Origin of the sequence: Sedimentitalea nanhaiensis DSM 24252, assembly GCF_000473225.1 — a bacterium.
Taxonomy (GTDB): Bacteria; Pseudomonadota; Alphaproteobacteria; order Rhodobacterales; family Rhodobacteraceae; genus Sedimentitalea; species Sedimentitalea nanhaiensis.
The window spans coordinates 1-56,967 of the sequence record NZ_AXBG01000028.1; the positions used below are offsets into that span (position 1 = coordinate 1).

At 60.1% G+C, this 56,967-nt stretch carries 51 protein-coding genes and 4 pseudogenes; 28 read left to right on the top strand and 27 right to left on the bottom strand.

Annotated elements, in window-relative coordinates; all coding sequences use genetic code 11:
* The 9 genes and pseudogenes from NANH_RS0100705 to NANH_RS0100750 all read right to left on the bottom strand — a co-directional run.
* Positions 1–231, bottom strand: a 231-nt coding sequence (locus tag NANH_RS0100705) for a helix-turn-helix domain-containing protein (RefSeq protein ID WP_027260325.1), incomplete at its 3' end; no start/stop codon positions are given.
* Between the two features lie 105 nt (positions 232–336).
* Positions 337–723 (bottom strand): annotated as a pseudogene (locus NANH_RS25020) (ParB/RepB/Spo0J family partition protein); the annotation flags it as partial.
* Positions 724–880: 157 nt separating this feature from the next.
* The gene (locus NANH_RS0100715; protein ID WP_027260326.1) at positions 881–1,270 is read right to left on the bottom strand and encodes a DUF3768 domain-containing protein; all 390 of its coding nucleotides are present in this window, start codon (positions 1,268–1,270) and stop codon (positions 881–883) included.
* A 70-nt stretch (positions 1,271–1,340) separates the two neighbouring features.
* On the bottom strand, positions 1,341–2,279 hold the full coding sequence (locus tag NANH_RS0100720) for an ArdC family protein (protein ID WP_027260327.1): 939 nt from the start codon (positions 2,277–2,279) through the stop codon (positions 1,341–1,343).
* Positions 2,280–2,634: 355 nt separating this feature from the next.
* Complete coding sequence (locus tag NANH_RS0100725) at positions 2,635–3,729, bottom strand: Fic family protein (RefSeq protein ID WP_027260328.1); 1,095 nt, start codon at positions 3,727–3,729, stop codon at positions 2,635–2,637.
* Between the two features lie 144 nt (positions 3,730–3,873).
* On the bottom strand, positions 3,874–5,169 hold the full coding sequence (gene repC, locus NANH_RS0100730; protein WP_027260329.1) for a plasmid replication protein RepC: 1,296 nt from the start codon (positions 5,167–5,169) through the stop codon (positions 3,874–3,876).
* 273 nt (positions 5,170–5,442) lie between these two features.
* Positions 5,443–6,414, bottom strand: a complete 972-nt coding sequence (gene repB / locus NANH_RS25025; RefSeq protein ID WP_036049113.1) for a plasmid partitioning protein RepB — start codon at positions 6,412–6,414, stop codon at positions 5,443–5,445.
* A 2-nt stretch (positions 6,415–6,416) separates the two neighbouring features.
* Complete coding sequence (gene repA, locus NANH_RS0100740) at positions 6,417–7,598, bottom strand: plasmid partitioning protein RepA (protein WP_051372178.1); 1,182 nt, start codon at positions 7,596–7,598, stop codon at positions 6,417–6,419.
* A gap of 1,026 nt (positions 7,599–8,624) precedes the next feature.
* Positions 8,625–9,530 (bottom strand): recombinase family protein, encoded by a 906-nt coding sequence (locus NANH_RS0100750; RefSeq protein ID WP_027260331.1) that lies wholly within the window; start codon positions 9,528–9,530, stop codon positions 8,625–8,627.
* Positions 9,531–9,756: 226 nt separating this feature from the next.
* On the opposite strand from NANH_RS0100750, the gene NANH_RS0100755 reads away from it, so the two are divergent.
* The 5 genes from NANH_RS0100755 (at position 9,757) to NANH_RS25035 (ending at position 15,265) form a co-directional block, all read left to right on the top strand.
* Complete coding sequence (locus NANH_RS0100755; protein WP_027260332.1) at positions 9,757–10,824, top strand: hypothetical protein; 1,068 nt, start codon at positions 9,757–9,759, stop codon at positions 10,822–10,824.
* A 330-nt stretch (positions 10,825–11,154) separates the two neighbouring features.
* Positions 11,155–12,684, top strand: a complete 1,530-nt coding sequence (locus tag NANH_RS25030) for a Mu transposase C-terminal domain-containing protein (RefSeq protein WP_245601342.1) — start codon at positions 11,155–11,157, stop codon at positions 12,682–12,684.
* A gap of 1 nt (position 12,685) precedes the next feature.
* The gene (locus NANH_RS0100765; protein ID WP_027260334.1) at positions 12,686–13,567 is read left to right on the top strand and encodes a TniB family NTP-binding protein; all 882 of its coding nucleotides are present in this window, start codon (positions 12,686–12,688) and stop codon (positions 13,565–13,567) included.
* A complete protein-coding gene (locus NANH_RS0100770; RefSeq protein ID WP_027260335.1) occupies positions 13,564–14,355 on the top strand; it encodes a TniQ family protein in 792 nt (263 codons plus the stop codon). Before NANH_RS0100765 ends, NANH_RS0100770 begins: the two co-directional genes overlap by 4 nt.
* A gap of 82 nt (positions 14,356–14,437) precedes the next feature.
* Positions 14,438–15,265: an integrase catalytic domain-containing protein gene (locus NANH_RS25035; protein ID WP_245601343.1), complete on the top strand. Its 828-nt coding sequence runs from the start codon at positions 14,438–14,440 to the stop codon at positions 15,263–15,265.
* Between the two features lie 65 nt (positions 15,266–15,330).
* On the opposite strand, the gene NANH_RS0100780 is transcribed toward NANH_RS25035, so the two are convergent.
* The 3 genes from NANH_RS0100780 to NANH_RS0100790 all read right to left on the bottom strand — a co-directional run bounded on the left by NANH_RS0100780 (position 15,331) and on the right by NANH_RS0100790 (position 19,490).
* Positions 15,331–16,452, bottom strand: a complete 1,122-nt coding sequence (locus NANH_RS0100780) for an aminotransferase class I/II-fold pyridoxal phosphate-dependent enzyme (protein WP_027260336.1) — start codon at positions 16,450–16,452, stop codon at positions 15,331–15,333.
* A gap of 17 nt (positions 16,453–16,469) precedes the next feature.
* A complete protein-coding gene (locus NANH_RS0100785; protein ID WP_027260337.1) occupies positions 16,470–17,855 on the bottom strand; it encodes an FAD-binding oxidoreductase in 1,386 nt (461 codons plus the stop codon).
* Between the two features lie 78 nt (positions 17,856–17,933).
* The gene (locus NANH_RS0100790; protein WP_027260338.1) at positions 17,934–19,490 is read right to left on the bottom strand and encodes an ABC transporter substrate-binding protein; all 1,557 of its coding nucleotides are present in this window, start codon (positions 19,488–19,490) and stop codon (positions 17,934–17,936) included.
* A gap of 200 nt (positions 19,491–19,690) precedes the next feature.
* Here NANH_RS0100790 and NANH_RS25040 point away from each other — a divergent pair, with 200 nt between their 5' ends.
* The 3 genes from NANH_RS25040 to NANH_RS0100805 all read left to right on the top strand — a co-directional run bounded on the left by NANH_RS25040 (position 19,691) and on the right by NANH_RS0100805 (position 22,928).
* Complete coding sequence (locus NANH_RS25040; protein WP_051372180.1) at positions 19,691–20,632, top strand: LysR substrate-binding domain-containing protein; 942 nt, start codon at positions 19,691–19,693, stop codon at positions 20,630–20,632.
* A 93-nt stretch (positions 20,633–20,725) separates the two neighbouring features.
* On the top strand, positions 20,726–21,766 hold the full coding sequence (locus NANH_RS0100800; protein WP_027260339.1) for an aromatic ring-hydroxylating dioxygenase subunit alpha: 1,041 nt from the start codon (positions 20,726–20,728) through the stop codon (positions 21,764–21,766).
* Position 21,767: 1 nt separating this feature from the next.
* Positions 21,768–22,928 (top strand): 2Fe-2S iron-sulfur cluster-binding protein, encoded by a 1,161-nt coding sequence (locus tag NANH_RS0100805; RefSeq protein WP_027260340.1) that lies wholly within the window; start codon positions 21,768–21,770, stop codon positions 22,926–22,928.
* Here NANH_RS0100805 and NANH_RS25045 read toward each other — a convergent pair.
* The 4 genes from NANH_RS25045 to NANH_RS0100825 are packed head-to-tail and all read right to left on the bottom strand — an operon-like array spanning position 22,925 to position 27,445.
* A complete protein-coding gene (locus NANH_RS25045) occupies positions 22,925–23,995 on the bottom strand; it encodes a succinylglutamate desuccinylase/aspartoacylase domain-containing protein (RefSeq protein WP_051372181.1) in 1,071 nt (356 codons plus the stop codon). The two genes, NANH_RS0100805 and NANH_RS25045, sit on opposite strands and share 4 nt — an antisense overlap.
* On the bottom strand, positions 23,992–25,623 hold the full coding sequence (locus NANH_RS0100815; protein ID WP_027260341.1) for an ABC transporter ATP-binding protein: 1,632 nt from the start codon (positions 25,621–25,623) through the stop codon (positions 23,992–23,994). Before NANH_RS0100815 ends, NANH_RS25045 begins: the two co-directional genes overlap by 4 nt.
* 3 nt (positions 25,624–25,626) lie before the next feature.
* Positions 25,627–26,475 carry an ABC transporter permease gene (locus NANH_RS0100820; protein WP_036049131.1) on the bottom strand — a complete coding sequence of 283 codons (849 nt, stop codon included), beginning with the start codon at positions 26,473–26,475 and terminating at the stop codon, positions 25,627–25,629.
* Between the two features lie 13 nt (positions 26,476–26,488).
* Entirely contained in the window at positions 26,489–27,445 is a 957-nt protein-coding gene (locus NANH_RS0100825; RefSeq protein ID WP_027260343.1) for an ABC transporter permease, read from the bottom strand.
* 194 nt (positions 27,446–27,639) lie between these two features.
* On the opposite strand from NANH_RS0100825, the gene NANH_RS0100830 reads away from it, so the two are divergent.
* Complete coding sequence (locus NANH_RS0100830; protein WP_027260344.1) at positions 27,640–28,329, top strand: UTRA domain-containing protein; 690 nt, start codon at positions 27,640–27,642, stop codon at positions 28,327–28,329.
* A 27-nt stretch (positions 28,330–28,356) separates the two neighbouring features.
* Positions 28,357–29,496 (top strand): alanine racemase, encoded by a 1,140-nt coding sequence (locus tag NANH_RS0100835; protein WP_027260345.1) that lies wholly within the window; start codon positions 28,357–28,359, stop codon positions 29,494–29,496.
* A gap of 42 nt (positions 29,497–29,538) precedes the next feature.
* Here NANH_RS0100835 and hutU read toward each other — a convergent pair whose 3' ends face one another.
* The 4 genes from hutU to hutI are packed head-to-tail and all read right to left on the bottom strand — an operon-like array spanning position 29,539 to position 34,758.
* On the bottom strand, positions 29,539–31,206 hold the full coding sequence (gene hutU, locus NANH_RS0100840) for a urocanate hydratase (protein WP_027260346.1): 1,668 nt from the start codon (positions 31,204–31,206) through the stop codon (positions 29,539–29,541).
* Entirely contained in the window at positions 31,203–32,015 is an 813-nt protein-coding gene (gene hutG, locus NANH_RS0100845) for an N-formylglutamate deformylase (protein WP_027260347.1), read from the bottom strand. Before hutG ends, hutU begins: the two co-directional genes overlap by 4 nt.
* A complete protein-coding gene (gene hutH / locus NANH_RS0100850) occupies positions 32,012–33,550 on the bottom strand; it encodes a histidine ammonia-lyase (RefSeq protein WP_027260348.1) in 1,539 nt (512 codons plus the stop codon). Before hutH ends, hutG begins: the two co-directional genes overlap by 4 nt.
* Positions 33,547–34,758: an imidazolonepropionase gene (gene hutI / locus NANH_RS0100855; RefSeq protein ID WP_027260349.1), complete on the bottom strand. Its 1,212-nt coding sequence runs from the start codon at positions 34,756–34,758 to the stop codon at positions 33,547–33,549. The genes hutH and hutI overlap by 4 nt, the downstream gene beginning before the upstream one ends.
* Positions 34,759–34,845: 87 nt before the next feature.
* Here hutI and NANH_RS0100860 point away from each other — a divergent pair, with 87 nt between their 5' ends.
* Positions 34,846–36,204 carry a formimidoylglutamate deiminase gene (locus NANH_RS0100860; protein WP_027260350.1) on the top strand — a complete coding sequence of 453 codons (1,359 nt, stop codon included), beginning with the start codon at positions 34,846–34,848 and terminating at the stop codon, positions 36,202–36,204.
* On the opposite strand, the gene NANH_RS0100865 is transcribed toward NANH_RS0100860, so the two are convergent.
* Positions 36,165–36,749 (bottom strand): HutD/Ves family protein, encoded by a 585-nt coding sequence (locus NANH_RS0100865; protein WP_027260351.1) that lies wholly within the window; start codon positions 36,747–36,749, stop codon positions 36,165–36,167. The two genes, NANH_RS0100860 and NANH_RS0100865, sit on opposite strands and share 40 nt — an antisense overlap.
* 111 nt (positions 36,750–36,860) lie before the next feature.
* On the opposite strand from NANH_RS0100865, the pseudogene NANH_RS0100870 reads away from it, so the two are divergent.
* Positions 36,861–37,211, top strand: a pseudogene (locus NANH_RS0100870) (alcohol dehydrogenase catalytic domain-containing protein); the annotation flags it as partial.
* A gap of 23 nt (positions 37,212–37,234) precedes the next feature.
* Here NANH_RS0100870 and NANH_RS25050 read toward each other — a convergent pair.
* The 3 genes and pseudogenes from NANH_RS25050 to NANH_RS0100885 all read right to left on the bottom strand — a co-directional run bounded on the left by NANH_RS25050 (position 37,235) and on the right by NANH_RS0100885 (position 40,428).
* Positions 37,235–38,593: pseudogene (locus tag NANH_RS25050) on the bottom strand (ISKra4 family transposase).
* A gap of 96 nt (positions 38,594–38,689) precedes the next feature.
* Entirely contained in the window at positions 38,690–39,430 is a 741-nt protein-coding gene (locus NANH_RS0100880; protein WP_027260353.1) for an alpha/beta hydrolase, read from the bottom strand.
* A gap of 86 nt (positions 39,431–39,516) precedes the next feature.
* Entirely contained in the window at positions 39,517–40,428 is a 912-nt protein-coding gene (locus NANH_RS0100885; protein ID WP_027260354.1) for a LysR family transcriptional regulator, read from the bottom strand.
* Positions 40,429–40,568: 140 nt separating this feature from the next.
* On the opposite strand from NANH_RS0100885, the gene NANH_RS25055 reads away from it, so the two are divergent.
* The 5 genes from NANH_RS25055 (at position 40,569) to NANH_RS0100910 (ending at position 45,814) form a co-directional block, all read left to right on the top strand.
* Positions 40,569–41,081, top strand: a complete 513-nt coding sequence (locus NANH_RS25055) for a TRAP transporter small permease subunit (protein ID WP_074920686.1) — start codon at positions 40,569–40,571, stop codon at positions 41,079–41,081.
* Positions 41,078–42,388 (top strand): TRAP transporter large permease, encoded by a 1,311-nt coding sequence (locus NANH_RS0100895; RefSeq protein ID WP_027260355.1) that lies wholly within the window; start codon positions 41,078–41,080, stop codon positions 42,386–42,388. Before NANH_RS25055 ends, NANH_RS0100895 begins: the two co-directional genes overlap by 4 nt.
* A gap of 26 nt (positions 42,389–42,414) precedes the next feature.
* Entirely contained in the window at positions 42,415–43,536 is a 1,122-nt protein-coding gene (locus tag NANH_RS0100900; RefSeq protein WP_036049117.1) for a C4-dicarboxylate TRAP transporter substrate-binding protein, read from the top strand.
* Positions 43,537–43,596: 60 nt separating this feature from the next.
* A complete protein-coding gene (locus NANH_RS0100905) occupies positions 43,597–45,300 on the top strand; it encodes an alpha/beta hydrolase family protein (RefSeq protein WP_027260357.1) in 1,704 nt (567 codons plus the stop codon).
* A 226-nt stretch (positions 45,301–45,526) separates the two neighbouring features.
* Positions 45,527–45,814: a hypothetical protein gene (locus NANH_RS0100910; RefSeq protein WP_025054146.1), complete on the top strand. Its 288-nt coding sequence runs from the start codon at positions 45,527–45,529 to the stop codon at positions 45,812–45,814.
* Positions 45,815–45,867: 53 nt separating this feature from the next.
* Here NANH_RS0100910 and NANH_RS0100915 read toward each other — a convergent pair whose 3' ends face one another.
* The gene (locus tag NANH_RS0100915; RefSeq protein ID WP_027260358.1) at positions 45,868–47,064 is read right to left on the bottom strand and encodes an MFS transporter; all 1,197 of its coding nucleotides are present in this window, start codon (positions 47,062–47,064) and stop codon (positions 45,868–45,870) included.
* A gap of 87 nt (positions 47,065–47,151) precedes the next feature.
* Here NANH_RS0100915 and NANH_RS0100920 point away from each other — a divergent pair, with 87 nt between their 5' ends.
* The 10 genes from NANH_RS0100920 (at position 47,152) to NANH_RS0100965 (ending at position 55,416) form a co-directional block, all read left to right on the top strand.
* On the top strand, positions 47,152–47,481 hold the full coding sequence (locus NANH_RS0100920) for an ArsR/SmtB family transcription factor (RefSeq protein ID WP_025054148.1): 330 nt from the start codon (positions 47,152–47,154) through the stop codon (positions 47,479–47,481).
* Positions 47,482–47,667: 186 nt separating this feature from the next.
* Positions 47,668–48,255: a TetR/AcrR family transcriptional regulator gene (locus tag NANH_RS0100925; protein WP_027260359.1), complete on the top strand. Its 588-nt coding sequence runs from the start codon at positions 47,668–47,670 to the stop codon at positions 48,253–48,255.
* 55 nt (positions 48,256–48,310) lie between these two features.
* Positions 48,311–48,727: an organic hydroperoxide resistance protein gene (locus NANH_RS0100930; protein WP_025054150.1), complete on the top strand. Its 417-nt coding sequence runs from the start codon at positions 48,311–48,313 to the stop codon at positions 48,725–48,727.
* Positions 48,624–49,889, top strand: coding sequence for an iron-containing alcohol dehydrogenase (locus tag NANH_RS0100935; protein ID WP_245601346.1), 1,266 nt, complete (start codon positions 48,624–48,626; stop codon positions 49,887–49,889). Before NANH_RS0100930 ends, NANH_RS0100935 begins: the two co-directional genes overlap by 104 nt.
* Before the next feature lie 12 nt (positions 49,890–49,901).
* A complete protein-coding gene (locus NANH_RS0100940; protein WP_025054152.1) occupies positions 49,902–50,939 on the top strand; it encodes an NADP-dependent oxidoreductase in 1,038 nt (345 codons plus the stop codon).
* A 9-nt stretch (positions 50,940–50,948) separates the two neighbouring features.
* Positions 50,949–51,626, top strand: coding sequence for a type 1 glutamine amidotransferase domain-containing protein (locus NANH_RS0100945; protein ID WP_027260360.1), 678 nt, complete (start codon positions 50,949–50,951; stop codon positions 51,624–51,626).
* A gap of 10 nt (positions 51,627–51,636) precedes the next feature.
* Positions 51,637–52,569, top strand: a complete 933-nt coding sequence (locus tag NANH_RS0100950) for a glutathione S-transferase family protein (protein ID WP_025054154.1) — start codon at positions 51,637–51,639, stop codon at positions 52,567–52,569.
* Complete coding sequence (locus tag NANH_RS27315; protein WP_051372183.1) at positions 52,566–53,129, top strand: hypothetical protein; 564 nt, start codon at positions 52,566–52,568, stop codon at positions 53,127–53,129. Before NANH_RS0100950 ends, NANH_RS27315 begins: the two co-directional genes overlap by 4 nt.
* A gap of 16 nt (positions 53,130–53,145) precedes the next feature.
* Entirely contained in the window at positions 53,146–54,132 is a 987-nt protein-coding gene (locus NANH_RS0100960) for an aldo/keto reductase (RefSeq protein ID WP_027260361.1), read from the top strand.
* Between the two features lie 189 nt (positions 54,133–54,321).
* The gene (locus tag NANH_RS0100965; RefSeq protein WP_027260362.1) at positions 54,322–55,416 is read left to right on the top strand and encodes an alkene reductase; all 1,095 of its coding nucleotides are present in this window, start codon (positions 54,322–54,324) and stop codon (positions 55,414–55,416) included.
* Positions 55,417–55,541: 125 nt separating this feature from the next.
* On the opposite strand, the gene NANH_RS28840 is transcribed toward NANH_RS0100965, so the two are convergent.
* Complete coding sequence (locus tag NANH_RS28840) at positions 55,542–55,733, bottom strand: hypothetical protein (RefSeq protein ID WP_025054158.1); 192 nt, start codon at positions 55,731–55,733, stop codon at positions 55,542–55,544.
* 327 nt (positions 55,734–56,060) lie between these two features.
* A complete protein-coding gene (locus NANH_RS29530; RefSeq protein WP_322786772.1) occupies positions 56,061–56,450 on the bottom strand; it encodes an SDR family NAD(P)-dependent oxidoreductase in 390 nt (129 codons plus the stop codon).
* Between the two features lie 313 nt (positions 56,451–56,763).
* Between NANH_RS29530 and NANH_RS29180 the strand changes: the two are divergent.
* A pseudogene (locus tag NANH_RS29180) lies at positions 56,764–56,943 on the top strand (Fic family protein); the annotation flags it as partial.
* Between the last annotated feature and the right edge of the window lie 24 nt (positions 56,944–56,967).

Sequence of the window (56,967 nt, forward strand, 5' to 3'; positions counted from 1 at the left end):
CCGCCGCTCCTTGCGTGTTTTGCGCTGCTCAGACAGCAACCAAGCTGTCAGCTTCTCAGCATACGGATCCAGCTTGCTCGGCCGGTCCGGTCTCTGGAATTCGGGTTCGACAATCCCGGCCCGCAGATATTTCTTGATCGTGTTGCGAGACACGCCTGTTCGCCGCGCAATCTCGCGAATGGGCATCTTGTCTCGCAGCGCCCATTTCCGAATGACCCTCAAAAATCCCATGTCTACCACTCCAATAGCCCCCAGCTGAATCAAGCAGGGGCAAGGTTGCACATGGGTCAATTCTCAATGACAATTTCTGCAGTTGCCGGGTCAGTTCTCAGTGACAATCAACAGCGCAAAGGCCTCGAATTCGTCGATGGCGTTCATCGGCGCTTGCGTGATGTTCTCGGCGAGCGACAAGGCCGTGGTGACGTCGCAGTCCTCAGGGACAAGGCGGCAGTCCACCTTGGTTTTCGCGGTGAACCCCTTGGCGGCCTTGTCAGCGACCAGGTCCTTCAGCGCGGCATGACGTCGGCCACCGGCCAGCACTGCGTACTTGCCGTCGAGCTTCTGGACCAAGAGCGGCTGCAAGAGACCCAGAACGGCAATACTGGCCTTCAGATGGGCGATGTTCTCGGGGTCATAGGTTTCCGGGGAGTTACTGCGCACGTTGGCGGGGTGGGCAGTCAGATCGCCAATAGCGACGGAGACGGGTTTGAAGCTTGCGGTCATGGGATGTCCTTTTCGATGGGTAGGGTGCGGCCGGCGCGACCTGCTGCGCGACCAATCCCCGGGTTTGGGGATCAAAAGGACAAAAGGCCCGCTTTGCCTTTTGAGTGGGCAGCGGGCCTTAGGAGGCTGAGAAATAGGTCTTGAGGCTACCCCTCGCCTACCAGTCGCGCGCCATCATGATGGTCAGCACACGCATGGTGGTTTCCAGGTTATCCGGGGCCTCGGCACCGCAGCGAAAATCGGAATCTGACTCATAGAGATCAATTTTCCAGAACACGGTTTCGCCCCGGATCTCGATCGCCCCGAAATCATGCCAGCCCTCCGGGTCGTTCTCGGGTTCGAACGTGTCGAACGCCCCCGTGACATTCACCGCCTCGGCCATGAAACCGTCCCCCGCCTCCATGAGCGAGCGGGTCACATGCATCCGGCCTTGGATGGGCGCCTCTGGTGCTATCCCGAGGCAGGCGAGCTTGCGGAAAGCGTCATTCTGAGCGGCGATTACGGCGGGGTCTGGGCGGTCTGTCAGAGGCTGTGCTGCGTTGGTCATGGGTCTGTCCTTTGAGAAGTTTGAAACACCCTTCCCAAAGCCTGCTTTCCCTTTGCCGACACACATTCCCTCAAGCGGCCTGGTCGACCTCCCCTGCCCTGCCCGCCTCCGATCGCGCGATAAGGTAATCACAGGCGCGCTGCGCATCGGCCGCGTGCTTGAAAATCGCCTGTTTATCCGAGCGCAAAACGCGCAACCAGTTGTAAAGGTAGGCCGCGTTCATCTCGAGCGTATGCGCGGTGAACCCAAGTTCCTGCCCCAGAAAGCACGACGTGAGTTCGGCAACGATCTCCTCGCGGGCATAGGCTGTGTTGCCGAACCGCGAAAGACCGTAGTCGCGGTTCAAGCGATGGCGCGCCTTTGTGGCATGGCCCAGTTCATGGGCCCAAACCCCATAAAAATTTGGCGAATTTTGAAACCGCGTAATCGGCGGCATGTAGACCTTGTCTACCGGCGGCAGATAGTAGGCATCGCTACCCGTGAAGACGGTGGTGATATCGATGGCATCAAAAAAAGCCTGCATATGGGGAATGGGTTCAGCGGGCGGATGCTCAGGCACCGGGTCCGGCTCGGGATGGAAGCTATCCGGCAACCCCTCGATCTGGCAGGCGTTGAACACGCGATAGGATTTCTGGAAACGGAAGACGCGGGCCTCGTCACCATCTGCCTCACCATCGTCTCGCGCCTCGTCGCCCTCACCCTGCCTCCGGCTTTGGCCATAGTAAACCACCACGGAGGACTTCTCGCCCTTGCGAACCTTTGCGTCCAAGGCATTGGCCTGCGGCAGCGTCATCCAAAAGGGCGAGCTGTGGCCCGCCATCACGGTCCGCATTGTCAGCAGGAAGTTGTTCACTCCTTGGTAGGGTTCACCGCCCACGCGGAGGGGACGAGAGCTGCCACCTGCGGTCCATGGCTTGCGCCACGGCAGGACGCCGCGCTCGATGATGCGGATGATTTCGTTTGTGATGACCTCGGAGGCATCGAATTTGGGCGTACGGGATCGGGCCATGGCTGGCCTCCTTTCGAGTGTTGGTGAGAAAGACAGACCGGAATCCGGCCCGGACCCGTCCGAGGCACCCCAAGGTCCCTCAACTGTCAGTCACAAAACCCGAAGGACACTTTCCCTCTCTGCTACCCCGGAGGCACAGGCTGAGGAATTTTGGGACCGTCAAAACCGCGGTTCACCTTCATTGCATACTGCACCCAAAGATCGGCAACGCACATCGGCAAAGAAGTGATGGAGTCTAATGATTATCACAAATTATCAAAGGCTTAGCTTTATTTACAGACCGGCAAGCCTCACCGGTGCGTGTCTGATACTTGCTTGGAGTGGGCGTCTGAGGCTTCGCCTGTGTCAAACCTCTTTAGGTCGCCGTCAGGGAATAGCTGGTGCTGCGTCCACCAGCCTCATCTTTCTCCAAGGCGCCCAATTCGATCAGATCGAGGATATCGCGATAGGCCGTATCTTGTGAGCACTTTTCGATCTTCGCGTATTTCGACGTCGTGACCTTTCCTTCGAACCCATCCAGCAGACGGTTCAGCATGTCCCGCTGGCGGTCGTTCATGTTCGCCGTTCCATATTTCTCCCAGAACCGCGCCTTCCGGAACACGGCCTCAAGGATGATCTCGGCACCATCAAATGCGCGGTCAAGGCAAGCCAGGAACCAAACGAGCCACGCCGTGACATCAAGCCCGCCTTTCTGCGTCGTCTCGAGCATGTCGTAATAGCCGCTCCGCTCCTGCCGGATTTGCGTCGACATGCTGTAGAACCGCTGCGCGCTGCCTTCCGATCGCGCCAAGGCCATGTCTGCGATCGCGCGCGCTATGCGCCCGTTGCCATCATCGAACGGGTGGATGGTGACAAACCAAAGATGGGCGATGGCGGCATGTATGACGGGATCTGTTTCGATGGATTGATTGAACCAGGTCAGGAAACGCGCCATGTCAGGGTCTAACCGTTCGGCTTCTGGCGCCTCAAAATGCACGTGTTCGCGGCCATAGGGTCCTGATACAACCTCCATCGGACCGTCACGCCACTGTCCCACCCTGATCCGGGTCATTCCGCTTCGCCCGGTCGGAAAGAGGGCCACGTGCCAGCTGAACAGACGCTCCGCATCCAGTGGCTTGTCATACGCTTGGGTCGCGTCCAGCATCATCTCGACGACACCATCAACATGGCGATCAGACGGGATCAACCCGCCAATTTCCAGACCCAACCGCTTTGCGATAGATGAGCGAACCTGATCCTTGTCGAGCGTCTCCCCCTCGATCTCGCTGCTTTTGACGACATCACTGGTTAGTGTTCTAAGCATCGCCTCGTTGCGAAGATCGAAGCCAAGACCCTCCATGCGCCCCAAGAGTTTGCCTTGGCGGTGACGGACCGCAGCAAGTTGTGACGACAGTTTGGCCTTATCCCAGGTAAACTGGGGCCAATCAGGGTGTTCGTGAATGTAAGTCATATTTTACGCATTCCTTGCGGAGATTATACGGCACAATCTCCGCAAGACAACGACAAACACCGCAGAAGGCGCGGAGAATAAGGGCGACAATCTCCGCATACCCGATCTGGGAGGTCAAACGCAGGACAACTGCTTGACTTCCCATTACGCCGCCTGTCCGCTCAACCGGCCATAGAAACTGCGTTCGAGATGCAGCTCCCCTGCCCCGGCCTTCTCGACCATACCCCGCAGATATCCACCCGGAGACGCCACTTCGCCGGCACAATGCTTGTCAAACGTGAGAACGAGCGCTGCTGTCGCGATTTGGGGACCGAGACGGTCCTGTGCGAGGTTCCAAGCGTGCTCTGAGACACCGATCATGGGCCTGAGCTGCCCGACAACGCGATGAAGATCGCCCCAATCCTTCAAATACCCGCCCATATTGCGTGCCCAGGACGCGAATTCAGGACAAGCCTGCATCACAGTCGGCAAATCAAGCGCTGCACCACGTTTCTTACGTGTTTCAACCACCCAGTCTTCCAGCTCCCTATCCACCGTCTCTTCCGGTGGCGCATTTGGCACCACGGCCGCCGCTTGCTCAGTTTCTGAGCGATTACAGGTTACAGGATTAAGTTGATTTGTAATTAGTATATGAGGTTCAGTAATGACCTCCCTGGGGTCCACTTCTTGAGTCTTTTCACTGACTTGTTCGGTGGATTTGGCGGTGTTTTCCACAACGTCATCCGCTCGAAATGCCTTGAGATAGGTCACTTCGACACGCTCCTGAAGCTCCCTGAACCATTCTAGGAGCCGCGCAAGCGTCTCAGAGGCCGTGTTCCGGCGTGGCAGGCGGTCCAGAAGATCCTCAAAGAGGCTTGAGAGCTGTGTCCAAGGGCCTCTCAGAGCATCGCTGAGGGCCGCTTCGATCCTCGCGCGGATCATTCGGCGCGCAACAGTGATCTGGCGCTTCAGGCGCTGGCAGAGTTCACGTTCAGCCTGCAGTTCAGCATGTAGCTGCTCAAACTCTTCGGCGCGAGCCGACAGCGGCGACAAATCAAAGCCGTAGGCCTCGATGATACGGCCGTCAGCGTCCCTGTGGCCCCACCGCTTGCCATTAGGGCTGTCCTTGAAGGCAATCACGCCGATCTCGGCCAGACGCCGGGAATGGCGCTTGAGCGCCGAGAGCGAGAAGCCTGTTTGCTCCATCAGATAAGAGTTGGACGCCCAGACGATCGGACGCTGTCCCTCTTCCCAGTCCTGGGCTTGCGTGAACGCCCCAAGCGTGTCGAGAACCAGCATGTCGCCAGCCTTGAGACCTAAATGCGCACCAACGCGTTTCACGGCGACAAAGGCCTGTGTTTTGGGCACGGCTGCTCTTTCACCAGCTTGTGCGTGCTGTTCAGCAACCGCCAGTCCGGCCGTCGCTTTGCGCCACCCCGAGGGTTGGTTGATATTGGACATACCTCCGCCGTTCTGAGGCATGACTGTCCCAGTCGCTCCAAGCGGAGCATCATTGAATTTTGTCATTTCTTAGTTAGGCACAGAAAACCTGTTCGCCCGAAGACGTTTTTCGTTGTTTAGCGATTCGCGGGCTGCTATGATTGAGGTGTGAAAACAAATCGCGCTTTGTGCGCAGCAGCCCTCGGGACTTCGGTTTCGAGGGTTTTCTTTTTGGTGCCTTTCTCCTTTCTGCTCGTTGCCTCTGTTTTGGCGGTTAACAGTTGTTAACCACCGCTATCCATCGTGGCTCTCTGATTGGAACCGATCGAAGGAATCCTGAATGAGCTGGTCCAGATTCTGATCCAGCCAATTCGCGAATCTTGTATTCTCCCCTACCCGCTTAACGGTTACTGAGAGTCCCGATTTTCCACTCTTGATCTGCACACCGGGAACGGGCGAGCGCTGTTCAACAGATCGCTCTTGCTTACCACGCTTGCCAATTTCCTTGATGACGAGGTCCAGCCGCCCGTCGGAATCAAGGACGCCAGATTGACCAAGCACATCCAATACACGCTCCTCCGAAAGTTGCTCCTTCTCGAACGCCGTTGCGAGAGTGGTCCACTTTGGGCGCCCTGCGCCTGGAGCCGCGCCGATTGCCTGACCGACCGCTACGGGCACAAGCCGATTGATACGCTCAAGCTGCGAGAGAGTGTTCTTGCTGATCGCCAAAGCTTGGCATGCTTCCGCACGGGAGTATCCCTGCTCCAAGATCGCCTGTGCGAACCGAACACGTTCGTAGTAACTCAGCTCCGCACGGCCGGCATTCTCGAGCCCCTTGGCCATTAGAGCATCGGTATCATCGAGTGTGCGGATCAGAGCCCGCACCGACATCCCTAGATGGCGACATGCAAGTATGCGTCGCTGGCCATAGATGACTTCAAAATGGCCGTCACGATCCTTTGATGGACGCAAAAGCACTGGAACTTGCTGTCCGGACTCAGCGATGCTGGCGGCGAGATCTTGAATAGATTCATTTGTCGCGTCGCTGTTAACAGCTGTTAACTCGATATCCAGCCGATCCTTTGGACCCCAGGCGAGGATCAAGTTGGTGTCGATATCCTGAATGCCCCCGAGGCCTGCGCGGACCGAACCGATAGTTCCCTTTGGCAAGGTCCGGTGGGCCCTGTCGGACACACCCTCCTTTGAGGCCTCGCTTGCCGCTGTTATCGCGGCCATGATACCGGTCTTGTTCTTCCCCATTGCCATGACTAACGCCCCCACGCCTGTTGAAGCATGCCTGCGATTTCCGCACCTACTGCATCCATACTATTTTTAGCCCGATCGTACGTCGATCGCGTCATCTCGGATCGTGCAACCTCATAGATCGACATCTTGAGCATCGAAGCATCGCCAATTGCCGTACTGCGCAGTCCAGTCGCCCCAACGACACGATCTTGGAACAGAGCGCGCATCAAACTCACAATCTGCTGACTGGGAATGTCGCTCGGATCGTCCCGCGTAATGAGAAAAGAGAAGAAATCATGATCGAGTTTGACACCCGTGTCCTCGATCACCCCGAGATAGGCAGATGTCATCTCGACAAACTGCTGTGTAGAGGCAAGGTCGAGCATGCTTGGCGTCATCGGCACGATGACAGAGGTCGCGGCATAAAGGCCGGTGAGAGTCAAAAACCCGAGAGCTGGCGGGCTGTCGATCACAACTACATCGTAGTCGCTCTCAACGGACTGGATCGCTAGACTGAGCTTCTCAAAGAACGCGACACCGCGCCCCGCATTGACCGCCGTTTCAGTCTCAAATTCGCTCAGCACAAGGCGGGCAGGGGCCAAATGCAAGCCAGGGAAATAGGTTTCCACGACAGCTTCTGACATCGGCACTGGATCGTCATAACGCAGTGCGTCGTAGATTGACGCGCCTTCAAACTCCAGTTCAGTTTGAATCCCGCAAAAGCCCGTGAGGCTCCCTTGTGGATCCAAGTCAATTGCCAGCACCCGGTAGCCACTCAAAGCAAGGTAGTGACACAGATGGATTGCAGAGGTGGACTTTGCAGATCCACCTTTGAAGTTCATCAGCTGAATGACCTGAAGCTTGTCACCCTCGCGACGCCCGGGAAGATACTTACCCGGCTTTCGAGAGCTTGCCTCTAAGAAATGGCGCGCTTGCAGGATCTCTTCCCCGGAATAAAAGCGCCGTCCGTTCTTGATGACTTTAGGCTCAGGCAACGAACCATCGCTATGGCACTTGCGCAAGAATTGACCGGTCACACCGAGTAAGTCAGCAGTCTCTGTTGCGCTGAATAGTCTCAAATTTTTGCGCTGATCGGGCGCATAGGCTTGTTGAAGATGCGTCGTGAGCGCCGTGTGTAGACGCGCGGCCATCTGGCTTGTAAGCTCGGATTGGGACGCCGCTTCGATGGGTGCCGTCTGAAACATAGTTGCAATTTCTCTGCTCGAACGCGCTTATTTGCGCAACTTGACTCTAATGGCCGTGATTCACCCAGTTAAGTCAAGGATTTTATCCACAAATTGTGCTGTTGGACCAATGCGCTACTAGGGAAGCCACGCACCCTCCCGAGTTAACAGCTGTTAACAGCACGCACAAACTTGCGGTTCACGAGCCAATCTGGCGCTGACTGGGTATCGCAAGCGCCTCGCTTCTCAATGGCGTCTTGACCGGAATTCTGGATTGTGAGAGATCCAATAAGCTCGGGCCGGAACAGACAACACACCGACAGACCTACGGCAAATCCACGACCGAACTGGATCGACATTCAAAGCTACATTGGTACTTTGGTGCCATGCCTAAACGATCAGACCAAACCCACTGCATGAGCAAGGATGGTCAAGGCCCTGTCGTCTGAGGCGTCCATGATTCCCAGCAGGGTAAGGGGCATCACGGTTGCCTGTGTCGTGGGAACAGTACCCGACACAAGGCACAGCGTTGCCACGAAGAATTCAACCACACCTCACCGACCCGCGACACCTATCCGATGAGACCAAATTATTGAGAGGCAGGGAGAAGCTTTCCGCGACACTCGAGGTTCCAAAGAATGTTCAGTGATCATGAGTTCAAACTCAAAGAAGCCGGTGCGCTTACTCGACGGCTTTAGAGAACACTGGAAAGCAACCGCGGACCACGTTCTTGCTTCAGCACAACCTATGGCTCCCGTCACTGAATGTCTGAGGGCAGACTGCTCCCAGCTTTATTGTTTGGATGATCCGCGTGGCATGATCGATGGCAGATACCTTCCGAAGATCCACGTTCAGGAACTGTCGTCGCAAATACTAGGGCAGGGACCTCTATCATTGCCCCGCTCCTAGCTAAGTAGATTGTCAGCTAATAGAGACAAATGGAAACCGCTGGTAGCGCACAATAGCTCTACTCGACACCACCTCAGGTTCATGCGCGATTAAGTACGCGCGTGCTGGAGTGCTATCGTTCCATGGCGTGGAATCTTCTCAAGATTGTTGTTGATGCACGGACCCCAGCAACCCCAGTCTTTCAGCACGCTCCAGCAACATCTTGACCGAAGACGGCTGCCAGCTGGTACGACCTCGAGGGGTGCGCTCGCGCATCGACTCAAGCCGGTCGCAGATTGCCTGAAGAGTGATGTCTGGGTCCGCTCCTTTGATGCCGGCAACGATCGCGGGGAGGCGGTCGTCGGTTTCGCGGCGTCCTGCACGGCCCAGCACCTCAGCGGACAGAAAGCCGTCGCGGACGTAAGCCTTAACGGCGCGCAGCAAGCGGCTTTGGGTCCAATGGCGATCTGGGGGCAGGGGGCCATTGATAATCCGCAGGACGTCTTCCCAAGCCATATCGGGGCGCAAGCGGCGCACATGGGGCACCCAATCCGGCGCGGTCTCGTGTAAGCGCTCCATATAGCCGTCCTTTCGTGCCAGCCGCACCTTGCGGAGCGCGACAGGGTCCCTGGCGCGAAGCCCTGGGTTGCCACCTACGCGCCCTTTGGCGCGTGCCGAGGCAAGCCCAGCCTTGGTACGCTCGCGGATCAGAGCACGTTCAAACTCGGCCGCAGCGCCCAGAACCTGCAATGTGAACTTGCCCTGCGGGGAAGCGGTGTCGATGGGGTCCTGCAGGGAGCGGAAAAAGGCGCCCTTGGCCTCCAGGCGCTCGATCACTTCCAGCAAGTGCGACAGAGATCGCGCAAGCCGGTCGATCCGCACGACGACAAGCGTGTCGCCGCTCTGGACGCGGTCGAGCACGCGCGCAAGCACAGGACGCGCGCGATTGCCGCCAGAGGCGTGCTCTTCGAAGATCTCGACACATCCCGCAGTTTGCAGGGCCTCAGACTGGGGCAGGGGGGTCTGATCCTCTGTCGATACGCGTGCATAGCCTATCAAGGGCATGAAAACGGCCTGTTTGCAATTTAAGGTATTGCTATTAAACGACTGTTTGTAAACGAATGCAAGTAGGTGCTCTCTCGTCGTGCTCGTCCAAAATCCCTTGGTTTCCTTGCGCTGAGCGCGATCTGAGAGATTTCACCGGCAGTCGCGCGCGCATACTATATAAAGAGCGAAGGCAACCGCCACAAAACCACTTGGGTAATGTGCAAAAGAACAGTATTTTGCGCATATGAAGATCCAAGCATCCGCATTGACTGATGATTTCAATGACCCCCTCATCACCATCGAGGAGGATGAAGAGGCTCACGAAGAGGATCTCTGGTTTCTGCCGGGACCATTCGAAGAAGAACCGGATGATTTGCCTCCCGGGCCACGGGCGGAACCGCCCGACACTGCTGTCATCGAAGACTGGGCAAAGGCAGAGGGCGTTCACGCTGCGCGACTGGCACGGGTCGCTGGACGCCTGGGTGCTCTGGATGACCGGCTGCTGCGTGGCCCGGAAGGCTGGCGGCATCGCCTCGCTCTTATCGAGGCAGCGGACCTTAGCTGGTTCGCAGGGGATCGGGTGAGTTCTGATCGTCTAGCGCTTTGGATATCGATGCGGCTGTCAGGTGCACAGGATGACCCAAATGCCCTGGCAAGAGTTGGATGGGCTGTTCGGCGCCTGACAGGCGGTCCCGGACCGAAGGCTGACTTGGCCGCCTTCCTGGATCGCCGCGATCCCGAGAACATTGAAGGCAGCGCTGAGCGTTTCGAAGAACGCGCGGGCGGATGGTTGGACGTAATGGCTGCAGCAGCCGAGCTCCACCCAATCACGCGGGCTTGCATGGGCTTTCATCTCTGGAACCTGGCCGGCCTCGGACAGCACGGTGACCAGATGGAAGCCGCCGTCACCGCGTCCAGGATCGCGGCCAGCGATGGAAGCGGCGCCATCTTCGTACCGCTCGCCATGGGCGGGGCAGGGGGACTGCGTGTTTCGGGCTTGCCGCCCGAACGTTTGGCCCGCTGGCTGGATGGGATGAACAGCGCAATTCTAACGGCGATGCGTCATCTTGATGGTACCCAAACATGGAGTGTTCGGGCGGAGAGAGTCATGTCCCAGCTTTCGGGCAGAACTCCGGCCGCTCTTCGGTCTGTGTTGACGGAGTGGCCTTTGGTGTCGGCGCCGATGGCGGAGGCTCTAACAGGCGCAAGTCGCGCGGCTGTTCAAAGGAACCTCGCCTGGATTGAAGAGAGAGGCCTGATCCAAGAAGTGACGCAACAAGGACGCTTCAGGATGTGGCGGATCAGCATCTAAGTCGGTTGTTAAGTTTAATCTTGTCGAACTGGGCGCCCCGGATTTCCAACGACGACGTAGCCGGAGGCCACGTCGCGCGTGTCGCGTAGCCCTTAATTGTGAGATGAGAAATCCAACGAAATCAACGGCTATGCTTTGCCCTTAAATATGAGATTTTGCCTTTAATTCCGATATTTTTGCCCTTAAACCCGAGACAGGGTTCACAGACTTGTGCGGCAAGTATCGATGGATGATGATGGCGAAGACTCCGTTGCCGTTGGTGCTGAAGAGGCGCGCAGGGCCGCGGTGCTGCGTCCGCTTGTCCAAGCATACCTTAAAGGAACTGACAGCTTGGAAAGTGGCGTCAATGACGCCGTTTGGGAGCTTGGTGTCAGCAGGGCGACGGTCTGGCGCTGGATAAAGCGGCTGGCTGAAGAGGGTGGGCGCACGAGCGCTCTGGTACCGCGGAAACGGGGCCGTCCAGTCGGTACGGCCTTGATATCAAGCAAGGTCGAAGCGGTGATCGAAGAACATCTTCGCCGTTATTTCTTGCGCCGGGAGCGTTCGAGCCTGTCGCGCGTCGTGACAGAAATCCGTAGCGCGTGCTGGCAACAGGGCTTGCAGGCGCCGACACGGCGGACGGTTCAGCGTCGTCTGGATGCGATGGATGCCCGCGAAGTTGCGAAGGCACGAGAGGGCGCAAAGGCGGCCCGCCAAAAATTTGCGCCGGTCACAGGTGAGAACAAGGCCTGTGTGCCACTGGAGATCGTCCAAATTGATCATACGCCGGCGGACATCATTCTTGTCGACAGCTTTGAACGCCAACCAATTGGGCGGCCTTGGGTCACGCTGGCGATCGACATCGCAACGCGGATGGTAACCGGATACTACACTTCTCTCGAGGCGCCTTCGCGATTGTCAGTGGCGCTTTGCCTGACACAGGCGGTGGCCCCCAAGGCGGAACTTCTGACTGAATTGGCGTGCAATATTCCTTGGCCCGCACAGGGAAAACCGCTCAGCCTCCACGTCGACAATGGCCGCGATTTCCGGTCGCGGGCCTTTCGGTCGGCATGCGCGGAATGGGGGATCGATCTGGTCTATCGGCCGCCGGGAAGTCCTCACTTCGGAGGTCACATCGAGCGGTTGATCGGGACGATGATGGGGGCCGTCCACCTGTTGCCGGGAACAACGCAATCCTCGATCGCGACCAAGGGCGACTATGATGCCGAAGGCATGGCCACGATGACGTTGAGCGAATTCGATCATTGGTTTGCTCTCGAAATCTGCCGTTACAACAACAGCATTCATTCAAGCCTTGGCTGTACGCCCGTTGCCAAATGGGAAGCGCTCTCAGAGCAAATGACGAGCGACATCCCCTTCGAGATGGAAGCCTTTCAGGTGAGCTTCCTGCCCAGCGAACTGCGCAAGATCAGGCGTGACGGCATCCATCTGTTCCAGATACGGTACTGGTCCGATGCCCTTGCAGGCCACATTGGGCGCGGCGATGGAAAGGTGGTCGTTCGCTACGATCCTCGCGATATCTCAATGATCTGGGTCGAACTGGACGATGGCCGATTTGTTGAGGCGCGGTACAGAAACCTGGAAATCCCGCCAGCGTCCCTCTGGGAATATCGCGAAGCCATGAGGAAGGCCCGCGCCCTTGGCAAGTCCGGGTCCAATGAGCTGGTTCTGGCTGAGTTGATCCGCCAGCAACGCCAGATCGAGGCAGAGAGCCGGGGCCTGACAAAGGCCGAACGCCGATCCCGTGAAAGAAAAGGGACATTGGAGGGCGCCAACTCGGCTGTCGCGACGACTGAAGGGCTGCGCCCGATCGATACGGGTGATACATCGCGCCCATTGTTCAAGGTAGAGAGATGGTGAATTGAGGGCAAGGACAACTCAGGAAGACGGTCGGATTGCCCTCATTCAATCGGATATCTGGATCGGCTTTCCGCGGGCCGAACAGGTGTTGGACCGCTTGCAGGGTCTGATCGAAGCGCCACGGCAAACCCGTATGCCTGGGCTTCTTGTGCATGGTGCCTCCGGGATCGGAAAGACGATGATTGCCCGAAACCTGTCGCGCAAATACGCACCAGAATACGATCCAGCGTCAGACATCACCCGCACACCGCTGCTGCTGTTGCAAGCGCCGCCCGCACCAGACGAACGGCGGTTCTACCTGCACATCTTGGCCGCCGTCGGCGCCCCGGCGACGGCACTGAGCGCCCGCGCGCAAAATGTGGCTTCCCTCGAGGTCCGCGTCATCGCGCTCCTGCGCGACCTTGGCCTTCGGATGATCATGATCGACGAGGTTCACAACCTCTTGGCCGGGACCCACCGCGAACAGCGCCGCTTTCTCAATGTTCTGCGGTATCTTAGCAATGAACTCGAGGTGTCGCTGGTCTGCCTCGGGGTCAGCGAGGCCGTTGATGCCATCCGTGGTGATATCCAGCTTGCCAGGCGGCTGGACGAACATCACCTGCCAAACTGGCGCGACGATGCCGAGTTCTCGGACATGATCCAGACACTCATCGCGGCAATGCCCCTCGAGAAGAAATCCAATCTGAAGGTCAAGTCGCTCAAGCAGATACTGGCGCTGAGCGGCGGGGTGACTTCGCGCATCTTCGCCCTGATCAAGGATCTTTCCATCGACGCCATTATCACAGGTGATGAATGCATCACTGATGACGCTATCGCAAAATGGACGCCGGTTTGGTCGCGCCATGCGAACGCACATCGGCGACTCGAGAAGTCCGGGGTGTGAAGCCGCGCCCGCTGCCGAAAACTGTCGCGCCGCTGCCAGACGAGTTGTTGTCAGGTTGGTTATCTCGGCTGGCGGCGGCCAACTATTGCGATGACGCGGAACTGCTGGCTCATATCAAAATCGATACCGCGCAGGGCACCGCCTTGGACTTCAGCGTCGACGCGGCCACGGCGGAGAGGATTGCCAACGCCGCACGAGTCGAACCAGATGTTGTGCGATCGTTGACCTTTCCGGCAATGACGCCACGAGAAGCCTCGCTGACGGCTCAGATGCCATTCCAGCATTGCATGCAATGCTCCAGAGAGGGTCTTTCGCTCAGGCATTGGAGGCGTGCCTGGGCATTTGACTGCCAAGTTTGCGGGACGAGTCTTGTGCAGACCCTTGGCAAACCCGGTGAGGAACAAATATCCGGAAAACTGATATACCGAGCGCGCCGCGGGGCAGGGATGCTTGAGTGCGCCGCGCGATCGCGCGGCCCCAAGCAACTTCGGCGCGCAATGCGCGCAGTCACCTTTGCCATGTCACTCAAAACCTTCCGCGGGGATCCGTCGTTCGCTGTCCAGAACCCCAGATCGGAAGTTAGGCTGTTCTGCCTCGCCGCAATCGCCGCCGCTCGATCTCAGCCCTTGGCTAAGACAGCCATCGTCAGCAAAAGCATCGACGACTATGCAAGGGTTGCTCTCTTGCGCGCCTTCGAGAAGGAGCCTCGATTGCTTGCCGCGGTTGATCACATCGCGCAAAGGCGCGCGAAAAGCGCCGGCCCCATGACAGCCGCATCTCACAATTAAGGGCAAAAATTGTCGCCAAACACGTCCCGTCTCAGATTAAAGGGCAACGCGACAATAAGACACTTATTTTCCGGGTTTGGCCATGGTGGATCGAGCAGACATCAACGCCGTCGATGATGCTGCGTGGGAACAGGCGGTCGCGCGGGAAACTGTGATCCGTCGGCTGGCAAACAAGTCACCGCCGAACCGTGCCGAGTTTCTCAAGGACTGCCGCGATCTTGGTCTCAAGCGCTCCCGCCTGTACGAGTTGATCTCAGCGTACAAGGCGCGCCCGGTCGCCAGTTCCTTGCTGGCGGCTCAAGTCGGAACACCGACGGGCAGCCGTCGGCTGCCTGACGAGATCGAAACGGTGATTTCGGGGGCGATCGAGGAGTTTTACAAGTCCCTCCAGAAGCCGAGCATCAACGCCCTGCAAAAGGAGGTGCGCATGCGGTGCAGTCAGAGGGGTTTGCGTCCCCCGTGCTGGACCACGCTGCGGGACCGTGTGGCGGCGATAGATCCGGTCGAACTCACAGCGGCGCGTGAGGGCGCCAGAGCCTCTCGCCAGCGCCATCACCCGGTGCCAGGCAGCTATCAGGTCCAACGGACCTATGAGGTGGTTCAGATCGACCATACGCTGGTGGATGTCATCGTCGTAGATCGAATTCATCGGAAGCCTTTGCAACGGCCCTGGCTGACGCTCGCCATCGACGTCGCCAGCCGCATGGTGGCAGGGTTTTACCTGACGCTGGAGCCGCCATCGACCTTGTCGGTGGCACTGGCCATTCAGCACCTGGTGCAGCCCAAATTCGACTGGCTGGAGAGCTTGGGGATCGACGCAGACTGGCCCGCCGAGGGATTGCCGGATACCATTCACGTCGACAATGCCAAGGAGTTCCGCTCAAAAGCGATGAAGCGGGGCGCCGAGTAGCACGGGATTTCGCTGCAGTACCGGCCTATAGGTGCGCCACACTACGCAGGACGGCGGCGAGGCGGTCAGGCCACCTTGCCGCTGATCTGCGGCACGGCAGCCAGAAACGCGTCATTCTCGGCCGCTGTGCCCATGGTGACGCGCGCCCATGTCTGAAACGGCGCCTCCTGCCATGCCTTGATCAGGATCCCGGCGCGGCGCAGGCCCTCGGCAAACTCATTGGCGGGCTGGCCTGTGTCGAAAAAGACGAAATTGGTCTGGCTGGGCGCGCAGGGATAGCCCTTGGCGGTCAGCGCGGCGGCCACCCTGTCGCGCTCGGCCGCGGCGCACTGCAGCACGCGGTCCAGATGGGCGGTGTCGGCCAGCGCCTCGATCGCGCCTGCGGCGGCCATCGCGTTGACGCCGAAGGGATTGCGCGTCTTCATCAGCGCCCGGATCATCGCGGGTGCGCTGGCGATGCCGTATCCCACCCGCGCGCCAGCCAGGCCGTAGGCCTTGGAGAAGGTGCGCAGCACGATATGGGGCTTGCCGGATGCGGCCAGTATCCCGAGCGCGTCAAAGCGGTGCTGCGGGTCGATGAATTCGACATAGGCCTCGTCGAAGCAGATCAGCGTCGCGGGGTCAGCGGCCTCCACGATGGCGCGGAAGGCGTTTTCGCAGATTGCGGGGCCGGCCGGGTTGCTGGGCGACGAGAAGATCAGGATGCGCGGCGCGCTGCGCAATTCGGCTTTGATCGTCTCGACCGGAAAGGACCAGTCGGCCTCGAAAGGCAGCTTGGTCACCCGCGCGCCGAAGGTCAGCGCGCCGAACTCATGCAGGCCGAAACTCGGGCAGATCGTGACCACGTGATCGCCTGCGCGGATCGTGGCCCGAAAGAGCGCCCCGATCAGATCTTCCGAACCATTGCCGACGATGATCCGGTCCGCCTCGGCCCCGGTGCTTCGCGCAATGGCGCTGCGCAGTGCGGTGTTGGCGGCATCGGGATAGCGCGCGACACCCTTTGCCGCCTCCCGCATCACCTCGATCGCGCGTGGCGACGGGCCAAGCGGGCTCTCGTTGCTGTCCAGCTTGGCCACGCAATCGATGCCGTATGCGTCGCGAAAACGATCCAGTGCCAAGCCGGCATTATACTCCGGCAGATCGCGCACATCCTTGCGGATCAGATCATCGGGAAGCGGGTGTGTCATGGTTGCTGTCCTTGGCGTCAAAGGTCGAAAATCTTGCCGGGGTTCATGATGCCGCCCGGATCAAGCGCGCGTTTGATCCGGCGCATCACATCGAGGGCGGGGCCGTGTTCGGCGTCGAGATACGCCTTCTTGCCGAGGCCGACCCCATGCTCGCCCGTGCAGGTGCCGCCCATGGCGAGGGCCATCTCGATCAGGCTGCTGTTGATATGCCGCGCCTCGCGCACCTCATCCGCATCGGCCGGATCATAAAGCAGCACCAGATGGAAGTTGCCATCCCCGACATGCCCGACCAGCGGCGCGATGATCGAGGTGGTGGCGATCACGTCCATGATTCCGCTGATGCAAGCGGGCAGTTGCGAGACAGGCACGCAGACATCCGTGGAGATCCCCTTGATGCCGGGCCGCAGCGCACGCGCGGCATAAAGCGCGTCGTGCCGGATGCGCCACAGCTTCGATGCGGCCTCCGCCGTCTGGGCCGCCTCGAAGCGCAGCGCGCCCTCCGCCAGATCGCGCAGGATCGCCATGTCATGCGCCACGGCCGTTTCGGATCCGGTCAGTTCGATCCAGAGAGTCGGATGTTCGGGAAGATCGGAGCCCGAATAGGCATTGATCGCGCGCATCTGGACGGTATCGGCCAGCTCGATCCGGTTCAGGCAAAGGCCGCATTGCAAGGCGGCCACGACCGTTTCGGTCGCCTTCCCGATGCTGGCGAAACTGCACATCGCGCTTTGCGCCGCCTCGGGGATTCCGAAAAGCCGCAAGGTCAGCTCGGTGATGATGCCGAGCGTGCCTTCGGAGCCGACCATAAGCCGCGTGAGATCATAACCGGCCGAAGATTTGCGCGCCCGACCGCCGGTCTTGATGATCTGCCCGTCCGGCATGACCACGGTCAGCCCCAGCACCAGATCCCGCATCGAGCCGTAGCGCACGGTCGTCGTGCCTGAGGCGCGCGTTGCCGCCATGCCGCCAAGGGTTGCATGCGCGCCCAGATCGACGGGAAAGAAAAGCCCGGTGTCGCGCAGATGCTCGTTCAGCGCCTGCCGGGTGACGCCGCAGGCGACGCGGCAATCCATATCCTCGGGATTGACCGCGATGATTTGGTCCATGCCGGACATGTCGATGCTGATGCCGCCGCGCGGTGCATGGATCTGCCCCTCGAGCGACGATCCGGCGCCGAAGGGAATGACCGGCACGCCGTGCGTATGAGCGGCGCGCAGGATGTCCGCGATATCTTCGGTGGATGTCGCCATGATCACGGCGTCAGGCCATTGGGGCGGAAGATGCGACTCGCCACTCCCGTGGTGCTCGCGTGCGGCGTCCGAGGTCAGCAGGCGCTCGCCGAACCGATGGCGAAGTTCTTCCAAGGCGGCGGTGAGGCTGTCGGTTGCGGCGGGGGTGTCCATGGGATGTGTCGACCTCGGGATCGGATGTGACAACGGGCCGCCGTTCCGGGCGGCCCGCCATATTGCAATTCTGCCCGATCAGGCGTTGAACCACCAGCGTTCGCCGCAGCGGTTGCCGTCAAGGTCCCAGTCGCCCGAGATCTCTTCGGGCGTGCCCACCTTGGATGCCTTGGCATCGAGGAAGTCGGCCCAGACCGGTGCGATCAGCCCGCCCTCATCCGACAGGATGCGCTGGCATTCGTTATAGAGCTCGCGGCGCTTGGCGTCGTCCTTTTCCGAACGGGCGGCGATCAGTGCGGTGTTGAATGCCTCGTTGTCCCAGTTGGTCGCGTTGTAGCCGCCTAACGCCTCCTTGGAGTAGGCGAGGCTGAGCATCAGATCCTCGTTGGCACGGCCGGACCAGCGCGAGGCGAAGAACGGCTTCTTGCCCCAGATGTTCGACCAGTAGCCATCCTCGGGCTCGCGCGCGACATTGATGGTGACGCCTGCCTGCGCGGCATGCTCGGCAAAGAGCTGCGCGGCCTCCACGGCGCCGGTAAAGGGCGTGTTCGAGGCGTGCAGCGTCGTCGTCAGACCCTCGGCGCCCGCGTCCTTCAGTAGCGCTTTGGCCTGCTCGGGGTCATAGCTGTGCTGGGGCAGATCGGGGTTGTGATAGCGATAGGCGTTGGAAATCGGCTGGTCATTGGCGATCGAGCCATAGCCATTGAGAATCTTGTCGACCATGTCCTGACGGTCGATCGCCAGTTTCATCGCCTTGCGCACGCGCACGTCCTGGAACAGCGGATCGGTGGTCATCATGCTGAAGCAGTAATGCACCTTGCCCTGCGTCTGGACCAGATCGACGCCTGGCATGACGGCCATCAGATTGGCCGTTGTCGGATCGACCGAGTTCATCACGTCGATCTGCCCGGTCTGCAGCGCGGTCGTGCGCGCATTGACATCTCGGATCGCCAGCATCTCGATTTCGTCGAAATGGGCGCGATCGGATTTCCAGTAGTTGGGATTCTTGCGGACGATGGATTTGATGCCCGGCTCGTAGGTTTCGAGGATATAGCCGCCGGTGCCGATCCCGGCATCGAAATTCATGTCATCCTTGGGCACGATGACCATCGTGGTCAGCGCCATGACAGGGGGGAAGCCTGCATTCGGCTCGTTCAGGGTGATCGTCACCTCGTCGGGGGCAGTGGCCTGAACGTCCTTGATCACGGCGACAAGGCTCTTGGTCTGGCTGATCGTGTCCGGTCCGCGATGCAGGTTGATCGAAAAGACCACGTCATCGGCATCCATCGTCTTGCCGTTGTGGAATTCGACCCCTTGGCGAAGCTTGAACACCCAGACGGTCAGATCGTCATTGGATTCCCAGCTGGTGGCAAGCTCGGGCACCAGAACGCCGCCCGCCCCGATCTCGATCAGGTTGTTACGGATCTGCCATTGCAGGTTCTGCATGAACTTGGTCTCATTCACCTGCGGATCCAGCGTCTCGCCCGAGTCGAAACTGCCGACCCCGAGGCGGAGAGTTCCGCCCGGCTGCGGCGTCGCCGCGCGCAAAGGCTGGCCCGAGAGGCCCAGAACGGCGGCGCCGCCCATGGCGCCCGCACCGATCAGGAGACTGCGTCGGTTCATTGAAATCGTCATTGAAAGATATCCCTGTTATGGGCCGACACCGATCATCGCCAGATGATTGAACACCCGTTGAGCGGGCGGCCGTTTGCGTGTTATTATGTCTATTGTTATTAGAATAGGTCTACCGCTGATCTTCTGACAAATGAGAATTGCGCAGACACTCTTTAGGCTTTCTAAGTGTAACTGGTGCGACCTCATATTATAGGCAGGCTATGCAATCCACTCTTCCTCCCCTCCGTGCGCTTCAGGCCTTCGAAAGCTTCGGGCGGCTCGGTTCTGTCACGGCGGCGGCCAAGGAGCTGGGCGTGACGCCCGGCGCGATCAGCCAGCAGATCAAGATCCTCGAGACGCAACTCAAGATCCCGCTGATCATGAAGGATGGCCGGCGCGCATCACTGGCCCCTGCCGCGCGGTCGTATCACGACTTGCTGTCGGCCGGCTTCGCCAAGCTCCAGCAGGCGCAGGGGCTACTTGCCGAGCGGATGGCCGACCGGGACGTGAGTATCTCGGGGCTGCCGACCTTGCTGCTCAAATGGCTCAATCCGCGCCTTCACCGTTTCGAGGCGGCTCACGGCTCGGCCTCTTTCCGGCTTGAGGCCACCCATGTAGAGCCGGAACCGCAATTCCTGAACCACATGTTCCGCCTGACCTATGGCGCGGCATCCGAGGTGCATCCGCATCGGCGCGCGCTCTTCCATGATGTCTGCTTTCCGGTCTGCGCGCCCGAATTCCTGGCGCGCCACCCCGAGGCGTCGGACCCTGAAGCGCTGGGATCGCTGCCGTGGGTCGATATCGACTGGGGTCCGGGCTATGCCAGCGTGCCGCGCCTTGGCGACTGGCTTGCGGCCCAAGATCAGCCGCGCCCCAGGCAGAAACCCGTCTCGATCCATTCTCTTTCCGGCTCGGCGCTGGAAGCTGTGGCAAGCGGGCAGGGCGTTGCCCTGGCGCAGCATTCATTTGCTTCGATGGATCTGAAGCTGGGACGGCTGGTGCGTTTGTCCGAGCAGTCCATCCCCATGCCTGAACCCTATTACATCTGTTGGTCGCCCATGCTGCTGGAGCATGATGTCTCGCGCAGGTTCCTGAACTGGATCCTGGCCGAGGCGCGCTCTGGCCAGGGCGCCGACCGATTTTCCATAAGGCAGGAAAACTAAACAATCACCCTGCAGAACGACGTTTAATTTTGCCATGTCTTCAATATAGATCGGAGAGGTCCAGCCACACCCAAGCCAGTCAGGAGTCCAGGTATGTTTTTGAAGAACGCATGGTATGTCGCCGCATGGAGCGACGAGATCAAGGGCGAGCTGCAGCAGGTCAAGTTGCTGGGCGAGAAGATCTGTATGTTCCGCAACAGCCACGGCGAAGTCATCGCGATGGAGGATGCCTGCCCGCATCGCAAGCTGCCGCTCAGCAAGGGCCGGATCAAGGATGACAATGTCGAATGCGGCTACCATGGCCTGACCTTCGATTGCGCGGGCCAATGCGTCTGGGCGCCGGGAGGCGGGCGCATCCCCTCGGCCGCCAAGGTGCGTCCCTATCCGGTGCATGAGAAATACGGGCTGGTCTGGATCTGGATGGGCAATGCGGCGATCGCGGACCCCGAGGACATCATCGACATCCCGAATTTCGACAATCCCGAATGGGGCATCAATCGCGGCGCGGCGATGGAGCTGAACTGCAATTACTTGCTGATGTGCGACAACCTGCTCGATCCGACGCATGTGGCCTGGGTCCACGAGTCCTCCTTTGCGGCCGCGGCGACCAAGGACACGCCGCTGCGCGTGACCAAGACCGACACGGGCGTCATCGTCCACCGCTGGATGATGGATCACGAGCCCGCGCCCTTCTACAAGAAGGTTGTCGAGTTCGAGGGCAATTGCGACCGTCTGCAGCATTACGAAGTGCGCTATCCCAGCCACGCGCTGATCCGCGCCGTGTTCACCCCCGCCGGAACCGGCGGCGTCGATGGCACCCTGCACGAGAAGACGTTTGTCATGGACAGCTACAACTTCATGACGCCTACTACCGAGACCGAGACGCGCTATTACTGGTTCCAGCTGCGCAATATCCGTCCTGACGACGAAGAGCTGTCGAAAATGATGAGCGAGGACGTGCGCAGCGCATTCGAAGAGGATCGCGCCGTTCTGAACGAGGTGCAGATCGGCATGACCGAAAAAACTTCACCGCATATCGACCTGCATATCGACGCGGGCCAGCTGCGATTCCGGCGGCAACTGGAAGCGATGATCGCCGAAGAGGCGATGGTCGACGCCAAGATGAGCCAGTGACATGGCTGGCGGTTTCCGCGCGTTCCGGGTCGCTCGCAAGCTGCGCGAGAGCGACATCATCACCTCCTTTTATCTCGAGCCGGCGGATGGGGCGCCGCTCTGGTCTCCGTTGCCCGGTCAATACCTGACACTGCGGGTGCCGGGCGCGGACGCTCCGGTGCTCAAGACCTATTCGGTCTCGAACCATGTTTCCGACGGGCAGGCCCACCGCATCACGGTGAAACGCGAGGCGGGGCAGGGCGGCGCGCCCGATGGCGTGGGATCGTGCTGGCTTCACGACGGGGTGCAGGAAGGCGACCAGATCGAGATCGCGGCCCCGCGCGGCGGTTTCGTCCTCGACGAGACAAGCCGCCGTCCCGTTCTGCTCCTGTCGGGCGGGGTCGGGCTGACGCCGCTTGTGTCGATGCTGCACAGCCTCAAGGATAGCGGGCGCGACGTCTATTTCATCCACGCCTGCGAGAATGGCGCGGTCCACGCGCTGCGCGATGAAGTCGAGGCGCTTGCAGGTGGCAACATCCGCACTCTCTTTGTCTATCGCACGCCCACGGATGAGGACCGCAGCGCCGCGCGCCATCATGCCGAGGGCATGATCCACAAGGCGTTTCTGCAAGATCACGTCCCCATCGGCGACTATGAGGCATATTTGTGCGGCCCCGCTCCGTTCATGGCGGCGATGTATCAGTTGCTGCAGGAACTGGGCCTGCCGAAGGACCGGATTGCCTATGAGTTCTTTGGCAAGGCCATGTCGCTGGACCAGATGAGTGCCACGCCTGCAGAAAAGCCGTCTAAAGCGGCGTCGAAGGCGGCGGCCTCCATCCGCTCGCTGACCTTTCTGACCAATCCCGATGCTTGGGCCAGCGACGAAACCGCGGTCGAGCTGGCCCCAAAGGCTGCGCCCGTTGCGGCCGTGGGCGATGTGACCTTCCGTAAATCCGGCAAGGCAGCGACATGGGATGGCAGTGCGGCCTCCTTGTTGGAGCTGGCCGAGAATGCCGGCCTCAATCCTGAATTCAGCTGTCGCGCCGGGATCTGCAACTCGTGCAAATGCGCGCTTGTGTCGGGCGAGGTCGAATATTTCGAGGATCCGCTGAACCCGCCCGCGCCGGGCGAGGTGCTGATCTGCTGCGCCCGCCCCAAGGGGGCCGTAGTGCTGGATATCTAGGGCGCGCCGCGCGCGGTCTGCTCCAGCAGGGCATCCAGTGCCGTGCCGGAGAGTTCCGGGCAGATAACGCAAAGATGATCGCCGGGCGCGACAATCGCGCCTGCACGCTGAATGGCGACAATGCCTGCGACGTGCGCGGTCAGGTCAATGGCCGAAACGTCCAGACGATGCAGATCGCGCAGGCGGGCGATAGGCTGACCAGCGCTGACCGCCTCGCCCAACGCAACCAGCGGCTCGGCAAGCGCCTGGTGATCCGATGTGACAGCCGCCGAAGCGGCGCCGAGATCCAGAAACCGCGTCTGCGGCGCGGGTCCCGCCCCCAGACGCGTCGCTGCCGCCTCGTGCAGGATGCCCGCGTCAACCAGCACGCGCAAGACACCCTGCCAGCCTGCCTCGAGCGCGCGCCGTGACACCTTGCCCTCACCGCCCAGCTCGCAGGACAGCATGGCGCAGCCCGCCGCATGCGCGGCACCGTCGAAATCTCCGGGTGTGTCGCCGGGCGGCACGACCATCGCGAAAGGCAGGCCCATTGTCGTGGCCATGGCGCGGGTTTGCGCATCGCGGGCCGCATCGCCCGAAAGGCAAAGATAGGCGGCGTCGAGATAGGCGGTGCCCGTCCCGCCCGAATGCAGGTCGATGGCGATATCGGCCAGCGGCATGAGCTGCGTGGCCACGAAACCTGCAATCTCGCGGGTGGGGCCGGCATGGGCCTCTCCGGGGAAGGAGCGGTTCAGGTTGCCGCCATCCAGCGGCGATGTGCGGCTGACGGCCTCGATCGCAGGCATGTTGAGCGCGGGCGCGAGGATGAGGCGGCCGTGCAGATCTTCGGGCTCGAGCCGCTCGAAGAGCCGGCGGGCGATGATCTGCCCTTCATATTCGTCGCCATGGTTGCCGCCGCAGATCAGGGCGGTGGGGCCATCCTCGCCGCGTATCACGCCCAGCGGTGCGCGGATTGCCGAAAAGGCGTGCCGGTTGCCCGAATGCGTCAGGCCGTATTGCCCCGCCCGCTTGCCAGCGGCATCGAGATCGAGGGGCGATGACAAGGTGCCGAACGCAAGACCCATCATGACGCGCCTTGCCCGCTTTCGCCCCGGGCGGCCAGAAGCCGGGTCAGCCACTCGGGATCCATTTCAGGCACCGATGACAGAAGAAGCTCGGTATAGGGGGCGTGGGGCGGCGTAAAGATGTCGTCCTTGGTGCCCTGCTCGACGATGACGCCGCGTTGCATCACCACCACGGTATCCGCGATGGAGCGAACCGTCGCCAGATCATGCGTGATGAACATGTAGGTCAGGTTCATCTCGCGCTGCAGCCGGTCCAGAAGGCGCAGGATGCCCTCGGCGACCAGCTGATCGAGTGCGGAAGTCACCTCGTCGCAGATGATGAATTCGGGCTCGGCCGCCAGTGCGCGGGCGATGCAGACGCGCTGTTTCTGCCCTCCTGACAGCTCGCCGGGCAAGCGGTCGATGAATTCGTCCGGATCGAGCTCGATCAGGGTGAGCAGCTCGCGGATGCGCGCCTCCTTGGCGGCGCCCTTGAGGCCGAGAAAAAACTCCAGCGGCCGGCCAAGCACCTCGCGGATGCGCTGCTTGGGGTTCAGCGCGGTATCGGCCATCTGGTGGATCATCTGCACATGGCGTTGCAGATCAGGCGTGCGATCCCGGCTCGAGGCGGGCAGGGGCGTGCCGTCGAACTCGATCGAGCCCTGCCACGGCGGCAAGAGGCCCATCACGACACGCGCGAGGGTGGACTTGCCCGATCCGCTTTCGCCGACGATCGCGACGGTCGATCCGCGCGTGATCGTCAGGTCGATATCCTTGAGGACCGTGACTGCGCCATAGCCCGCCGTGACCCGCTCGACCTCCAGGAGTGGCGCAATGCCCTCCTCCTGCGGGGGCATCGGATCGCGGCGGAAATCGCGGACCGCCCAGAGGGATTTGGTGTATTCCTCTTGCGGATTGGCCAGCATGTCGCGCGCGGGCGCATCCTCGACCTCCTCGCCCCGCAAGAGCACCTTGATCCGGTCGGCCATCTGCGCGACGACCGCCAGGTCATGCGTGATGTAGATCGCGGCGGTGTTGTATTCGCGCACGATGTCGCGGATCGCGGCCAGAACCTCGATCTGGGTGGTCACGTCCAACGCGGTCGTCGGCTCGTCGAAGACGATCAGATCGGGGCGGCAGGACATGGCCATCGCCGTCATCGCGCGCTGAAGCTGCCCGCCCGAGACCTGATGCGGATAGCGAAAGCCGATTTGATCGGGGTCCGGCAGGCGGATCTTGCGATAGAGCTCGACCGCATCGCGCTGCGCCTCGGCGCGGCTCATGACGCCATGCTTGACCGGGCCTTCGGAATACTGGTCGATCAGCTTGTAGGCTGGGTTGAAGGCTGCGGCCGCGGATTGCGCGACATAGGCAATGCGCTTGCCGCGCAGCTTGCGCAGGGTATTGGCATTCGCACCTACCAGCTCCTGCCCGTCGAACCTGATCGAGCCGCCGCTGATCCGGCAGCCGCCCTTGGTATAGCCCATGGCGGCGAGGCCCAGCGTCGATTTGCCGGCGCCGCTCTCGCCGATGAGGCCCAGGATCTCGCCGCGCCTCAGCGCCAGATCGACACCCTTGATGATGGGCTTCCATGCCCGGTCGGAGCGTCCCTCGATACGGATATCGGTCATCTCCAGCAGCAGATCGCTCATGCGTTACTCCTTGAGGCCCGAGGACATGTGCAGCACCCAGTCGACGATCAGGTTGACCCCGATGGTCAGCAGCGCGATGGCCCCGGCAGGTAGCAGCGGCGCAAGGCCGAATGTCGCTGTCTGCCAGGTCGAGAAATCGGCAAAGCCGATCAGCTTGGCGCTTTCGCGGACCATGCCGCCCCAGTCGGCGGTGGGCGGCTGGATGCCGAGGCCGAGGAATGACAGCGCCGAGATGAAGAGGAAGACAAAGCAGAAGCGCAGGCCGAATTCCGCGATCAGGGGCGCCGCGGCATTGGGCAGCACCTCCTTGCGGATCAGCCACCACAGGCCCTCGCCGCGCATCCGCGCCACCTCGATATAATCCATTGTCAGAATGCCTTGGGCGACGGCGCGCGACAGGCGGTAGACACGGGTGCTGTCCAGGATGGCGATGACGAAGATCAGGGCCAGGACCGATGTACCGGTGATGGTCAGGATGAGCAGCGCGAAGATCAGCGCCGGGATCGCCATCAGCACATCGACCACGCGCGCACTGATCGCGTCGAACCATCCGCCGAGGGTAGCGGCCAGAAGGCCCATGGTCGCGCCTAGAAGGAAGGCCAGCGCCGTTGTGGCCAGCGCGATGCCAACCGTATTGCGCGCGCCGTAGATCAGACGCGAGAGCACGTCGCGCCCCAGCGCATCGGTGCCAAGGTAATGTGGCGCGGCCCAGGGCTGATATTGCGCACCCACCGAGGCCGCCTCGGGATAGGGGGCCAGCAGCGGCGCGGCAATGGCCAGGACGGCGTAGAGACCGATGATCGCGATGCCGATCCAAGCCGAAACCGGCGCGCCGCGCAAGGTGTATAGTATTTCGTTCACGGCGCTACCTCGGGTGCAGAAGGCGGGGATTGGCGATGATCGACAGGATATCCGCCGCGAGGTTCAAAATGATGTAGGTGGCCGCGAATATCAGGCAGGCGGCCTGCACCACGGTCACATCGCGATTCGACACCGCATCGACCAGGATCTGACCCAGGCCGGGATAGACGAAGACCACCTCGACCAGCACCACCCCGACGATCAGATAGGCAAGGTTCAGCGCGATCACGTTTATGATCGGCGCGAGCGCATTGGGCAGGGCATGAACCGCGATCACGCGCCAGCGCTTCATCCCCTTCAGATGCGCCATCTCGATATAAGGCAGAGCCAAGAGGTTCAGAATCGCCGCCCGAGTCATGCGCATCATGTAGGCCAGCACGATCAGCGTCAGCGTCATCGCGGGCAGAAACGTCAGGTAAAGCCGCTCGCCGAGGCCCGTGCCGGGATCGACATTGGCGAGGCTGGGAAACCAGCCGAGTGCCACCGAAAAGATCAGGATCAGGATATAGGCGATGAAGAACTCGGGGAACGAGATCGCGGCCAAAGTCGAGCTGCTGAGCATCCGGTCGAAGACAGATCCGTTATAGAGCGCGGCCAGCATGCCCGACACCACGGCGATCGGAACCGCGATCGCGGCGGCATAGCCTGCAAGGAAAAACGTGTTGGCCGCGCGCTGGCCGATCAGTTCGGAGATGGGGCGCTGATTGGCGAGGCTGATGCCGAAATCGCCCGTGACGGCGCCGCCAAGCCATGACAGGTAGCGCGCGGGCAGGGACCGGTTCAGATCGTATTTCTCGCGAAAAGCGTTCAGGCTTTCTTCGGTCGCGGCCTGGCCAAGAACCTCGGTCGCGATGTCGCCGGGCAGCATTTCGATGGCGCCGAAGATGATGATCGTCACGACGAAAAGCGTCATGCATCCGACCAGCAGTCTTTTCAGAATGATCGACAGGATAGTCCGCATCTAAACCGCTTCTTGTCCAAGGGATTCCGTTTATGTCTAGACTATATATAGGGTGATTGAGGTCGCCTAGCCCCGCAAGCGCAGGCTTGATGCGCCGTCGTTTAGAATATCTACAAGGTCGCGCCGCAGGCTTGGTGTGGGATAAGATATAGACTATAAGTGCAATAGCGCGAACTTATGCGAAGGCTTGCCCGATGAATGCCACTTACAAGGATGTGAAATCGGACATCCTGTCCAAGATCACCAGCGGCCATTGGCAGCCCGGCAGCCTTATCCCGAACGAGATCGAGCTTGCGGAAACCTATGGCTGCGCCCGCGCGACCGTGAACCGCGCTATGCGCGAGCTGGCGGATGACGGCCTGATCGAGCGGCGGCGCAAGGCAGGCACGCGAGTCCGCGCAAGTCCGATCCGGCAGGCGCGTTTCGACATTCCGCTTGTGCGCCGCGAGATCGAGGACAAGGGCGCCGAATATCGCTACAGCCTTGCGTCGCGCAGCATCGAGACTGCGCCCGACTGGCTGCGCACGCGGCTTCAGCTGGGGCAGGGGGCCGACGCGCTGCACCTCGTCTGCATGCATTACGCCGATGGCGATCCGTTCCAGCACGAGGATCGCTGGATCAATCTCGAGGTTCTGCCGCAGGCGCGAGATGCCGACTTCTCGCAGGTCGGGCCCAATGAATGGCTGGTTTCGACCATTCCCTTCTCGACGGCCGAGATCAGCTTTTCCGCCACGCTGGCCGATAGGGCGCTGGCCGAGTATCTGGCCTGCGACACCGGTGCGCCGCTTTTTACAGTCGAACGGGCGACGTGGTTCGAGGGGGATGCAAACACCTTCGTCCGGCTCACGTACCGCCCCGGCCACCGGATGACGACGCGCTATTGAGCGCCCTTTGCAATCGAAAGACACGCTATGAGCACCCAATCACTCGCCACCCTGATGACGCCCTGCCTGATCGTCGACGAGGCCAGGATGACGCGCAATATCGAGCGTCTCGCGGCCCATGCGGCCAGCCTCGGAGTGCCGCTGCGCCCGCACCTGAAGACCGGCAAATCGGTGGAGGTGGCCCACCGGATGCTGCCGGGCGGTAACGGGCCTGCGATGGTCTCGACCCTGGCCGAGGCCGAGGTCTTTGCCGCTGCCGGGATCCGCGACATCACCTACGGCGTCGGTATCGCCCTGAACAAGCTGGACCGCGTTCTGGATCTGCACCGCGCCGGGTGCCGCCTGACGGTCCTTGTCGACTCCGCCGCGCAGGCGCGGGCCGTTGCAGACGCGTCGAGCCATGCGGGCATTGCCATTCCGGCGCTGATCGAGATCGACAGCGACGGCCATCGCAGCGGGTTGGTGCCGGATGATCCGGAAATCATCGAGATCGGGCGCATCCTGCAGGATGGGGGCGCCGAATTGGCGGGTGTCCTCTGTCACGCGGGCCAGAGCTATGGCGCGGTGGGCCGCGCCGCGCAGGCCAAATTCGCCGAGGTCGAGCGCGCCGCGCTGGTGCGCGCCGCCGAGGCGCTGCGCGGCGCAGGACTGCCATGCCCGGTGATCAGCGCAGGGTCGACCCCCACTGCCCATGCCGCGACGGATCTGACCGGCGTGACCGAGCTGCGCGCGGGCGTTTACGTATTCTTCGATCTGGTGATGGCGGGCATCGGCGCCTGCGCGGTGGACGATATCGCGCTGTCGGTGCTGACCACGGTGATCGGCCATCAGCCCGCGCGCGGCTCGATCATGGTCGATGCGGGCTGGATGGCGCTGTCACGAGATCGTGGCACGGCGGCGCAGGAGGTGGATCAAGGCTATGGCCTGGTCTGCGATGAAGCGGGGCGCCCGATCCCGGATCTGATCGTCACCCAGACCAGTCAGGAGCATGGGACGATTGCCGTGCGCCCCGGATCAAGCGCGGCCATGCCCGCTCTGCCTATAGGCACGCGCCTGCGCATCCTGCCCAACCATGCCTGCGCGACCGCGTCGCAGCATGGGCACTACAACGTCATTCCCGCCAAGGGCGGTCCGCTCATGCAATGGGAGCGGTTCGGCGGCTGGTAGGGTGGGATTGCCGCCGGGGAGGGCCCCGGCGGCGAAAGCGCATCAGAGGATGCCGGGCAGGTTCAGCCCCTGCTTGCGGGCGCAGTCCAGCGCCTCCTCATAACCCGCATCGGCATGGCGCATGACGCCGGTGGCCGGATCGTTCCAGAGGACACGCGCGATGCGGCGGTCGGCATCCTCGCTACCATCACAGCAGATCACCATGCCCGAGTGCTGGCTGAAGCCCATGCCGACGCCGCCGCCATGGTGCAGCGACACCCAGGTCGCGCCCGAGGCGGTGTTCAACAGCGCATTGAGCAGCGGCCAGTCGGATACGGCATCGCTGCCGTCCTTCATTGCCTCCGTCTCGCGGTTGGGCGATGCGACCGAGCCTGAATCAAGGTGATCGCGGCCGATCACGATGGGCGCGCTCAGCTCGCCACTGCGGACCATCTCGTTGAAGGCGAGGCCCAGCTTGTGACGCACCCCGAGGCCGACCCAGCAGATGCGCGCGGGCAAACCCTGAAAGCTGATCCGCTCGCGCGCCATATCGAGCCAGTTGTGCAGATGCGTGTCCTCCGACAGGATCTCCTTCACCTTGGCGTCGGTCTTGTAGATATCCTCGGGATCACCCGAGAGGGCAGCCCAGCGGAAGGGGCCGATGCCGCGGCAGAAAAGCGGGCGAATATAGGCGGGGACGAATCCCGGGAAGGCAAAGGCATTCTCCAGCCCTTCCTCCAGCGCGACCTGGCGGATGTTGTTGCCATAGTCCAGCGTCGGCACACCCGCGTTCCAGAAATCGACCATCGCGGCGACATGCACCTTCATGCTGGCGCGGGCGGCTTTCTCGACGGCCTTGGGATCGCTCTCGCGCTTGTCGCGCCACTGGGCCATGGTCCAGCCCTGCGGTAGGTAGCCATTGACCGGATCGTGGGCACTGGTCTGGTCGGTGACGATATCGGGATGCACGCCGCGCTTGACCAGCTCGGGAAAGACATCGGCGGCATTGCCCAATAGGGCGACCGACTTGGCCTCGCCCGCCTTGGTCCAGCGGTCGATCATTTCCAGCGCCTCGTCCAACGTCTCGGCCTTTTCATCGACATAGCGGGTGCGCAGGCGGAAATCGATGCTGTCGGGATTGCACTCGACCGCGAGGCAGCAGGCGCCGGCCATCACGGCGGCGAGCGGCTGCGCGCCGCCCATGCCGCCAAGTCCGCCGGTCAGGATCCACTTGCTGGTCAGATCGCCATCGTAGTGCTGGCGGCCGGCCTCGACGAATGTCTCGTAGGTGCCCTGAACGATGCCTTGGCTGCCGATATAGATCCACGATCCGGCGGTCATCTGGCCGTACATCGCCAGACCCTTCTTATCCAGTTCGTTGAAATGGTCCCAGGTCGCCCAATGTGGCACGAGGTTGCTGTTGGCGATCAACACGCGCGGCGCGTCCTTGTGGGTCTGAAAGACGCCCACGGGCTTGCCCGATTGCACCAGCAGCGTCTGATCCTCTTCGAGATCCTTGAGGCTGGCCACGATGGTGTCGAAATCGTCCCAGGTGCGCGCGGCGCGCCCGATGCCGCCATAGACGACCAGCTCGTGCGGGTTTTCGGCCACATCGGGATGCAGGTTGTTCATCAGCATCCGCATGGGCGCTTCGGTCATCCAGGTCTTGGCTGTGATCTCGCTGCCGGTCGCGGGATAGATGTCGCGCGTGTTCTTGCGGGAATTGCTCATGAGGTGCCTCCGGGCGTGAGTTTTGCGATAAGGGCCGGATCGGCCAGTTGGGTCAGAATGTCCTTGAGGGGACGGCGCAGACGCTCGGCCTTGGCGCTGTCATAGCTCCAAGGCGGATTTTCGGCGCTCAGATAGGTCGCTTGCGACAGTTCCATCTGGATGGCGTGTATGCCGTGCGTGGGCTGGCCATAGTGACGCGTCGTCCAGCCGCCCTTGAAACGTCCGTTGAGCACGCTGTTATAGCCTTCGGCAGCGGCGCAAACGTCCTGGACAATGGCTTCGATCGCGGGATCGCAGGTGGCGCCCATATTGTTGCCGATGCTGAAATCGGGCAGCACGCCATCGAAAAGAAACGGGATTTCCGAACGGATCGAATGGCAGTCATAGAGGATCGCGATGCCGTGGATCGCCTTCACCCGCTCCATCTCGGCTTTGAGAGCTGCGTGGTAGGGCGCGTGATAGCTCAGGCGGCGCTCTTCGATTTCGTCCGTGTCGGGCGCGCGGTGCCAGATGTCATGCCCGTCGAAATCGGTCAGCGGCACGAGGCCGGTGGTGTTCTGACCGGGATAGAGCGACGCGCCCGACGGGTCGCGATTGGCGTCGATCACATAGCGGTGGAAGGTCGCCCGCACCGTCGTGGCACCGGGCAGCAGCCCGTCATAGAGCCGCTCGATATGCCAATCGGTATCGTCGAGGCCGCGGCCCCGCTCGTTCAGATCCGCCATGATCGCGTCCGGCACATGGGTGCCCGTATGGGGCAGGCCCAGAACGATGGGGCTGTCGCCGCGGGTAACTTCTACAGGTGTCATGCGCCCAGCTCCGGCATCGGGGTGCCCGCCGCCTCGATGATGGCGCCCGTGGCGATCATCTGCGCCGCGCGCTCCAGATCGGGGGCCATGTAGCGGTCATCGCCCAGCGTCTTGACCTCTTGGCGCACACGCGCGACAACGCGGGCCAGCGCGGCGCTGGTGGCCAATGGTGCGCGGAAATCGACGCCCTGCGCCGCGCAAAGAAGTTCCACCCCGAGGATGCGGGTGAGGTTGTCCAGCATCGGCATCAGGCGCCGCGCGCCATGCGCCGCCATGCTCACGTGATCTTCCTGATTGGCGGAAGTGGGCGTGCTGTCGGTAACGCAAGGATTGGCCAGATGCTTGTTCTCGCTCATCAATGCGGCGGTTGTGACTTCGGCGATCATGTAGCCCGAATTCAGCCCCGGACGCGGCGTCAGGAAGGCAGGCAGATCGTGGCTGAGCACCGGATCGACAATCAGCGCGACGCGCCGCTGGGCGATGGCGCCGATCTCGGCCACGGCCAGCGCGATCATGTCGGCGGCAAAGCCGACCGGCTCGGCATGAAAGTTACCGCCCGAGACGATCAGATCCGCCTCGGTCAGCACAAGCGGATTGTCCGTTGCTGCATTCGCCTCGATTTCCAGCGTTCGCGCGGCCTGGCGCAGCACATCCATCGCGGCGCCCGTCACCTGCGGCTGGCAGCGGATGCAATAGGGATCCTGCACGCGCGCGTCGCCGTCCACATGGCTTTCGCGGATTTCCGAACCGCTGAGCAGCGCGCGCATCGTCTCGCCTGCCTCGATCTGACCGCGATGCCCGCGAAGCTGGTGAATTTCGGGCTGCAAGGGTGCGGTCGAGCCCATGATGGCGTCCGTCGAGAGCGCGGATGTGACCAGCGCGGAATGCGCCGCGCGCCATGCGCCGAACAGGCCCGCCAGCGCGAAAGCGGTGGAGAATTGCGTGCCGTTGATCAGCGCCAGCCCCTCTTTGGGGCCCAGCTCGATCGGGCTGAGGCCCGCGGCCTCCAACGCCTTGTCGCCCGCCATCACCGTGCCGCCGAATTCGGCCTCGCCATGGCCCATCATGACGGCCGCCATATGCGCAAGCGGTGCCAGATCGCCCGACGCCCCGACCGAGCCCTGGGCCGGGATCTGGGGCGTCACGCCCTTGTCCAGCATCGCTTCGATCAGATGTGTCAGCTCGAGCCGCACACCCGACGCGCCGCGCCCGAGGCTGAGCAGCTTGAGCGCCATCAGCAGCCGCGCCATGCGGCGCGGAATGGCCGGACCGACGCCGCAGCAATGCGACAGGATCAGGTTGCGCTGCAGCGTGGCCGTATCCTCGGACGCGATTTTGACAGAGGCCAGCTTGCCAAAGCCGGTATTGACGCCATAGACGGCATCGGTTCCGGCGACGGCGCGGGCGATCCGCGCATGGGCGCGCTCGATATCCGGATGGCACGCGGGATCGAGGCGCACGGCGGCCTCGCTCCAATAGATCTGCGCCAGATGGTCCAGCGTCACGGCGCCGGGCGTCAGGGTAAGCGTGGTCACGAAATGCCTCCGAAGATACGGGAATGAAGCGGGTTGAACCCGATGCGATAGCTCAGCTCGGCCGGTGTCTTGACCTCCCAGACGGCCAGATCGGCGCGCTTGCCCTCGGCGATGGTTCCGCAATCATCTAGCCCCAGTGCGGCAGCCGCGTTGCGCGTCGCGCCGGCCAGCGCCTCTTCGGGCGTCATGCGAAAGAGGGTGCAGGCCATGTTCATGGTCAAGAGCAGCGAGGTCAGGGGGGACGAGCCGGGGTTGTTGTCGGTCGCCAGCGCCATCGGCACGCCTGCCTTGCGCAAGGCGGCGATGGGTGGGGCCTGGGTCTCGCGGATGGTGTAGAAGGCGCCGGGCAGGATGACGGCGATGGTGACGGCCTTCGCCAGCGCGGCGACGCCGGCATCGTCCAGATATTCGATGTGATCTGCCGAGATGGCGCCATGCTCTGCCGCCATGATCGCGCCTCCGAGGTTCGACAGCTGCTCGGCATGGATCTTGACCGGCAGTCCCAGCTCGCCCGCAACGTCAAAGACGCGGCTGACCTGTTCGGGCGAAAAGGCGATGCCTTCGCAAAAAGCGTCGACCGCGTCGACCAGCCCTTCGGCATGGGCCTTGCGCAGAGTGGGGATGCAGACCTCGTCTATATAGGCGTCGGGGCGGCCGTCATATTCGGCTGGCACCGCATGCGCGCCGAGGAACGTGGTGCAGACCCGCACCGGACGCTCGTGCCCGATGCGGCGCGCGGCGCGTAGCATCCGCAGCTCGGTCTCGGTGTCGAGGCCGTAGCCCGATTTGATTTCCAGCGTGCATACGCCCTCGGAGAGCAGCGCATCGACGCGGGGCAGGGCATCCGCCACCATCCGGTCCACATCCGACGCGCGGGTTGCCGTCACGGTCGAGACGATGCCGCCGCCGGCGCGCGCCACCTCTTCGTAGCTGGCGCCGTTGAGGCGCATCTCGAACTCGCCCGCGCGGTCGCCGCCATGCACGACGTGGGTGTGGCAGTCGATCAGGCCGGGCGTCACGAGGCGCCCCCCGAGGCTCTGCCCCGCTGTGCCGTCATACCGGGACGGCAGATCCGCGCGCGGGCCGACCCAGGCGATTCGCGCATCCTTGACGACGATCGCGGCATCTTCGATCAGGCCATAAGCGTCACCCCCCGGCACCATGGTTGCGGCTGTAAAATCGACGTAAAGGGTGCTGCTATCTGTCATAAACTGTCCAAAATGGCTGAGGTTTCGCTTTTCCAACGGCTTTGGGCGCTGTATATGTCTATACATAAACTTTCGAAAGGCAGTCAAATGATTTTCGCGAAACAGGCGCTTCTGGCGGATGGGTGGGCTGGCGATGTCCGGTTGAGCATGGAGGCCGGCACGATCACCGAGGTGACCGCAGGCGCCAGCGCCGGGCCGGATGATTTGCGCGTCGACACAGTTTTGCCCGCGCTTGCCAACCTGCACAGCCACAGCTTTCAGCGCGCGATGGCGGGCATGACGGAATACCGCGCAGCTGGCAAAGACAGCTTCTGGACATGGCGCGATCTGATGTATCGCTTTACCGCGCATCTCAGCCCCGAGCATATCGAGGCGTTTGCCGCCTTCGTTTTCCTCGAAATGCAGGAGGCGGGATATGCCAGCGTCGGCGAGTTTCATTACCTGCATCACCAGCCGGACGGCGGGCCTTATGACAATCTGGCAGAGCTTTCGGCGCGTATCGCTGCCGCCGCGCAGGTGTCGGGCATCGGCCTGACGCATCTGCCGGTGCTTTATACCTATGGCGGCGCGGGACAGACGCCGTTGCAGCCGGGACAGGCACGATTCGGCAACAGCGTGGATCGTTTCGGCGATCTGGTCGCGCATGCGCGCCGAGCGGTGGCAGAGCTGCCCGAGGATTGCCGCGTCGGCATCGCGCCCCATTCTCTGCGCGCCACCTCGCCGGATGATCTGGCGGCCGCGCTGGCCGCGCATGAGGGCGGCCCCGTCCATATCCACATCGCCGAGCAGCCCAAGGAGGTCACCGATATCGAGGCGTGGCTGGGCGCGCGCCCTGTCGACTGGCTGTTTGCGAATGCCGATGTCACGCCGGAATGGTGCCTGATCCACGCCACCCACATGACCGACGCCGAAACGCGGGCGATGGCCCATTCAGGCGCGGTTGCGGGCCTGTGCCCGATCACCGAGGCCAATCTGGGCGATGGCCCGTTCAACGGACCCGCCTATCTGCAGGCGCGCGGGGCCTTCGGCATCGGGTCGGACTCCAACGTGCGGATCTCACTGACCGAGGAGTTGCGCACGCTGGAATATTCGCAGCGGCTGCGCGACATGGCGCGCAATGTCATGGTCGTCGAGGAGGGGTCGGTTGGTCACATGCTCTATACCGGCGCGGCGCGCGGCGGGGCGCAGGCCCTGGGCCGCAACTCGGGCACGATCGCAGTGGGCCAGCTGGCCGATCTGGTGGCGATCGACAGCCAGGACACCGCGCTGATGGCGCTGCCGCGCCACCAGTTGCTGGATGGTCTGGTCTTTGCCGCGACGGACGGCGCGGTGAGCGATGTCTGGTCTGCCGGGCGGCACATGGTCAAGGACGGGGCGCATGTCGCGCGCGAGGGGATCGTCGCGCGCTATCGCGCCGCGATGCACAGCGTTATGGCCGCGCTCTGATCAAGATACCGCAAGGATATCTCCAGCAGAGCGTCGCCCTCGGCCAGCTCCAGATCCGCAGGCCCATTCAAAAACGCGGTATCGGCAACCGACAGCGCATCGCCCGCAACACGCGGGCTGCCATGAACGACGTGAATCGCCGTGATCCCGGCAGGCGGGGGGGTTACATCCCGCGCCGCCGGACCACGCAACAGGCGGACCGCGCCGTCGCAATGGGCCGGATCGAACATCAGGTTCAGATCGGTCAGCGGCCCGTCCAGCAGGCGCGCCGTGACGGGCAGGCCCCCATCGAACGCCACCGGCTTTAGCGGATCGGCGCGCAGGGTGCCATCCGTGTGCACAAGGTCCATGCCAGCGCCGGAGATAACGGTAAGGACTCGCCGCAGCCCCGCGAAATTCGAGAAAGGCCCATCCCCGGCCACATCAGCCCGGCTCAGTCGCCATGCCGGGCCAAGGGCCGTCTTGCCTTCTGCGATATTGCGGGTGATGCCGCCGCCGTTCTTCCACGACACCTCCACTAGATCGACGCCCTTCAGCAGCTGCATGATTTCTTCCTTTCATCCCAGATGACGCCAAATGCTTGACGGGGCCAGTCACGCTTTCTACAGCGTGGTGACGCCTTATATGTCTATACATAAATTCAAGTGAGATCTGCAATGAGAACACGCGCCGCCGTGGCCCTCGAGGCCGGAAAACCCATGGAGATCATGGAAGTGAACCTCGACGGCCCGAAAAAGGGCGAGGTTTTGGTCGAGATCAAGGCAACTGGTCTGTGCCATACCGACGATTTCACCCTCTCGGGCGCCGATCCCGAGGGCGCGTTCCCGGCGATCCTCGGCCATGAGGGCGCGGGCGTCGTCGTCGAAGTGGGCGAGAGCGTGACCTCGCTCGAGGTGGGCGATCATGTGATCCCGCTCTACACGCCCGAATGCCGCGAGTGCGAGTATTGCCTGAACCCCAAGACGAACCTCTGCCAGTCGATTCGCGCGACCCAAGGGCAGGGTGTGAGGGAGTGGGCAAAACTTGGGGGTCATGCGGCTGCTCTTTGGTAGGTTCCGGTTAGCCGACCGTCGAGAACGGCGGCGCGGACAACAGCCACCCGGTGGGCTCCCTTGGGTGACCATCTCATGCGGCGTCGCTTTCCCATGCGGGTGTTGCCGATGTCGTCCACGCAGCCCTCAGCCCGGGACGAAGAAATCGGAAGACCCGTGCGGTACCGCCGACCATAGTCGGTCAGGCTGTCCATGTTGTTCGCAAGGTAGGAATAGAGGTCTCGGCACCGGGCTTGCACCCGCCGGACGGCTTCAGTTGCCACGCGGTCATCTGTACCCAGCCGGGCGCAATCGACCATCAACCATTGCAGACTGGTCGTGGCAGTCAGGACTTTTCCATGCCACAGGTACCATCGCAGCGCTTCGGCCGGACGTTTGAACAGCACTGGAATGCCGGAAAAGCCCCTGACCTGCAGCAGGCCCTTCACCGCGTTCTCGATGTGCTGAATACGCATCGAAATGTGCCACCAGTCGAGGATGTGGCGGACCTTTCCACCGACTGCGCCGCGCACGAGGTTTGGCAGGGCGGGTTCCCCGTCCGAGATCACCGTGACGGTTTTTCCGCGATCCCAACCGAGAGCCCTCAAGTCCTGGCGAAGCTGGCTGGCAGGTGACAGCACCGCCTGTTGAACAAGGCCAAAGCGGCGGCACTTGTCGTGGCTTTCGATCTTGCCCACCACAACATCGAGGTGTCGTTTCTGGTATTCCGGTCTGCATCGGATATGCGCGCCGTCCAAGAAAACCGTCAACGCAGGCGGATCTTCGACGGCCGCCGCAACCACCGGCTCAGTTTGCTCAATGGCGTCGATGTTCCTTGCGACTTTGCCAAGACGGTTGCGCACCGATGTATTCACCTGCTTCGCGCAAGGCACAAAGGTTTCCAAGATTCGTGCCGCTTCCCGGAAAGAATATCGTGCCCCGAGTTCAGCCTGAAGGCGTTACATTTCCGGGGTCGAGCGGTCCGGAAAAAAGCGAGCGAGAGGCGAAAGCGGTCCGCCTAAGACAACATCGGATTTAGCATTGCAGGCGCAACAGCGAATCCGCGGCGCTTTGACCTTGAACCTGCCGAAAAGTGTGTCGAGCACACGCGACCGATAATCATGTATAGCCCGTACCCCGTCGCAGTCCGGACAGATCCTGCTGGCTGCGGAAATTTCCTCAATCTGGTCGCGCAGGATCGCATTCTGCAATTGCCGCAGGATGATCTTCGCATCTTCGAGCAACAACCCGAACCCCTCAGGCTGCGTCCGCCGAAACGGGCGGGATAGATAGCCGACACGATGCCGCTTTGTGGTTCCGTTCTCAAATGTTGTCTCGACAATAATCCGCACTTCCATGGCAGTTCCCTTCTCAATGAACCACCAACATACACAGACACCCCCAAGTTTTGCCCACTCCCTCGCGTCTCAGATTTAAGGGCAACGCGACAAGAGCTATTCTGCGGTCAGAAAATTTGTAAGTTCCTGTACAATCAAGTCTCGATCATTATCCAGAGTAGCCACGTGATAAGAATTTTCGAGCCAGCAAAAGGTGATGGAACGAGAGGCAACTGCGCCTTCGATCCGTTTGCCGTTCTTAGAACTGACGACATGATCCGTACGCGATTGTAGGATCAACAAAGGTTTGTCGAGCAGTGGCAACATTTGCCCTGTTGCAGTCACCAAAACATACCGTTCTTGGGCAACGGAATTTGGTATGCGATCATAGCAGATCTCTTTGTTGTCAAGGTTCTTAATGTCCGAACCGATGCCAGGATGATAATCCTCCGCGCAGCCTTCAAAAAACGCTTTCATTTGTTGCGGTGAATAGAGGCCCGTTGACCCGTTGATTGTGGCAACTCGATCAACTAGATCACCGCGCCGGATCGACAGGTTCAACGCAATCGTCCCGCCTAACGACAACCCTGCGATGCAAACGGTAGTACACCGTGCGCTTAGCGCCTCCAGCGCGTCCTCTGCAGAATTCAACCAATCGCGAAAACCAGTTTGGGCAAAATCCTCTGGCGTCGTCCCATGCCCGGCAAGCAAGGGGGCCATCACCGTGGCACCGGAAAGCGCGTGCAATCGGTGGCCCACATAGCGCACACTTTGCGGCGTGCTGGTAAAGCCATGCAGCAACAAGACACCGCAACGGGATCCTTCAAGAAGAAAAGGCGCGGTGCTGTCGTTTTCCATATGGCTTTCAATCCTGTCATTCGTCCGTTTCGTTCGAAATCAAGTTTTGCAGGCCGAAAAACAAATAGAGATATACGATCAGCCGATCACGGTTGGCGATCAGTCACACTTGCCTGCGATGCATATTGCGCGCGAAACAAACGCAATAGGGACGTATCTGCCGCAGCGCTCCAGGCGATCGCAATCGAAAGCTCGGCATCAAGCTCCTCAAGCGGCATAATCCGCAGTGCACGAGGCATCGCCGACTCTGCTGTGATCGGATGGAAGGTATATCCACGCCCGTCCGCGACGCGTTGCAGGATCACGTGAATATCCCATGCCTCGTCCTCGACGATCGGCGTGAAGCCCGATTGTTCAAATGCGTCATCCAACAGCGCGCGATACGCCCGCCAATTCTCGCGGACACCCATGATAAACGGTGCAGCGCGCAGCGCGTCCAACGTCATGTCAGCAGCGTCATGCGGCGCGACCAAGCCGATGGGCGAGGTCCAGACAACACGCTGCGAAATGCCCGGATCACGCACCGTGTCATGCGCCATCAAAAAACCCAAATCAATCGCACCAGTTTTGATGTTGCGCATCATGGTGTCGGTCGACATGACGTGCATTTCCACTTGAACGCCTGGATAAAGTGCCTGAAACGTTTCGAGCCCATCTGACAACTGAGTGGACGTGGCCAAGGCCGAATAGCCGATAATGATATGGCCCCTATCGCCCACCCCATTTCGCCGCGACGCGCGAATGGTGCGTTCAAACTGGGCCACGGTCTGACGCGCATCGTCTAGAAACCGCTTCCCGTTTTCACTGATCTCAACGGTTTTGGTGCCTCGAACAAAGATCTCAAACCCCATGTCTTCTTCGGTATCGCGCACGGTTTTCGAAATAGCTGGCTGGGCGATGTTGAGCATTTCAGCTGCGGCACGAAAGCCCCCCGCATCCGCAACAGCGAGCGCATAGCGCAAATGCCGGATCCCAAGGCTTGATGGTTTGTTCTGCATGAAATGCCCTCTCTGGCTGAGACTGATAACGAAATGCGATCAACCGATCAAGCAATGGTATTTGCCTGTAGCTGCTGGGCAAGAAAAGAAAGGAGCCGGAGGCATGCGCATGCAATTTGCGTGGCATGAAGGGGGGAAAGATGGAAACGGCATTTCGACGCTTGACGCAAACGCTGATGTACCTAGGCGGCGCGGGTCTGCTTTTTATGATGCTGCATGTGACGCTGGATGTCGTATTAAAGGTCGCGTTCAATGCCCCCATCCAGGGCACGGTCGAGATTTCATCCTATTACTACATGGTTGGTATCGTCATGCTTCCCATGGCGCTTGTCGAATTAGAGGATGACCAAATCAGCGTTGATTTGTTGTTCAACCTCTTCCCGGCACCGCTTCAGAAAGTTTGTCTGCTGCTTACGCTGATGGCGACAGCCGCCGTTCTGGCTGTGATTGCATGGCGCACAGGGCAGGACGCCATCCGCGCCTTTCGTGTGGGCGAAGTGGTGATGGGCAGTCGAGAGATCATCGTCTGGCCCGCCCGTTGTATGCTGCCCCTTGGTTTCACGCTGGCTGCGATAGCCGCTTTACTGCGCGTGATCATGGTAATTCAGGGAAAAACCGTGACGCGAAACACCACTGACGAGGCCGCGGGATGAGTGCACTTATGATTGGTTGGGCCGGTGTTGCCGCCCTGTTCGCGCTGCTTTCGATCCGCACGCCGATTGGTGTGGCACTGATGATTGTCTCAATTATTGGCATCACCGTAATGACAAATCTGACGGCGGCTTTTGGTATTATCAGCGCGTTGCCCTTCAGCTTTATCGGGGATTGGTCGCTGACGGCCATTCCGATGTTTCTCTTGATGGGCTTTATCGCAGCCAGTACCGGCCTGACGGCAGGTGCCTTTGATCTGTTGCGGATGCTGCTGGCGCGGGTACCAGGTGGCTTGGCCTCGGCCAGTGTCGGGGCATGCGGTCTTTTCGCTGCTGCCTCGGGCTCGAGCATTGCCACGACCGCTGCCATGTCGCGCATCGCTGTGCCCGAAATGCTGCGGGCAAACTATCACCCTTCATTGGCTACAGGAGTGGTGGCCGCATCCGGCACATTGGGCTCACTCATCCCGCCGTCCATCCTTATGGTGCTCTACGGGATTTTTACTGAGCAATCTATAGGCCAGCTTTTCATTGCAGGACTGATCCCAGGTGTTGTTTCCGCGCTTGTTTATATGGGTATGATCACGGTGCGCTGCACGCTGAAACCGTCGCTCGCACCGCCGGTTAAAAACCCCTTCGCATGGCCACAATTTTGGACGCTTTTGCTATCCGTCTGGCCATTCCCAGTGCTGATCTTTGGCGTATTGGGTGGCATATTTGGCGGCTTTTTTACTCCAACCGAAGCGGGCAGCGTCGGGGCGTTTTTGGCCCTTTCCATTGCTGCGTTCCGCCGCAGCCTGACGCGCCAAGCCCTGGGCACGGCCATCCGCCAAACAGTGATCGCCACGTCGTCGATCTTCTTTCTGTCGATCGGTGCCATCATGTTCACCCGTTTTATGGGCCTGTCGGGCGTGCCGCGGGCACTGGCTGACGGCATGCTGGCGGTGTCGGACAACCAAATCATCATCATCGTGATGATCGCGGTGCTGTTTGTCATCCTTGGCATGGTGATCGATTCAATCGGTCTGATGCTGCTAACCCTGCCCGTCCTGCTGCCGGTACTGGAAGCGGCGGATGTAAACCTGATTTGGTTCGGCATCATCACCATCAAACTGCTAGAGATCGGTCTGGTCACGCCACCCGTGGGTTTGAATCTTTATGTCCTGCACGGCGCGCTGGCCGGGCGGGTAAAGCTTAAGGACATCATGTCCGGCACAACATGGTTCATCGCCATGGATCTATTGACCCTAATTCTGCTGATCGCTTTTCCCGCGATCAGCCTGTTCCTGCCGTCATTCATGACCAACTGACAAAATTTCAACTGGAGGAGACGACCATGAAAATATTTAAAACTCTCAGCGCGACGTTGCTTGGGCTGGCCATTGCCGCGCCTGCGGCAGCCGAAGAGTATAACGCAAACCATTTCTTCGCCGAGCGGCATTCGATGGTGCGCGGCCCCTATGTGGACTTTGCCAAACGTGTGGCCGAACGCACTAATGGCGAGGTGACGTTCCGTGTGTTTTCCGCAGGCTCCTTGCTGCCGCCAGCCTCGTCCTTGCAGGGGGTACGCGATGGTGTGGCGCAGGTCAGCTATCATGCCGGTACCTACACCCCGGCCGAACTGCCGATTGCCAACCTGATCGGCAACATGGCGTTCTACAATACCGATCCGATGGTCATGGCCTTTGCCTCGACCGAATTCGGACTGACATACCCCGCCGCCCTCGCAGAATGGGCTGACAATGGCGTTGTGTTCGGCGGTGGCTATTCAACATCGCAGTATTTCATGATGTGCAACACAGACGTTGAGACCCTAGCGGATGTAAAAGGCAAGCGGATGCGCATGGCCGGTGGCGCTTGGTCCCGCTTTGCCGAATTTGTCGGTGCCGTTCCGGTTTCGATCCCGTCAAGCGAAATGTACACCGGGCTTGACACAGGCTCGCTGGATTGCGCGGTTGCGGCTGCGGATGCCCTCGACAGCTTTAGCCTCAAGGATGTCGTCACCTCGATGAATACTCTCGCCATCGGCAACTACTACGCAGGGTTTGAATGGGGCTATAACGCAGGGTTTTGGCAGGGGCTGACCGCCGAACAGCGCCGCGTTCTGTTCGATGAAATGGCTTATGAGCTGGCGCAGCACCGCGTCGCCTTTGACGCCGATGTTGCCACAGCCGTCGCTTCGGCCAAGGACGCCGGCATGACTGTTCTGGACCCTGACGCGGCCTTGCAGCAAGCGTTGGCTGATTTCGTTGTCGCCGACGAAACCGCGCTGATCGAAAACGCAACATCGCGCGGTGTGGAAAACCCGGATCAAGTTCTGACAGCTTTCAAAGGGATCATCGACCGCTGGGAAGCGCTGCTGAAAGATGTTGACCGTACCGACACGGAGGCACTCGCTGCATTGGCGCGCAGCGAAATCTATGACCGGCTTGATGCTGATACCTACGGCGTCAACTGATCACTAATTCAGGGGGGCCATCGGCCCCCCTTTTTAATTAACGGAAGGGAGAGACAGAACATGAAAACGAACTGGCGAATATTCGCTTTGGGTCTGGTGTTGGTATTTGTCGGATCTATTGCGGCTCACTTGGTGCAAACAACAAACGGTGTCACCATTAAAGATGTCCGCTTTATCGGTGCCAATGGCAATCTGCAAAGCGGGCTACTTTACGTGCCTGAAGGCGTCACGGCCCAAACAAAAGCGCCGGCCATTCTGGCGGTTCATGGCTATATCAACACCCGCGAGGTTCAATCCGGCTTTGCCATTGAATATTCGCGGCGCGGCTATGTGGTTCTGTCTATTGACCAAACTGGTCATGGCTACTCCGAAGGCGCCGCATTTTCGGCCGGTTTCGGCGGGCCCGCAGCGCTGCAATATCTGCGCGGTCTCGATATTGTTGATGTTGATAACATCGGCATGGAAGGCCACTCAATGGGCGGCTGGACAGTATTGGCGGCGGCAGCCACCTATCCCGATGATTACAAATCTATCGTACTAGAAGGGTCCAGCGTCGGCGCGCCCTTTGCAGCTGAAGGTACCGCAGACTGGCCACGCAACGTGTCAGTCGTGTTTTCTGCATACGACGAATTTTCAAGCCTCATGTGGGGCGTGGATAAGGCCGATGATGTAGAACAAAGCCCAAAATTGATGGCGTTTTTCAGTTCTGAAACGCCCGTAGAAGAAGGCAGAATTTATGGCGACATAGCAGCAGGCAACGCGCGCATCCTGTGGCAACCACCTGTCACACACCCCGGTGATCACCTGTCGCGGGCGGCTATCGGCCATTCGGTGGATTGGTTTGCGCAAACGCTGGACGGCGCCCGCCCGCTGCCTGCCGACAACCAAATCTGGTTTTACAAGGAATTTGCCACATTAATCGGCTTGGTAGGCTTCGTAGTGCTGATCATGGGCACGTTGAACGGGCTACTGTCCCTGCCCTGGTTGCGCGACCTGCAAGCCACACCCGTGGCTGCGGCGCATACGACGCGCGGTCCAAAGTGGTGGGGAATATTTCTGTTCAGCGCGCTGTTCCCGGTGGCGAACTATTATCCGCTTTTCACCCTTGCTGAATCGTTGTTTCCCGCCTCGGCATTACTCCCTCAGACCATCACGTCACAGGTTGCGTTTTGGGCCGTCATCAACGGTGCCGTCGCAGGGCTTGTCGGGCTCGTGATCCGCACGCAGCCAGTCGCCTTCCCAATCAAAGCCGCCCGGTCGCTGGTGCTTGCGGGGGTGGCGGTATTTGTGGCCTACCTTTCGGCTGTGATTGTCGATTTCTTCCTCAAGGTTGATTTTCGCTTCTGGTTCGTTGGTGTCAAATTGCTGACCGCTGAACGATTTGTGACAGCGCTGGTCTATCTCGTGCCCTTTACGATCTACTTCGTTCTGGCAATGCGCGCTTTGCATGGGGGGCTGTCTGTTGCGGGGCAAAGCCTGCGCGCAACCTACACCTTGAATGCGCTGGCGCTGATGGGTGGGTTTCTGGTGTTCTTGATCATGCAATACGCCGCGTTGTTTTCCAACGGCATACTGCTGACACCATCCGAGCCACTGAACACCATCGTCATGTTTCAGTTTGTGCCACTGCTGCTAACCGCGGCGATCATTAGCACGTTCCTCTACCAAAGAACCGCAAGCTATTTGCCCGGCGCCTTCGCAAACGCGCTGCTGGTCACATGGTTCGTGGTGGCGGGGCAAGCGACACAATACGCTGCTGGATAACGACTGGGGAGCCCGTCGCACAAGCTTTGCCGCGCGACGGGCTCAAATAATGTGCCTCAAGGCTATCGCCAGTATTTGTTCTCTGGCCAGTTCCGATGGCATGCCTCACTAGGTTCCTTGCACCATTCAGAGGCGCCTAGAAAAAGAGATTGAGATTCTTGGGAAAGACGCAGATCATTTTGACAATAATACGCAACTCTCTGCAACACCTGCAAGGAACTCGTTAATGGAATACTGGAATATTACTATCAAAGCGCCAACGGGAGAATTTGATGCGACACTGAAATTGGGGAATGACGGTGGTGTTCCGGTTGGAGAGATGGCTGGCAAAAATGGCAAAGGTCCAATGCAAGATTTGGAAATTAGCGCAGCAGCCATTGCGTGGTCCACAAAGATTGAGCTTCCGATGCCGATGAAGTTGAAGTTTTTGGGAGCGCGCGACGGCGACACCATGTCTGGGACGGTCAAATTCGGTCTATTTGCTTCCGGGACATTTAACGCGTCTAGAGCCTGAATCACCCGCTGCATTCGGTAATGCAGCCAATGTGTTGAGGCTAGATTGGGTCCTTAGTCGGTTCGACCAAATTTGCGCATCAGCCCTGCGAGAGAGGCCAGAGAGGCGATCAGACTGCCGTAACAGATCACAACGACTTTCAGCCCGAATACCGGCACCAAAAGTCCGGCAATTACCACTGGCAAGCCGAATGCCAAGTAACTGATACAGAATAGCGCAGCGAAAGTTTCTCCTCTGACATCCTCCGGTACCAGTGGAATAATCGAGCGGATGAAACCGTAAAAGCAGGTGCCGAAACCCGCCCCCACAACGGCGAGCGCAATAAGGTAGAGCACTAGATTTTCGTAATGAATGCCAAACAAAGTGGCAAAGGTTCCCATTGATAGCGCTGCGGCGCCAAACAACGTGACCTCACGAGCAGAGTAGTTGCGCGCAATGAAACAAGCCAGCGCACCAACCCCGGCCAGGAATGCGACCACGAAGCCCTGGACAATCACATTTTGAATACCAAAAACCTGTGAGATGATGAGTGCGCCAAGCGACAGATACAGCCCCCCTGTGGCCCAGCCCGCGAATAGCGCCGGAGCGCCACGCCAGAACGTGCCCCTGACTTCGATCGGGAGGCCAACGCGAGGCTTCAGCGCCTGCAACAAGCCTTCATGCCGTGGCGATGTTTCGGGCAAGCCCCATGTGGCCAGCGCCAACACCAGGCTGGCCATTGCAATCCCAGTGAATATATCAAATTTTGGCTCGGTAAGGTGCTCCATCGCGAAGCCGGATACCAAGGCCCCCAGGGCCAGCCCGACGAGGGGGATGACTGAATTACAGATCGCCGCGATGCCCTTGAATTCAGGGGGTTCAAGATCCGTAATCGCAGCCGACAGCGTAGACAAAAGAAGGCCGCATGCTACGCCCTGTACTACACGAGCCAACAACAACGCAGGCACAGAACCTGACAGCTCGAATCCGGCGGCGGAAACAGCGAGTAGCACGAACCCTATCGACAGAATAGGGCGCCGCCCGACATGATCCGAGATTGATCCGGCCACTAACAGTGTCGCAAGAAGGGCAATTGCGTAAATTGCGAATATCTCCGACACGACCAAAGACGAAAAACCAAGTTGCTGCTGCAGTAGCGGATAAAAGGGGGACGGCGCGCTCGCGCTCGCCATCATCAGAGCGCTTCCAGTAAGCACGATTGCGAAACCAGCGCGCTCTCTAGCCTTGGGTGACATCACAATCGTAGTCATTTTGGAATGCAGTCCTTCATAAGGGTTCGAAGTTTATCGAACCTTTCTCTAGTTTCTTCCTGCGGAAGGTTCAAGTATATTCGAACCATGAGTATCTTACCCGACACTGTCAGCCCCGATCTTGCGCACCCGCAGGAACAGGAGCTGCAACTGACGCAAGTCTTGTTCGCACTCAGCGATCCGGGCCGGTTGGACATCGTGCGTCAGCTCCGCGACGGCCCGGTCGAAATGGCAAACTGCAATTTAATGGATCCGGAAGTGGCGAAATCCACCAAGTCGCACCTGTTCAAAGTGTTGCGCGAAGCAGGTGTGATCCGGAATATCCCCAAGGGGCGGGGTCGCCTGCTTTCACTGCGAAGAGATGCGCTTGACCGTCGCTTTCCTGGTTTGCTGGAAGCAGTGCTGAACGCAAACTAAGGGCGTGCCGCATCGATTTGCGTATGCATTGCTTGTTTTTCTGGGCTGGATGTCAAAGCTGCTAACTGGTGTGCATGCCGGCTAGCGCCTTTCCCGCTCCGTTTCACAGCGCCGCTCACAGCCCTGTGATTAGAAAAAGCTACGCCACCCATAGACGACCGGTCTAATGAGACTATATCTGGGATCATGGAACAGAAAAACGACACCCGCTCACAGATATTGGCCACAGGACGCCGCCTGACAGCCAAGCAGGGCTACACAGGTGTCGGCCTGAGTGCGCTCTTGAAAGAGGCCGGCGTTCCGAAGGGGTCGTTCTATCACTATTTCGCCTCCAAGGAAGCTTATGGCTGTGCGCTGTTGAATGATTTTATGACGGAGTATGGCACACGCCTGAACGCGTCGCTTGCGCATCCGGACATGGATTCACGGTCTCGGTTTCTGACCTATTTCGAAGAGTGGCGGAAAAAACAGATCAGCCCCAACCTCGAAGACCGGTGCTTGGTCGTCAAACTGTCCGCAGAGGTTGCTGACCTCTCGGAGAACATGAGCAATATCTTGCAGAAAAGTGTGTCCGAAATCGTCGCGCGCCTGACGGAGACCCTTGAACAGGGAACGAACGATGGCACGATCGCCGCGCTTGAAGACCCCCGCTCCACGGCAGAAATGATCTACCACATGTGGCTTGGAGCTAGCCTCGTCGCGAGCCTCTCGCACAGTGAAGCCCCGCTCAATTCCGCTATGAATGCCACAAAGGTGCTCGTTCCAGGACCATAACCCTAAAAATTTTGACACATCGATAGACGACCAGTCTATTCGCGAAAGGAAGCTCATGAAAATCTTCTACACAACCACTGCAACGGCAACCGGAGGACGCTCGGGCACCGCCGCGCTCAACGACGGCAGCTTTTCAGTCCAGATGGTCCGCCCGGACAGCCGCGAGGCGGGGGTGAACCCCGAGCAGTTGTTCGCGCTTGGCTATGCGGCCTGTTTTGATAGCGCGATGGAAATGACCGCAAAACAACTCAAACTGGATGCCAAAGTGGCATCAACGTCGGTTGAGGTGGGCATCGGCCAACGCCCCGAGGGCGGATACGGACTTGATCTCGACATTACCGCACATCTGCCGGGCATGACCCGCGAGGATGCTGAAAGACTTGTCGAAGCGACGCACCAGGTCTGCCCATACTCCAACGCCACACGCGGAAACGTTGACGTGCGCCTGCACATTGAAACTGAAGGAAACTGAGCCCATGAACAATTTTGACTTTCGCAATCCGACACATATCCTGTTTGGAAAGGGTCGTATCGCGGACCTGAAGGATCAGGTTCCGGCTGACGCAAAGGTGCTGATCCTTTATGGTGGAGGCAGCGCGGAGAAAACAGGCGTCCTTGGTCAGGTGCGTGCGGCACTTGCGGGCCGGACCTTGGTCGAATTTGGCGGTATTGAGCCCAATCCGCGCTTTGCCACTGCGCTGAAGGCTGTCGACGTGATTGGCCAAGAAGGGATCACCTTCCTGTTGGCTGTCGGCGGTGGCTCCGTTATTGACGCCACCAAATTTATCGCGGCGGCGGCCAAATATGATGGCGACGCCTGGGACATCCTGACATCTCGCGGGTCGGTCATCACGCAAGCGCTGCCCTTTGGCACCGTGTTGACCTTGCCCGCCACCGGTTCGGAGATGAACTCTGGCGCTGTGATCACCAATCCCGAGAAGGGCGCTAAGCTTCCGTTTGGTAGCCCACATTGCTACCCGGTTTTCTCGGTGCTGGACCCCGAGGTCACTTACACGCTGCCGCCCCGTCAAATCGCGAACGGCGTGGCCGACGCGTTTGTTCACATCATCGAACAATATCTGACCTATCCATCCGCCGCGCGCGTTCAGGACGGTTTTGCCGAAACCCTGCTACGCACCCTGATCGAGCTTGGGCCCAAAGCCCTTGAGACGCCGGAGGACTATGACGTTCGCGCCAACCTGATGTGGACGGCAACACTGGCACTGAATGGCCTGATCGGCGCAGGTGTCCCGCAGGACTGGGCAAGCCATATGATCGGACATGAGATTACTGCGCTCAATGACACCGACCACGCCCGCACACTGGCTGTCGTGTTGCCGTCACTGATGAGCGACCAACGTGGCCCCAAACGCGAGAAACTGCTGCAATATGCTGCTAATGTTTGGGACATCCGTGAGGGATCTGATGATGCGCGGATTGATGCCGTGATCAAGGCAACACGCAGGTTCTTTGAACAGATGGGTATCAAAACCCGACTCGGCGATTACGCAATTGCTGCACCTGAAATTGATCTTATCGTCGCCGCCTTGAAGGATCACGGCATGACCGCCCTTGGCGAACAAAATGCCATCACCCCCGAAGATGCCCGCCGCATTCTTGAAACAGCCTTGTAGGAGATGATGACCATGGCACAGACTGAAACAGTAAACCGCCAGCTTGTGTTGGCGGAACGCCCCAAAGGCGAACCGACCAAGGACACGCTTCGCTTGGTCGAAGGGGACGTCCCCTCCCCCGGTGCTGGGCAGATGCTTCTGCGCACCGAATATCTGTCGCTGGACCCTTATATGCGGGGGCGCATGAGCGATGCGCCATCTTACGCCGCGCCGGTGGAAATTGATGGCGTGATGGAGGGCGGCACAGTGGCTCAGGTCGTCACCTCAAAGGTTGATGGCTTTGCGCCGGGCGACTGGGTGCTCAGCTTCAATGGCTGGCAGGATTATGCGCTGTCGGATGGCACGCGGACCACCAATCTGGGTACCTCGCCTGCACACCCGTCTTGGGCGCTCGGTATCATGGGTATGCCCGGATTTACCGCTTGGGCGGGTCTGACGCAAATTGGCGCGCCAAAGCCGGGCGAAACCATCGCCGTGGCGGCCGCAACCGGCCCGGTCGGGGCCACTGTGGGCCAGATCGGCAAGATCCTTGGCTGCCGCGTGGTCGGCATCGCGGGCGGGCCAGAAAAATGCGCCCATGCGGTCAATGAGTTGGGTTTTGACGCCTGTATCGATCACAAGGCAGATGACTTTGCCGAACAGCTTGCAAAGGCCTGTCCCGATGGCATTGATGTCTATTTCGAAAATGTCGGCGGCAAGGTCCTCGACGGGGTCATCCCGCTGTTGAATCCAAACTCACGGGTGCCGGTCTGCGGATTGATCTCTCAGTATAATGCGACTGACTTGCCCAAAGGACCGGACCGGATGAATTGGCTTATGGGTCAAATCCTGCGCAAGAAGATCAAGGTGCAGGGCTTCATCATCTTTGACGACTTCGGCCACCTCTACCCGGATTTTGCCAAAGACATGGGGGCGTGGATCGAAAGCGGCCAAATCAAGTACCGCGAAGAGATCATCGACGGTTTGGAAAATGCGCTCGAAGCCTTCATTGGCCTGCTGAATGGCGAAAACTTTGGCAAGCGCGTGATCCGCGTCGGCCAGAAAAAATAGGAAAATAACATGAAAATTCTGATGGTACTGACATCCCACGACACACTCGGGGACACAGGCAAGAAAACTGGCTTCTGGCTGGAGGAGTTTGCGGCCCCCTATTACGTCTTCAAGGACGCCGGAGCAGATATTATACTGGCCTCGCCCAAAGGGGGACAGCCGCCGATTGATCCGTCCAGCGACAACGCTGACGCACAGACCAACGACACCCGTCGGTTCAAAGACGATCCAGAGACGCAAAAGCATCTTGCGACGACGCTGAAGCTTTCGGATGTAACCGAAGACGGGTTCGACGCCATCTTCTATCCGGGCGGCCACGGCCCTTTGTGGGATCTGGCCGAAAGCGCGGACAGCAAACGCCTGATCGAGGCCTTCGCCGCCGCCGATTTGCCTGTCGGCGCAGTTTGCCACGCCCCAGCCGTGTTCCGCCACACCCAAGGTGCGGACGGCAAACCGCTGGTGTCTGGTCGCCGGGTGACGGGTTTTACCAACACCGAAGAAGAGGCCGTCGGCCTTACCGATGTTGTGCCGTTCTTGGTGGAAGACATGCTGAAGGCCAATGGTGGCCAGTATGAAAAAGGGGCGGATTGGGCCAGTTTCGTGCTGCGTGACGGAAAACTGGTCACCGGCCAGAACCCCGCCTCATCCGCCGCCGCCGCGCAAGATATCCTCGGGCTGCTGAAGTAGGAGAAAAACGATGGTCGACCTGATCCTGCACCACTATGAAGCCTCTCCCTATTCCGAAAAAATCAGAACTTTGATGGGCTTCAAGGGGCTGTCATGGTCATCGGTCATCGTGCCTCCTATTGCGCCAAAGGCTGATCTGCTGGCCTTGACGGGTGGCTACAGGCGGGCCCCAGTGCTTCAGATCGGGGCGGATATCTACTGTGATTCCGCCCTGATCGCCGCCGAGCTTGACCAGCGGTTTCCGGCGCGCGCCCTTGCCCCGAACACTGTGGGCACAGCAACCCCGTTGCTCGACAATTGGGCGGACCGCATTTTGTTCTGGCAAGTGGTTCGTTACAGCATGGGTCTGCGCGCTGATGCCGTTCCCCCAGCCCTGATCCATGACCGCGAGGCGTTTTGGGATCACAAGATTGATCTGGACGGCCTGAAAGCGGATGTCGGCTATCATCGCGGCCAAATTACAACAGGGCTTGGTTGGCTTGAGAACCTGCTGGGCGGTGCCGATTTCTTTGCCGGGGACACGCCCGCGCTGACTGATCTGGCACTCTATCATGTGGTTTGGTTTTTTGCCAAAGCTGACACAGCCGCCAGCGGCAGCGGTCTATCGCTGTTCCCGGCATTGTCGGCATGGATGGCGCGCATTGCGGAGTTCGGTCACGGCACACGAACCGAATTGGCGCCTGCTGAAGCGATCAACATCGCGCTTTCGGCGCCCCCCGCCCCCCTTCCAGAAACGGGAGCTGCACATCCCGCGATAGGCGCGCCGGTACAGGTTCTGGTCGATGAATTTGGCACGGAAGTCATCGACGGTACGCTGGCCCATATCGACGACACCCGCATCATTCTGCATCGGGACACGCCACAGGTGGGAACGGTTGCCGTGCATTTCCCGCGACACGGCTATCCGCTTCGTACAACTCTAATCCAAGGGAAAGACACATGAAAATACTAAGTCTATGTAGTCGATTTAACGCCATACTGGTGACCGCTGCGGCCTTGCTTGCCGCATCATTCGTTGCTCTCCCAATCCAGGCCGAAATCTCAGCCCAAGCCAATAATGAGATTGAGGCCACCTCGGAGATGTTTGGCTGCATTTATGATTTCCCCAAAGTGCGCAACACCTTCCTGTTCCATTCCGACCCGGAAAAGCTCAAGGAAGCCATCCGTATTTTTACCGACCGCGTGCCTGATATCGAATACCCGGTCGGCACGGTGATGCAGCTTGTCCCGTTTGAAGCGATGATCAAACACTCGAGCGCAGACTACCCGGACAGCAATGGCTGGGAATTTCTTGCCCTCGACGTGACGGCGGAGAGCACGACGATTACCAGCCGGGGCGACCACGCGGTCAACTTTGAGGGGCGTGAGTGCCTGAGCTGTCACGCCGCTGGCTTTGAGTACGATTTTGTTTGCGAGAAAGAGCACGGCTGCGAGCCACTGTCTATCGACGACGAAGAGATTGCTGCTTTTCAGGCCGCTGATCCTCGTTGCACACAACCCTAATTCAAGGAGAAAACACATGAAAACGCGTAATCTGGGTGGCGGACTGGGATCCGTATCAGCCATTGGGCTTGGCTGCATGGGCATGTCCGAATTCTACGGCCCGACCAACCGCGATCAATCCTATGAAACGCTGGACCGTGCGCTTGAATTGGGTGTCACGTTCTACGATACCGCCGATACCTACGGCATCGGCGCGAATGAAACCTTGTTGTCGGATTTCGTCCGGCAAAACCGGGACAACGTCACGCTGGCGACCAAGTTCGCAATCATCCGATCCGACGATCCGGACGTACGACACATCGACAGCAGCCCGGCCTACATGAAACAGGCGGTCGAGGCGTCGCTGAAACGTCTGGGGATTGATCAGATCGACCTCTATTACGCGCATCGCCTTGATGGGGTGACCCCGATCGAGGACACGGTCGGAGCGATGGCCGATCTTATCAAAGAAGGTAAGATCAGGGGGATCGGGTTAAGCGAAATCTCCGCACAAACTTTGCGTCGGGCAAATGCGGTGCACCCGGTTGCGGCGGTTCAGACAGAGTATTCGCTGTGGTCGAGAGACCCAGAGGCAGAGATGCTGGCCACGTGCGCCGAATTGGGTACGGCTTTTGTACCCTACAGCCCGCTTGGGCGCGGCTTTCTGACCGGCAAGGTCACCACACTAAGCGACCTGGCTGATGATGATTTCCGGCACACCCAGCCGCGCTTTACCGATGGAAATCTGGATCAGAATCTGAACTTTCTGGAGCAATACCGTGCCATCGCCGACAGCGCCGGATGCTCGCCTGCGCAACTGGCGCTCGCATGGGTCTTGGCCCAAGGCGATCATATTGTTCCGATCCCGGGCACCAAACGGCGCACCTATCTTGAAGACAATATTGGGGCCGCCGATGTCACACTAACCGAGGACATTCTCACCCGCCTCGACACCTTGTTCCCACGCGGCGCTGCCGCTGGCGACCGTTACACGGAACAAGGGATGCAGATGACCAATCTGTAGATCGGAAACCCTGCATTGCAAGCTCGATTGGCGGCGCAGCGCCTTTAACCTAAGCCCTGCGCCGCCGCCACAAATTCGCCCCCAAAACGACCGGATCAGGCGTTGGCCACATCCGACACGCCCAAAGCAACCGGCCCACCCCTTTGTCCCAAATTCACTCTCCTGCCAGCCAGGAGACGAGGAGTTACTATGTCAACCATCCCTGAAACCGATCTCTTTTCCCCCGTCGTTGTCGGACCTTATACGCTGTCAAACCGCGTCGTAATGGCCCCCCTAACCCGCGCGCGGTCCCCCGAAAACATCGCCACCCCAATGATGCAGGAATATTACGCCCAACGCGCATCGGCAGGCCTGATCATCAGTGAAGGCGTGAACATTTCGCCGCAGGCCACAGGGTACGCCTTTACTCCCGGGATCTGGACCGACGAGCAAATTGAAAGCTGGCGCCCCGTCACGGCCGGTGTGCATGACAAGGGTGGCCGCATCTTTGCTCAGCTGTGGCATGTAGGCAGGGTGTCCCACCCGGATGTGCAGGCCGGTGGGATATTGCCTGTCGCTCCCTCCGCTGTTCGCCCTGAAGTGGATGCGTTCACTCCGGATGGAAAGAAACCAGCACTCACACCGCGGGCGCTGGCTCTGGAGGAGTTACCGGGGATTGTCGCAGATTACGCACAAGCGACGCGCAACGCTCTTGCCGCAGGGTTTGATGGCGTCGAGATTCACGCCGCGAACGGATACTTACTCGATCAGTTCATGCGTGACGGGGCCAACCAGCGTACTGATGGCTATGGCGGATCGGTCGAGAACCGCATTCGGCTGACACTTGAGGTCACGAAAGCTGTCGCGGCCATCTGCGATGATGGCCGCACAGGTCTTCGGATATCCCCAATCAGCACTGCCAATGGCCTTACGGACAGCAATCCTGCACCCGTGTTCACCGCACTTGTCGATCAATTGAATGATATTGATCTGGCTTATCTCCACGTTGTGGAAGGTGTGACGGGCGGAGCACGAGCCGTCGAGGGTGGATTTGATCTGAATATCTTGCGGCAGCATTTCAACGGGATCTACATCGCCAACAATGGCTATGACAGAGACCTTGCAATTGCGGCGCGCCGCAGTGACGCCGCCGATCTAATCGCCTTTGGTCGTCCCTATATTGCCAACCCGGACCTGGTGGCCCGGCTACAGCAGAACGCACCCCTCAACGCACTTGACGGCGCGACCGCATATGGCGGCGGGGCCGAGGGATACATCGATTACCCTGTTCTCCCACATGAGTGATCGCAGGAACTATAGCGCGACAATCTGGGTGAGACGCTGGCGACAAACAGGATGAGATTCTATGTCGCGGCATCGGAGACGATATCACCGTGATTGTCGCTGGCAAGAATTTCTTCTGCAGCTGTTTATCGCTCCGCGTCAATCAGCGGTGTATTTTTGATTGTCGCGTAAGCGGCAGGCCTTCCTCTCTTCCGTTTCGCCTCCATCGCCGTCCGCCGTCTGTAGCTTTCCACGTTCATCTCGAAGATGGTCGCACGGCGGATGTCCTTGACGACCTTCTCGCCGTGGCTCTGCTTGGTTCCGGGTTTCTGTCTCATCTCCACTCCTTGGTGGTTACGATGTGCCAGAAACCCTCTCTTATCAATTCAGCCTAAACTGTCCCATTGGCGCTGACGTCAGACATCCAGCCAAAGATGTATCAGGCAGACTTCATGCCCGCGCTCTACGCGGCGCCGAAGTTTTGAAGACGGCTGCGGCCACGGCCGATCTCGCGCGGTTGCGCCGGATCAGTCTGGCCCTGCAAGTCATGTCGGTGCTGAAGATCGGGCGTCTTTGGTCGCTCACCTCCGGGAACAAGCGCGAAAGGCTCCTGGCGCTTGCTGCGGTCGGTATCGGCACGACCCGTCCCTTGTTGGCTGCCGCCATCATACTGCGAGAAAACGACCGAGCGGTCCGGGAGTTGAGCCGCGTCTTACCTCAACATCGTCGGGTGATCGAGCGGATCTGCGGATTGTCGCAGGACCTCGGTCGACCGCTTCCCGGACTAAGTAAAACAGGGCATCCAACCGGGCATGAAACACATGGATTGTGCCGCCCAAGAGTGTCGGAGAGCGCTTTGCAGGTCGCTCGTCAGGCAATCTCAGAACTCGGAGCAGACGCAAATCGGCAAGCCCCACACGCGCTCCGGCGCTGGCAAGCGCAGTGGCGACAGCGCGGCCAATCCCCGAAACGGCCCCGGTCACCAGCACAACACGCGCGCCGAAATTGTACGAAATATCCATTCTGTCTCTCCCTTTTGGCGCACCCGCCCGCATCGCCCAAACGGGTTCTTTTCAGTGCCGGACGCGTGATATGTTTTACGTTCCGCTGCGCGGACTGCTCCCATTTCGACAGAAAACCAACCATTGGCAAGCCTCATTTCCCGGACTTCGCTCCCCGCGCGGGCAGGACCCTGGCCGGTTTTCCGGCCCCCGACTCGCCTCGGATTCACCGTGCCGGAGGCGCAGGTCATGGATGCGTTTTCCGTTCCATATCGGCGGCTTTCGGAACGCTGTCGCGGGCGATCATGTCTGGGAGCAGAGAATCAAACGAATGGCATAGCTTCAATGATTTGATTGGGTTTTGACTCTAGGCGGTCTCGAAAACAGTTATCGGAGACTGGTCGAAGATCCTGTCGATGACAAGAGTGCGCCCGACTTCATTTCGGAGGACCTTCGGTATGGCGCGCTAGAACGCGGCGAGGCGCAGATCGTCCTCGAGAGCTCTGAGCGCACGGCGCGCAACACGCTGTCACTGTACCCAAATTAATCAGAAATTGCGGATTCACGGCGT

What these genes read in the sequence shown, in the direction of transcription:
- NANH_RS0100715 (WP_027260326.1), bottom strand. Translation starts at nt 1,270, where the DNA reads ATGACCAACGCAGCACAGCCTCTGACAGACCGCCCAGACCCCGCCGTA.
- NANH_RS0100720 (WP_027260327.1), bottom strand. Translation starts at nt 2,279, where the DNA reads ATGGCCCGATCCCGTACGCCCAAATTCGATGCCTCCGAGGTCATCACA.
- NANH_RS0100725 (WP_027260328.1), bottom strand. Translation starts at nt 3,729, where the DNA reads ATGACTTACATTCACGAACACCCTGATTGGCCCCAGTTTACCTGGGAT.
- repC (WP_027260329.1), bottom strand. Translation starts at nt 5,169, where the DNA reads ATGTCCAATATCAACCAACCCTCGGGGTGGCGCAAAGCGACGGCCGGA.
- repB (WP_036049113.1), bottom strand. Translation starts at nt 6,414, where the DNA reads ATGGCAATGGGGAAGAACAAGACCGGTATCATGGCCGCGATAACAGCG.
- repA (WP_051372178.1), bottom strand. Translation starts at nt 7,598, where the DNA reads ATGTTTCAGACGGCACCCATCGAAGCGGCGTCCCAATCCGAGCTTACA.
- NANH_RS0100750 (WP_027260331.1), bottom strand. Translation starts at nt 9,530, where the DNA reads ATGCCCTTGATAGGCTATGCACGCGTATCGACAGAGGATCAGACCCCC.
- NANH_RS0100755 (WP_027260332.1), top strand. Translation starts at nt 9,757, where the DNA reads ATGAAGATCCAAGCATCCGCATTGACTGATGATTTCAATGACCCCCTC.
- NANH_RS25035 (WP_245601343.1), top strand. Translation starts at nt 14,438, where the DNA reads ATGGTGGATCGAGCAGACATCAACGCCGTCGATGATGCTGCGTGGGAA.
- NANH_RS0100780 (WP_027260336.1), bottom strand. Translation starts at nt 16,452, where the DNA reads ATGACACACCCGCTTCCCGATGATCTGATCCGCAAGGATGTGCGCGAT.
- NANH_RS0100785 (WP_027260337.1), bottom strand. Translation starts at nt 17,855, where the DNA reads ATGGACACCCCCGCCGCAACCGACAGCCTCACCGCCGCCTTGGAAGAA.
- NANH_RS0100790 (WP_027260338.1), bottom strand. Translation starts at nt 19,490, where the DNA reads ATGACGATTTCAATGAACCGACGCAGTCTCCTGATCGGTGCGGGCGCC.
- NANH_RS25040 (WP_051372180.1), top strand. Translation starts at nt 19,691, where the DNA reads ATGCAATCCACTCTTCCTCCCCTCCGTGCGCTTCAGGCCTTCGAAAGC.
- NANH_RS0100800 (WP_027260339.1), top strand. Translation starts at nt 20,726, where the DNA reads ATGTTTTTGAAGAACGCATGGTATGTCGCCGCATGGAGCGACGAGATC.
- NANH_RS0100805 (WP_027260340.1), top strand. Translation starts at nt 21,768, where the DNA reads ATGGCTGGCGGTTTCCGCGCGTTCCGGGTCGCTCGCAAGCTGCGCGAG.
- NANH_RS25045 (WP_051372181.1), bottom strand. Translation starts at nt 23,995, where the DNA reads ATGATGGGTCTTGCGTTCGGCACCTTGTCATCGCCCCTCGATCTCGAT.
- NANH_RS0100815 (WP_027260341.1), bottom strand. Translation starts at nt 25,623, where the DNA reads ATGAGCGATCTGCTGCTGGAGATGACCGATATCCGTATCGAGGGACGC.
- NANH_RS0100825 (WP_027260343.1), bottom strand. Translation starts at nt 27,445, where the DNA reads ATGCGGACTATCCTGTCGATCATTCTGAAAAGACTGCTGGTCGGATGC.
- NANH_RS0100830 (WP_027260344.1), top strand. Translation starts at nt 27,640, where the DNA reads ATGAATGCCACTTACAAGGATGTGAAATCGGACATCCTGTCCAAGATC.
- NANH_RS0100835 (WP_027260345.1), top strand. Translation starts at nt 28,357, where the DNA reads ATGAGCACCCAATCACTCGCCACCCTGATGACGCCCTGCCTGATCGTC.
- hutU (WP_027260346.1), bottom strand. Translation starts at nt 31,206, where the DNA reads ATGAGCAATTCCCGCAAGAACACGCGCGACATCTATCCCGCGACCGGC.
- hutG (WP_027260347.1), bottom strand. Translation starts at nt 32,015, where the DNA reads ATGACACCTGTAGAAGTTACCCGCGGCGACAGCCCCATCGTTCTGGGC.
- hutI (WP_027260349.1), bottom strand. Translation starts at nt 34,758, where the DNA reads ATGACAGATAGCAGCACCCTTTACGTCGATTTTACAGCCGCAACCATG.
- NANH_RS0100860 (WP_027260350.1), top strand. Translation starts at nt 34,846, where the DNA reads ATGATTTTCGCGAAACAGGCGCTTCTGGCGGATGGGTGGGCTGGCGAT.
- NANH_RS0100865 (WP_027260351.1), bottom strand. Translation starts at nt 36,749, where the DNA reads ATGCAGCTGCTGAAGGGCGTCGATCTAGTGGAGGTGTCGTGGAAGAAC.
- NANH_RS0100880 (WP_027260353.1), bottom strand. Translation starts at nt 39,430, where the DNA reads ATGGAAAACGACAGCACCGCGCCTTTTCTTCTTGAAGGATCCCGTTGC.
- NANH_RS0100885 (WP_027260354.1), bottom strand. Translation starts at nt 40,428, where the DNA reads ATGCAGAACAAACCATCAAGCCTTGGGATCCGGCATTTGCGCTATGCG.
- NANH_RS25055 (WP_074920686.1), top strand. Translation starts at nt 40,569, where the DNA reads ATGGAAACGGCATTTCGACGCTTGACGCAAACGCTGATGTACCTAGGC.
- NANH_RS0100895 (WP_027260355.1), top strand. Translation starts at nt 41,078, where the DNA reads ATGAGTGCACTTATGATTGGTTGGGCCGGTGTTGCCGCCCTGTTCGCG.
- NANH_RS0100900 (WP_036049117.1), top strand. Translation starts at nt 42,415, where the DNA reads ATGAAAATATTTAAAACTCTCAGCGCGACGTTGCTTGGGCTGGCCATT.
- NANH_RS0100905 (WP_027260357.1), top strand. Translation starts at nt 43,597, where the DNA reads ATGAAAACGAACTGGCGAATATTCGCTTTGGGTCTGGTGTTGGTATTT.
- NANH_RS0100910 (WP_025054146.1), top strand. Translation starts at nt 45,527, where the DNA reads ATGGAATACTGGAATATTACTATCAAAGCGCCAACGGGAGAATTTGAT.
- NANH_RS0100915 (WP_027260358.1), bottom strand. Translation starts at nt 47,064, where the DNA reads ATGACTACGATTGTGATGTCACCCAAGGCTAGAGAGCGCGCTGGTTTC.
- NANH_RS0100920 (WP_025054148.1), top strand. Translation starts at nt 47,152, where the DNA reads ATGAGTATCTTACCCGACACTGTCAGCCCCGATCTTGCGCACCCGCAG.
- NANH_RS0100925 (WP_027260359.1), top strand. Translation starts at nt 47,668, where the DNA reads ATGGAACAGAAAAACGACACCCGCTCACAGATATTGGCCACAGGACGC.
- NANH_RS0100930 (WP_025054150.1), top strand. Translation starts at nt 48,311, where the DNA reads ATGAAAATCTTCTACACAACCACTGCAACGGCAACCGGAGGACGCTCG.
- NANH_RS0100935 (WP_245601346.1), top strand. Translation starts at nt 48,624, where the DNA reads ATGCTGAAAGACTTGTCGAAGCGACGCACCAGGTCTGCCCATACTCCA.
- NANH_RS0100940 (WP_025054152.1), top strand. Translation starts at nt 49,902, where the DNA reads ATGGCACAGACTGAAACAGTAAACCGCCAGCTTGTGTTGGCGGAACGC.
- NANH_RS0100945 (WP_027260360.1), top strand. Translation starts at nt 50,949, where the DNA reads ATGAAAATTCTGATGGTACTGACATCCCACGACACACTCGGGGACACA.
- NANH_RS0100950 (WP_025054154.1), top strand. Translation starts at nt 51,637, where the DNA reads ATGGTCGACCTGATCCTGCACCACTATGAAGCCTCTCCCTATTCCGAA.
- NANH_RS27315 (WP_051372183.1), top strand. Translation starts at nt 52,566, where the DNA reads ATGAAAATACTAAGTCTATGTAGTCGATTTAACGCCATACTGGTGACC.
- NANH_RS0100960 (WP_027260361.1), top strand. Translation starts at nt 53,146, where the DNA reads ATGAAAACGCGTAATCTGGGTGGCGGACTGGGATCCGTATCAGCCATT.
- NANH_RS0100965 (WP_027260362.1), top strand. Translation starts at nt 54,322, where the DNA reads ATGTCAACCATCCCTGAAACCGATCTCTTTTCCCCCGTCGTTGTCGGA.
- NANH_RS28840 (WP_025054158.1), bottom strand. Translation starts at nt 55,733, where the DNA reads ATGAGACAGAAACCCGGAACCAAGCAGAGCCACGGCGAGAAGGTCGTC.
- NANH_RS29530 (WP_322786772.1), bottom strand. Translation starts at nt 56,450, where the DNA reads ATGCGGGCGGGTGCGCCAAAAGGGAGAGACAGAATGGATATTTCGTAC.